Annotated in this window: 55 protein-coding genes, 1 tRNA gene and 1 pseudogene (2 of these 57 cut by a window edge); 39 read left to right on the forward strand and 18 right to left on the reverse strand. The window is 67.0% G+C overall.

Annotated features, from left to right (window positions below; genetic code table 11):
• The 8 genes from ACYVDN_RS16350 to ACYVDN_RS16385 form a co-directional block, all read left to right on the forward strand.
• A protein-coding gene (locus ACYVDN_RS16350; RefSeq protein ID WP_460573285.1) for an ATP-binding protein crosses the window boundary here: on the forward strand, positions 1 to 547 show its final stretch. The gene continues 698 nt to the left of window position 1, outside the view; the window shows 547 of its 1245 coding nt (coding positions 699-1245); its start codon lies beyond the left edge, outside the window; the stop codon is at positions 545 to 547.
• The gene (locus tag ACYVDN_RS16355; protein ID WP_460573287.1) at positions 544 to 1224 is read left to right on the forward strand and encodes a transcriptional regulator; all 681 of its coding nucleotides are present in this window, start codon (positions 544 to 546) and stop codon (positions 1222 to 1224) included. The genes ACYVDN_RS16350 and ACYVDN_RS16355 overlap by 4 nt, the downstream gene beginning before the upstream one ends.
• Before the next feature lie 265 nt (positions 1225 to 1489).
• Positions 1490 to 1562: transfer RNA gene (locus ACYVDN_RS16360), tRNA-Trp, on the forward strand.
• Between the two features lie 39 nt (positions 1563 to 1601).
• Positions 1602 to 1877 carry a preprotein translocase subunit SecE gene (secE, locus tag ACYVDN_RS16365; RefSeq protein WP_460573289.1) on the forward strand — a complete coding sequence of 92 codons (276 nt, stop codon included), beginning with the start codon at positions 1602 to 1604 and terminating at the stop codon, positions 1875 to 1877.
• An 84-nt stretch (positions 1878 to 1961) separates the two neighbouring features.
• Positions 1962 to 2963 carry a transcription termination/antitermination protein NusG gene (gene nusG, locus ACYVDN_RS16370; protein WP_460573291.1) on the forward strand — a complete coding sequence of 334 codons (1002 nt, stop codon included), beginning with the start codon at positions 1962 to 1964 and terminating at the stop codon, positions 2961 to 2963.
• Positions 2964 to 3113: 150 nt separating this feature from the next.
• The gene (gene rplK, locus ACYVDN_RS16375; RefSeq protein ID WP_146322150.1) at positions 3114 to 3542 is read left to right on the forward strand and encodes a 50S ribosomal protein L11; all 429 of its coding nucleotides are present in this window, start codon (positions 3114 to 3116) and stop codon (positions 3540 to 3542) included.
• A 17-nt stretch (positions 3543 to 3559) separates the two neighbouring features.
• Entirely contained in the window at positions 3560 to 4249 is a 690-nt protein-coding gene (rplA, locus tag ACYVDN_RS16380; RefSeq protein WP_460573294.1) for a 50S ribosomal protein L1, read from the forward strand.
• Positions 4250 to 4465: 216 nt separating this feature from the next.
• On the forward strand, positions 4466 to 4810 hold the full coding sequence (locus ACYVDN_RS16385) for an iron chaperone (protein WP_460573296.1): 345 nt from the start codon (positions 4466 to 4468) through the stop codon (positions 4808 to 4810).
• A 123-nt stretch (positions 4811 to 4933) separates the two neighbouring features.
• On the opposite strand, the gene ACYVDN_RS16390 is transcribed toward ACYVDN_RS16385, so the two are convergent.
• Complete coding sequence (locus tag ACYVDN_RS16390; protein ID WP_460573298.1) at positions 4934 to 6301, reverse strand: NAD-dependent succinate-semialdehyde dehydrogenase; 1368 nt, start codon at positions 6299 to 6301, stop codon at positions 4934 to 4936.
• A 177-nt stretch (positions 6302 to 6478) separates the two neighbouring features.
• On the opposite strand from ACYVDN_RS16390, the gene ACYVDN_RS16395 reads away from it, so the two are divergent.
• Entirely contained in the window at positions 6479 to 7201 is a 723-nt protein-coding gene (locus tag ACYVDN_RS16395; RefSeq protein ID WP_460573300.1) for a tyrosine-protein phosphatase, read from the forward strand.
• Here the strand turns inward: ACYVDN_RS16395 and ACYVDN_RS16400 are convergent.
• A pseudogene (locus tag ACYVDN_RS16400) lies at positions 7196 to 7417 on the reverse strand (XRE family transcriptional regulator); the annotation flags it as partial. The gene ACYVDN_RS16395 and the pseudogene ACYVDN_RS16400 overlap by 6 nt on opposite strands.
• Before the next feature lie 164 nt (positions 7418 to 7581).
• Here ACYVDN_RS16400 and ACYVDN_RS16405 point away from each other — a divergent pair.
• The gene (locus ACYVDN_RS16405) at positions 7582 to 8130 is read left to right on the forward strand and encodes a GNAT family N-acetyltransferase (protein WP_460573302.1); all 549 of its coding nucleotides are present in this window, start codon (positions 7582 to 7584) and stop codon (positions 8128 to 8130) included.
• A 25-nt stretch (positions 8131 to 8155) separates the two neighbouring features.
• On the opposite strand, the gene ACYVDN_RS16410 is transcribed toward ACYVDN_RS16405, so the two are convergent.
• Positions 8156 to 8812, reverse strand: coding sequence for a YqaJ viral recombinase family protein (locus ACYVDN_RS16410; RefSeq protein ID WP_460573540.1), 657 nt, complete (start codon positions 8810 to 8812; stop codon positions 8156 to 8158).
• 198 nt (positions 8813 to 9010) lie between these two features.
• Between ACYVDN_RS16410 and ACYVDN_RS16415 the strand changes: the two genes are divergently transcribed.
• Positions 9011 to 9247 carry a hypothetical protein gene (locus tag ACYVDN_RS16415; RefSeq protein ID WP_460573304.1) on the forward strand — a complete coding sequence of 79 codons (237 nt, stop codon included), beginning with the start codon at positions 9011 to 9013 and terminating at the stop codon, positions 9245 to 9247.
• A gap of 39 nt (positions 9248 to 9286) precedes the next feature.
• Here ACYVDN_RS16415 and ACYVDN_RS16420 read toward each other — a convergent pair whose 3' ends face one another.
• Positions 9287 to 10483 (reverse strand): ROK family transcriptional regulator, encoded by a 1197-nt coding sequence (locus ACYVDN_RS16420; RefSeq protein WP_460573306.1) that lies wholly within the window; start codon positions 10481 to 10483, stop codon positions 9287 to 9289.
• 172 nt (positions 10484 to 10655) lie between these two features.
• Here ACYVDN_RS16420 and ACYVDN_RS16425 point away from each other — a divergent pair, with 172 nt between their 5' ends.
• From ACYVDN_RS16425 to ACYVDN_RS16460, 8 genes are all read left to right on the forward strand, one after another.
• Positions 10656 to 11846: a Gfo/Idh/MocA family protein gene (locus tag ACYVDN_RS16425; protein WP_460573309.1), complete on the forward strand. Its 1191-nt coding sequence runs from the start codon at positions 10656 to 10658 to the stop codon at positions 11844 to 11846.
• 56 nt (positions 11847 to 11902) lie between these two features.
• Positions 11903 to 13267: an ABC transporter substrate-binding protein gene (locus ACYVDN_RS16430; protein WP_460573311.1), complete on the forward strand. Its 1365-nt coding sequence runs from the start codon at positions 11903 to 11905 to the stop codon at positions 13265 to 13267.
• A 31-nt stretch (positions 13268 to 13298) separates the two neighbouring features.
• The gene (locus ACYVDN_RS16435) at positions 13299 to 14276 is read left to right on the forward strand and encodes a carbohydrate ABC transporter permease (protein WP_460573313.1); all 978 of its coding nucleotides are present in this window, start codon (positions 13299 to 13301) and stop codon (positions 14274 to 14276) included.
• A gap of 115 nt (positions 14277 to 14391) precedes the next feature.
• Entirely contained in the window at positions 14392 to 15174 is a 783-nt protein-coding gene (locus ACYVDN_RS16440; protein WP_460573315.1) for a carbohydrate ABC transporter permease, read from the forward strand.
• A gap of 82 nt (positions 15175 to 15256) precedes the next feature.
• Positions 15257 to 16243 (forward strand): sugar phosphate isomerase/epimerase family protein, encoded by a 987-nt coding sequence (locus ACYVDN_RS16445; RefSeq protein ID WP_460573317.1) that lies wholly within the window; start codon positions 15257 to 15259, stop codon positions 16241 to 16243.
• Positions 16240 to 17352 carry a sugar phosphate isomerase/epimerase family protein gene (locus tag ACYVDN_RS16450; RefSeq protein WP_460573319.1) on the forward strand — a complete coding sequence of 371 codons (1113 nt, stop codon included), beginning with the start codon at positions 16240 to 16242 and terminating at the stop codon, positions 17350 to 17352. Before ACYVDN_RS16445 ends, ACYVDN_RS16450 begins: the two co-directional genes overlap by 4 nt.
• Positions 17349 to 18098 (forward strand): sugar phosphate isomerase/epimerase family protein, encoded by a 750-nt coding sequence (locus tag ACYVDN_RS16455; protein ID WP_460573322.1) that lies wholly within the window; start codon positions 17349 to 17351, stop codon positions 18096 to 18098. Before ACYVDN_RS16450 ends, ACYVDN_RS16455 begins: the two co-directional genes overlap by 4 nt.
• Positions 18095 to 19237, forward strand: coding sequence for a Gfo/Idh/MocA family protein (locus tag ACYVDN_RS16460; protein WP_460573323.1), 1143 nt, complete (start codon positions 18095 to 18097; stop codon positions 19235 to 19237). Before ACYVDN_RS16455 ends, ACYVDN_RS16460 begins: the two co-directional genes overlap by 4 nt.
• 174 nt (positions 19238 to 19411) lie before the next feature.
• Here the strand turns inward: ACYVDN_RS16460 and ACYVDN_RS16465 are convergent, their stop codons facing one another.
• Together ACYVDN_RS16465 and ACYVDN_RS16470 are read right to left on the reverse strand one after the other, a co-directional pair.
• Positions 19412 to 20083: an ABC transporter ATP-binding protein gene (locus ACYVDN_RS16465; RefSeq protein WP_460573325.1), complete on the reverse strand. Its 672-nt coding sequence runs from the start codon at positions 20081 to 20083 to the stop codon at positions 19412 to 19414.
• A gap of 54 nt (positions 20084 to 20137) precedes the next feature.
• Positions 20138 to 21715: an ABC transporter permease gene (locus ACYVDN_RS16470; RefSeq protein ID WP_460573327.1), complete on the reverse strand. Its 1578-nt coding sequence runs from the start codon at positions 21713 to 21715 to the stop codon at positions 20138 to 20140.
• 193 nt (positions 21716 to 21908) lie between these two features.
• On the opposite strand from ACYVDN_RS16470, the gene ACYVDN_RS16475 reads away from it, so the two are divergent.
• The 3 genes from ACYVDN_RS16475 (at position 21909) to ACYVDN_RS16485 (ending at position 25355) form a co-directional block, all read left to right on the forward strand.
• A complete protein-coding gene (locus ACYVDN_RS16475; RefSeq protein WP_460573329.1) occupies positions 21909 to 22667 on the forward strand; it encodes a response regulator transcription factor in 759 nt (252 codons plus the stop codon).
• Positions 22668 to 22702: 35 nt separating this feature from the next.
• Positions 22703 to 24409 carry a sensor histidine kinase gene (locus ACYVDN_RS16480; protein WP_460573331.1) on the forward strand — a complete coding sequence of 569 codons (1707 nt, stop codon included), beginning with the start codon at positions 22703 to 22705 and terminating at the stop codon, positions 24407 to 24409.
• 94 nt (positions 24410 to 24503) lie between these two features.
• Positions 24504 to 25355, forward strand: coding sequence for an NAD-dependent epimerase/dehydratase family protein (locus ACYVDN_RS16485; protein WP_460573333.1), 852 nt, complete (start codon positions 24504 to 24506; stop codon positions 25353 to 25355).
• A gap of 254 nt (positions 25356 to 25609) precedes the next feature.
• Here ACYVDN_RS16485 and ACYVDN_RS16490 read toward each other — a convergent pair whose 3' ends face one another.
• Together ACYVDN_RS16490 and ACYVDN_RS16495 are read right to left on the reverse strand one after the other, a co-directional pair.
• On the reverse strand, positions 25610 to 26662 hold the full coding sequence (locus tag ACYVDN_RS16490) for a lactonase family protein (RefSeq protein WP_460573335.1): 1053 nt from the start codon (positions 26660 to 26662) through the stop codon (positions 25610 to 25612).
• A 3-nt stretch (positions 26663 to 26665) separates the two neighbouring features.
• Positions 26666 to 27472 carry an IclR family transcriptional regulator gene (locus ACYVDN_RS16495; RefSeq protein WP_460573337.1) on the reverse strand — a complete coding sequence of 269 codons (807 nt, stop codon included), beginning with the start codon at positions 27470 to 27472 and terminating at the stop codon, positions 26666 to 26668.
• A 161-nt stretch (positions 27473 to 27633) separates the two neighbouring features.
• On the opposite strand from ACYVDN_RS16495, the gene ACYVDN_RS16500 reads away from it, so the two are divergent.
• The 8 genes from ACYVDN_RS16500 to ACYVDN_RS16535 all read left to right on the forward strand — a co-directional run bounded on the left by ACYVDN_RS16500 (position 27634) and on the right by ACYVDN_RS16535 (position 36928).
• Complete coding sequence (locus tag ACYVDN_RS16500) at positions 27634 to 28923, forward strand: ABC transporter substrate-binding protein (protein WP_460573339.1); 1290 nt, start codon at positions 27634 to 27636, stop codon at positions 28921 to 28923.
• An 85-nt stretch (positions 28924 to 29008) separates the two neighbouring features.
• Entirely contained in the window at positions 29009 to 29869 is an 861-nt protein-coding gene (locus tag ACYVDN_RS16505; RefSeq protein WP_460573341.1) for a carbohydrate ABC transporter permease, read from the forward strand.
• Positions 29866 to 30702, forward strand: a complete 837-nt coding sequence (locus ACYVDN_RS16510; protein WP_460573343.1) for a carbohydrate ABC transporter permease — start codon at positions 29866 to 29868, stop codon at positions 30700 to 30702. Before ACYVDN_RS16505 ends, ACYVDN_RS16510 begins: the two co-directional genes overlap by 4 nt.
• Positions 30703 to 30768: 66 nt before the next feature.
• Complete coding sequence (locus ACYVDN_RS16515) at positions 30769 to 33291, forward strand: alpha-mannosidase (protein ID WP_460573344.1); 2523 nt, start codon at positions 30769 to 30771, stop codon at positions 33289 to 33291.
• Positions 33288 to 34496 (forward strand): enolase-like domain-containing protein, encoded by a 1209-nt coding sequence (locus ACYVDN_RS16520; RefSeq protein ID WP_460573346.1) that lies wholly within the window; start codon positions 33288 to 33290, stop codon positions 34494 to 34496. Before ACYVDN_RS16515 ends, ACYVDN_RS16520 begins: the two co-directional genes overlap by 4 nt.
• On the forward strand, positions 34490 to 35143 hold the full coding sequence (locus ACYVDN_RS16525; RefSeq protein ID WP_460573348.1) for an RraA family protein: 654 nt from the start codon (positions 34490 to 34492) through the stop codon (positions 35141 to 35143). Before ACYVDN_RS16520 ends, ACYVDN_RS16525 begins: the two co-directional genes overlap by 7 nt.
• A complete protein-coding gene (locus tag ACYVDN_RS16530; RefSeq protein ID WP_460573350.1) occupies positions 35140 to 36138 on the forward strand; it encodes an aldose epimerase family protein in 999 nt (332 codons plus the stop codon). The genes ACYVDN_RS16525 and ACYVDN_RS16530 overlap by 4 nt, the downstream gene beginning before the upstream one ends.
• Before the next feature lie 28 nt (positions 36139 to 36166).
• Positions 36167 to 36928, forward strand: coding sequence for an SDR family NAD(P)-dependent oxidoreductase (locus ACYVDN_RS16535; protein ID WP_460573352.1), 762 nt, complete (start codon positions 36167 to 36169; stop codon positions 36926 to 36928).
• Positions 36929 to 37289: 361 nt separating this feature from the next.
• Here the strand turns inward: ACYVDN_RS16535 and ACYVDN_RS16540 are convergent, their stop codons facing one another.
• Entirely contained in the window at positions 37290 to 37781 is a 492-nt protein-coding gene (locus ACYVDN_RS16540) for a MarR family winged helix-turn-helix transcriptional regulator (protein ID WP_460573354.1), read from the reverse strand.
• A gap of 8 nt (positions 37782 to 37789) precedes the next feature.
• Positions 37790 to 39619 carry an MDR family MFS transporter gene (locus ACYVDN_RS16545; protein ID WP_460573356.1) on the reverse strand — a complete coding sequence of 610 codons (1830 nt, stop codon included), beginning with the start codon at positions 39617 to 39619 and terminating at the stop codon, positions 37790 to 37792.
• A gap of 473 nt (positions 39620 to 40092) precedes the next feature.
• Here ACYVDN_RS16545 and rplJ point away from each other — a divergent pair, with 473 nt between their 5' ends.
• The 4 genes from rplJ to ACYVDN_RS16565 all read left to right on the forward strand — a co-directional run bounded on the left by rplJ (position 40093) and on the right by ACYVDN_RS16565 (position 43264).
• On the forward strand, positions 40093 to 40608 hold the full coding sequence (gene rplJ, locus ACYVDN_RS16550; protein WP_460573358.1) for a 50S ribosomal protein L10: 516 nt from the start codon (positions 40093 to 40095) through the stop codon (positions 40606 to 40608).
• A gap of 96 nt (positions 40609 to 40704) precedes the next feature.
• The gene (rplL, locus tag ACYVDN_RS16555; protein ID WP_460573360.1) at positions 40705 to 41100 is read left to right on the forward strand and encodes a ribosomal protein bL12; all 396 of its coding nucleotides are present in this window, start codon (positions 40705 to 40707) and stop codon (positions 41098 to 41100) included.
• Positions 41101 to 41408: 308 nt separating this feature from the next.
• On the forward strand, positions 41409 to 41918 hold the full coding sequence (locus tag ACYVDN_RS16560) for a MarR family winged helix-turn-helix transcriptional regulator (RefSeq protein WP_460573362.1): 510 nt from the start codon (positions 41409 to 41411) through the stop codon (positions 41916 to 41918).
• A gap of 5 nt (positions 41919 to 41923) precedes the next feature.
• Positions 41924 to 43264 (forward strand): MFS transporter, encoded by a 1341-nt coding sequence (locus ACYVDN_RS16565; protein ID WP_460573364.1) that lies wholly within the window; start codon positions 41924 to 41926, stop codon positions 43262 to 43264.
• A 282-nt stretch (positions 43265 to 43546) separates the two neighbouring features.
• On the opposite strand, the gene ACYVDN_RS16570 is transcribed toward ACYVDN_RS16565, so the two are convergent.
• The 4 genes from ACYVDN_RS16570 to ACYVDN_RS16585 all read right to left on the reverse strand — a co-directional run bounded on the left by ACYVDN_RS16570 (position 43547) and on the right by ACYVDN_RS16585 (position 47859).
• Positions 43547 to 44608, reverse strand: a complete 1062-nt coding sequence (locus ACYVDN_RS16570) for a LacI family DNA-binding transcriptional regulator (protein WP_460573366.1) — start codon at positions 44606 to 44608, stop codon at positions 43547 to 43549.
• A gap of 4 nt (positions 44609 to 44612) precedes the next feature.
• On the reverse strand, positions 44613 to 45449 hold the full coding sequence (locus ACYVDN_RS16575) for a carbohydrate ABC transporter permease (RefSeq protein ID WP_460573368.1): 837 nt from the start codon (positions 45447 to 45449) through the stop codon (positions 44613 to 44615).
• Positions 45450 to 45451: 2 nt separating this feature from the next.
• The gene (locus ACYVDN_RS16580; protein WP_460573370.1) at positions 45452 to 46411 is read right to left on the reverse strand and encodes a carbohydrate ABC transporter permease; all 960 of its coding nucleotides are present in this window, start codon (positions 46409 to 46411) and stop codon (positions 45452 to 45454) included.
• Between the two features lie 80 nt (positions 46412 to 46491).
• Positions 46492 to 47859 carry an ABC transporter substrate-binding protein gene (locus ACYVDN_RS16585; protein ID WP_460573371.1) on the reverse strand — a complete coding sequence of 456 codons (1368 nt, stop codon included), beginning with the start codon at positions 47857 to 47859 and terminating at the stop codon, positions 46492 to 46494.
• Between the two features lie 417 nt (positions 47860 to 48276).
• Between ACYVDN_RS16585 and ACYVDN_RS16590 the strand changes: the two genes are divergently transcribed.
• Entirely contained in the window at positions 48277 to 49251 is a 975-nt protein-coding gene (locus ACYVDN_RS16590; RefSeq protein ID WP_460573373.1) for an aldo/keto reductase, read from the forward strand.
• 44 nt (positions 49252 to 49295) lie between these two features.
• Here the strand turns inward: ACYVDN_RS16590 and ACYVDN_RS16595 are convergent, their stop codons facing one another.
• From ACYVDN_RS16595 to ACYVDN_RS16605, 3 genes are all read right to left on the reverse strand, one after another.
• Complete coding sequence (locus tag ACYVDN_RS16595) at positions 49296 to 50177, reverse strand: LysR family transcriptional regulator (RefSeq protein WP_460573375.1); 882 nt, start codon at positions 50175 to 50177, stop codon at positions 49296 to 49298.
• 134 nt (positions 50178 to 50311) lie between these two features.
• Complete coding sequence (locus tag ACYVDN_RS16600) at positions 50312 to 50992, reverse strand: GntR family transcriptional regulator (RefSeq protein ID WP_460573377.1); 681 nt, start codon at positions 50990 to 50992, stop codon at positions 50312 to 50314.
• 780 nt (positions 50993 to 51772) lie between these two features.
• A complete protein-coding gene (locus tag ACYVDN_RS16605) occupies positions 51773 to 52003 on the reverse strand; it encodes a helix-turn-helix domain-containing protein (protein WP_460573379.1) in 231 nt (76 codons plus the stop codon).
• A 98-nt stretch (positions 52004 to 52101) separates the two neighbouring features.
• Here ACYVDN_RS16605 and ACYVDN_RS16610 point away from each other — a divergent pair, with 98 nt between their 5' ends.
• The 3 genes from ACYVDN_RS16610 (at position 52102) to ACYVDN_RS16620 (ending at position 54382) form a co-directional block, all read left to right on the forward strand.
• On the forward strand, positions 52102 to 52512 hold the full coding sequence (locus ACYVDN_RS16610; RefSeq protein ID WP_460573381.1) for a helix-turn-helix domain-containing protein: 411 nt from the start codon (positions 52102 to 52104) through the stop codon (positions 52510 to 52512).
• The gene (locus ACYVDN_RS16615; protein WP_460573383.1) at positions 52502 to 52912 is read left to right on the forward strand and encodes an ImmA/IrrE family metallo-endopeptidase; all 411 of its coding nucleotides are present in this window, start codon (positions 52502 to 52504) and stop codon (positions 52910 to 52912) included. The genes ACYVDN_RS16610 and ACYVDN_RS16615 overlap by 11 nt, the downstream gene beginning before the upstream one ends.
• A 144-nt stretch (positions 52913 to 53056) precedes the next feature.
• Positions 53057 to 54382: an MFS transporter gene (locus ACYVDN_RS16620; RefSeq protein WP_460573385.1), complete on the forward strand. Its 1326-nt coding sequence runs from the start codon at positions 53057 to 53059 to the stop codon at positions 54380 to 54382.
• Here ACYVDN_RS16620 and ACYVDN_RS16625 read toward each other — a convergent pair.
• Positions 54286 to 54957 carry a metal-dependent transcriptional regulator gene (locus ACYVDN_RS16625; protein ID WP_460573387.1) on the reverse strand — a complete coding sequence of 224 codons (672 nt, stop codon included), beginning with the start codon at positions 54955 to 54957 and terminating at the stop codon, positions 54286 to 54288. The two genes, ACYVDN_RS16620 and ACYVDN_RS16625, sit on opposite strands and share 97 nt — an antisense overlap.
• Before the next feature lie 164 nt (positions 54958 to 55121).
• On the opposite strand from ACYVDN_RS16625, the gene ACYVDN_RS16630 reads away from it, so the two are divergent.
• On the forward strand, positions 55122 to 55600 hold the 5' portion of the coding sequence (locus ACYVDN_RS16630) for a cystathionine beta-synthase (protein ID WP_460573542.1). It continues 886 nt past the right edge of the window; 479 of the gene's 1365 nt are visible here — the first part of the coding sequence; the start codon lies at positions 55122 to 55124; its stop codon lies off the right edge, out of view.

A 55600-nucleotide genomic window follows, 5' to 3' on the forward strand; every position in this document is an offset into this window, starting at 1 on the left:
CGCCGAGCTGGCGGCCCACCTGCACGATTCGGTACTGCAGACGCTGGCGCTCATCCAGACCCGTGCCGGCGCATCCAGCGAGGTCGCGAGGTTGGCTCGGGCTCAGGAACGCGAGCTGCGCGAGTGGCTGTACTCGGGAGAGCAGCGGGTCGACAGCGACCTGGTGAGCGACCTGAAGGAGACGGCCGCGGCGCTCGAGCTGGACTATGCGGTGCGCTTCGACGTGGTCGGAGTCGGCACGACGAGCGAGCGGTCGACGGGCGAGATGGCGGCCGCTGCCCGCGAGGCGATGCTCAATGCTGCGCGGCACGCCGGCGGCGACGTCAGCGTGTACGTCGAGGGTGCGGATGGCTCTGTGGACGTCTTCGTGCGCGACAGGGGTCCCGGATTCGCGTTGGACGAGGTGCCCGGAGACCGCATGGGTGTGCGAGAGTCGATCCTGGGGCGCATGCGCAGGGCAGGAGGCTCAGCCTCCGTCGGGCCGGGCGCCGGTGGTGAGGGCACCGAGGTGCGACTGCATCTCGAGCGAGCAGGGGAGCAAGCGTGACCGCGAGCGAGGGCGGCGCGACCGGGGCGGAGGTGACCGTCGTCATCGTCGACGACCACTCGATCTTCCGCTCGGGGCTGCGGGCAGACCTTGGCGCGGGCATCCGCGTGATCGGTGAAGCGGATGCCGTCGACTCCGCCGTCGAGACCGTCACGTCTCTCGGACCCGACGTGGTGCTTCTCGATGTGCACCTCCCTGGCGGAGCGGGCGGCGGGGGTGCCGAGGTCGTGCGCCGCGCGGCAGCGGCGGTGCCGCACACGAGGTTCCTCGCGCTGAGTGTGTCGGACTCCGCGGAGGACGTTGTTGCGGTCATCCGTGCCGGCGCTCGCGGCTACATCACCAAGGGCAGCTCGGGCGTCGACGTCACCAAGGCGGTGCTCGCCGTCGCAGGCGGGGACGCCGTGTTCTCACCGAGGCTCGCCGGGTTCGTGCTCGATGCGTTCGGAGCGGCATCCGGCGAGCAAGCGGAGAGCGTCGATGAGCTGGACCGCCTCACCGGCAGGGAGCGCGAGGTGATGCGGCTGATCGCCCGCGGATACTCCTACAAGGAGGTCGCGACCGAGCTCTTCATCTCGGTGAAGACCGTGGAGACGCACGTCTCAGCCGTGCTCCGCAAGCTGCAGTTGTCGTCCCGGCACGAGCTGACCGCCTGGGCCCTGGCCCGTCGACTGCTGTGACGTGCCCGCCCGCCCGGCTACTGCGCCATTTGCGCTCTATAGCGCCAGCAGGAGTGGCGCAATAGAGCGCAAATGGCGCGGTAGCGAGCGAGGGGAACGCCGCTTTGCGGAAGATGGGGCGGCTCGCCTACACTTGACCGAGGTTGTTGAAGTCAGCCAAGCTTTTCTGCGCCCATTTTGAATGGTCGGGAGGGTGAGGCATCACGGCGCGAACTCCCGGCGAAAGCGGTACTTGCCAGGGTAGGGTCGTGTGATTTCTTCCCGAAGGGCGGTGGCTCAATTGGTAGAGCAGCGGTCTCCAAAACCGCAGGTTGCAGGTTCGAGTCCTGTCCGCCCTGCAAGTCGGTGCTCTGGCTCCGACCCACGAAAGGTATGAGGTGGCGCGGAAAGTTATCGACGAGCCCAGTGAGGATGTCGTCGCCAACGCCAAGAAGGAGCGGGCAGCCAAGCGCAACCCCTTCTCTCGGATCGCCCTGTTCATCCGACAGGTCTTCGGGGAACTGAGGAAGGTCGTCACCCCCACGCGCAGGGAGCTGTTCAGCTACACCGGCGTGGTGCTGGTCTTCGTGATCATCATGATGGCGCTCGTCTACGGGCTCGATCAGCTGTTCAGCTGGTTGGTCATCCTGGTCTTCGGTACACCGGGGGCCTGACACCGAACGGCTTCGGGCGAGTGGCCCGGATGAGCCGGCGGGCACGCCGTGACGCGTACAACAGGAATGGATTGGTAACAGCAAGTGTCTGAACGAGAGCGCGACGACGTCGATTGGGCGACCGCTGCCGAGCAGGCTGCGGGCGATGACGAGGCACAGGAGGGCAACGAGCTCGCCGCCGAGGAGCGATCGTCGGACGCCGCCGAGCGCGAGGCCCTGCACGTGACCGACGCCGACGGGAACGACATCGATCTGGATGCCGTGCTCGACGCGATCGCCGAGACGGCCGACCCCGAGGCTGACGCCGTCGTTGACGACGCCCTCGAGATCGACGACGCTGACGAGGCCGAAGCGGCCTTCGAGGCGATCGAAGACGAAGAAGAGGTCGACGGCGCAGCTGACGAAGCCGCGGATGACGCATCCGGCGCCGACTCCGATGGCGACGACACCGAAGAAGACGTCGAGGTCGACCCGTACGACGAGTTCAAGCGGGAACTGCGTTACCTGCCGGGCAAGTGGTACGTCATCCACTCCTACGCCGGCTTCGAGCGTCGCGTGAAGCAGAACCTCGCCAACCGCACCAACACCATGGGCATGGAAGATTACATCTACCAGGTCGAGGTGCCGATGGAAGACGTGGTCGAGATCAAGAACGGCCAGCGCAAGATGGTCAACCGCGTGCGCATCCCCGGCTACGTGCTGGTGCGCATGGATCTCAACGAAGACAGCTGGTCGGTCGTGCGCCACACCCCTGGCGTGACCGGGTTCGTCGGCAACGCGCACAACCCGACGCCGCTGCGCTTCGACGAAGCGTTCAACATGCTCAAGTCGCTCGTGCAGGTCGAGCCGGTCGCCACGGGCAAGGCCGCAGCAGGCAAGGGTGCGAAGGCCGCGACGCGTGTCGCGCCCATCGAGGTGGACTTCGAGATCGGCGAGACCATCACGATCAAGGAAGGTTCGTTCGCGGGCCTGCCCGGTTCGATCAGCGAGATCAAGCCGGAGAGCGGCAAGCTCACCGTGCTGGTCTCCCTCTTCGAGCGCGAGACCCCGGTCGAGCTCAGTTTCGACCAGGTCAACAAGCAGTGACGCTGCTGATGAGCACCAGGCAACCGTCAGTGCGCATCAGGTAACATAGAGCGGCCGGTCCGCCTCTGGATCGGACATCCCCACCACTCCCAGGGTTCGCCTGGCTGTGGAAGCGCGCCCCGGATGGGGCGCTCGAACCGAAGGAAACACATGGCACCGAAGAAGAAGGTCACAGGTCTGATCAAGCTTCAGATCAAGGCCGGCGCCGCCAACCCCGCCCCGCCGATCGGCCCGGCGCTGGGTCAGCACGGCGTCAACATCATGGAGTTCTGCAAGGCGTACAACGCGGCGACCGAGTCGCAGCGCGGCAACGTCATCCCGGTGGAGATCACCGTCTACGAGGACCGTTCGTTCACGTTCATCCTCAAGACCCCGCCGGCCGCAGAGCTCATCAAGAAGGCCGCTGGCGTGGCCAAGGGTTCCGGCGTTCCGCACACCACCAAGGTCGGCAAGCTGACCGCTGCGCAGGTGCGTGAGATCGCCGAGGCGAAGATGGTCGACCTCAACGCGAACGACCTCGACGCGGCATCCAAGATCATCGCGGGCACCGCCCGCTCCATGGGCATCACGGTCGAGTAGGAAAGGTAGGACCAGACATGGCACAGAAGTCCAAGGCCTACCGGGCCGCTGTCTCGAAGATCGAGGACGGCAAGTTCTACACCCCCGACGAGGCTGTCGCGCTTGCGCGCGAGACCGGATCGACGAAGTTCAACTCGACCGTCGAGGTTGCGCTCAAGCTGGGCGTCGACCCGCGTAAGGCCGACCAGATGGTGCGTGGCACCGTCATCCTGCCGCACGGCACGGGCAAGACGGCCCGCGTCATCGTGTTCGCGACTGGCCCCGCCGCCGAGGCCGCGATCGCTGCCGGCGCCGACGAGGTCGGTGGCGACGAGCTCATCGAGCGCGTGGCGGGCGGCTGGACCGATTTCGACTCCGCCGTCTCCACCCCGGAACTCATGGGCAAGGTCGGTCGTCTCGGAAAGGTGCTGGGCCCCCGTGGTCTCATGCCCAACCCGAAGACCGGCACCGTGACGCCGGACGTGGCGAAGGCCGTCTCCGACATCAAGGGCGGAAAGATCGAGTTCCGCGTCGACAAGCACGCCAACGTGCACTTCGTCGTCGGCAAGGCCGGCTTCACGCCGGAGCAGCTCTCCGAGAACATCAAGACCGCGCTCGACGAGGTCGTTCGGCTCAAGCCGTCGGCCGCCAAGGGTCGCTACATCCAGAAGGGCGCCGTGTCGACCACGTTCGGCCCCGGCATTCCGCTGGACGTCAACTCCATCTGAGTTGTTCGGTGCGCCGGCCCGCGTCCGGCGCACCGCAGTCGGCAAGGCGCGTGGTTGCGTTCCGGCGGCGATCAAGTCGCCGCCTTGTGGAGCGTGTCGAGTTTTGATGTGTTGCGTTTCGAGGGCCCCGTTCGGTTCATCCGGACGGGGCCTTCGTCATGTCTGTCGCGTGGATACTCTCGCGCTCGATGGCTTGGGGCGTGTAGACACGAGGGCATGGGCGAGGTCACCGAGTACTACGAGACGCTGCCGCCTGATGTGCGGGAGCTGTTCGACGGCATCCGACAACGGGCTCTGGAGCTCGTGCCAGACGCCGTCGAGGGCCGCAGCTACGGGATGCCCGCTCTGCTGCTCAGCGGCAAGGGTCTGATCTCCACGATGCAGACCAAGGCCCATCTCGCGATCTACCCGTTCAGCGGGCGGATCGTCAGTGCCGTCGCAGATCGGCTGGACGGATTCTCGCTCTCCAGCGGCGCCATCCGGTTCAGCACCGAGCGACCCATCCCGGCGGACGTGCTCGACGATGTCATCCTGCTGCGCGCCGCCGAGATCGAGGGATGACCGCGATGAGCGGTGCAGGTAGCACCACTACAGCGCCACTTGCGCGCTATTGCGCCCGTTGAGGTGGCGCAATAAGACGCAAATGGCGCTGTAGCAGTGCGGCCCAGCGGAGTCGCGGCGCGCTCAGGCGACCCGGATCAGCTTCTTGTTGACGAACTCGTCGGCGCCGAGGCGCCCCATCTCGCGACCCGTGCCGGAGCGCTTCACGCCGCCGAACGGCAGTTCGACGCCGTCCGCGAGGGTGAGGTTCACGAACACCATGCCGGCCTCGATCTGGTTGGCGACACGTTCCGCCTGCTCCGGATCCGTCGTGTAGACGTAGGAGCCGAGGCCGAACGGGATGTCGTTGGCCTTGGCAACGGCATCCGCCTCGTCCGCCGCCCGGTATACCGAGGCGACCGGGCCGAAGAACTCCTCGTGGCGCGACGGGTTGTCGGCCGCGATGTCGGTGAGCACGATCGGGGCGAAGAAGTTGCCGCGGCGTTCGCCGGTCGCGTGTGCCGTCGCGCCGTTCGCGACCGCGCGGTCGAGCTGAGCCTGCAGGCGCTCGGCTGCCGCGGTGCTAGAGAGGGGACCGAGCACGCTGTCGCCCGAGGTCGGGTCGCTGGGCTGCGACTCCGCGAGCTTGGCCGTGAGCTTGTCGACGAACGCGTCGTAGAGGTCGTCGACCACGATGAACCGCTTGGCGGCGTTGCACGACTGACCCGAGTTGTCGAGGCGAGCAGCGGCAGCGTCTTCGACGACCTTGTCGAGGTCATCCGTCGACAGCAGGATGAACGGGTCGGAGCCACCCAGCTCCAGCACGACCTTCTTGAGGTTACGGCCGGCGATCTCGGCGACGGCCGCACCTGCACGCTCTGAGCCGGTGAGGGAGACGCCCTGAACGCGCGGGTCGGCGATGACGTCTTCGATCTGCTCGTTCGTGGCGTAGATGTTGACGTAGGCGCCGTCGGGGAATCCAGCGTCGTCGAAGATCTGCTGGATCGCAGCGGCGGACTCAGGGCACTGCGGTGCGTGCTTGAGCAGGATCGCGTTGCCGATGATGAGGTTCGGTCCGGCGAAGCGCGCCACCTGGTAGTAGGGGAAGTTCCACGGCATGATGCCCAGAAGCACGCCGAGCGGGTTGCGGCGGATGATCGCGCTGCCCTCTCCTGCGAGCAGGGTGATCGGCTCGTCCTTGAGCACGTCGGGGGAGGTGTCGGCGTAGTAGCGGTAGATGTCGGCGGCGAAGTCGACCTCGCCGTATGCCTGCTCGAGCGGCTTGCCCATCTCGCGCACGATGATGGCGGCGAGCTCGTCGCGGCGCTCGCTGTGCAGGTCCCCGACCTTGCGGATGAGCTCAGCACGCTCGGCCGGCGTCGTGGTGCGACCCCAGCCGCGATAGGCGGAATCAGCACGTGCGAGTGCGTCGCCGAGTTCGGCATCCGTGATCGTCGGGTATTCCTTGATCGTCTCCCCGGTGGCCGGGTCGACGACTGCGTAGTAGCTCATGTGAGCCCCTTCTTGTCTCGTGGCGGCCGCCGTGGCGTCCGTCGATGCACGCGTGCAGCCAGCCTAGGATGAATCGCCATCACGAGGCCGCCCGCGTGGCACGGTTTGTGCGGCGGTGCACCTACGAGCACGCAATCTGTGGCGGCCCGTGCTCAAAGGGGCCCATAGACTGCGCGGGTGAGAACGCTCGCGTGGGACGGCTACTTCAACGTGCGCGACCTCGGCGGGCTGCCCACCCCGCTGTCGGCGACGGGCGCGACCGCGTACGGCCGCGTCGCCCGAGGTCCGCGACGGGAGTGGATGACCGCGAAGGGCTGGATGGATGCCCGAGCCTGGGGTCTGAAGTCCGTGGTCGACCTGCGCGGCGAGGATGAGGCAGGGCGACGTGAGCACGATCCGGATGTTCCACACGACGCCTTCGGTCGGGTGACGATCACCAATGCGCCCACCGAGGATCAGGACGATCCCGAGTTCCGGCGCTGGTGCTTACCGCTTCTCGACTCACCGGAGTACTGGCAGCACAATTGGCGGATCCAGCCGGAGCTGGTGCGCGGCGCCCTCGAAGCGATCGCGGCATCCGAGCCCGGAGTTCTCGTGCACTGCAGTGCCGGCCGGGACCGCACGGGGATGATCTCGACGATCCTTCTCGGCAACGCGGGGGTCGACCCGCAGGTCGTCGCCGACGATTACGCGGCATCCGTTCGCATCATGGCCGGAGCCGCCCACCACGGGCCGACGGCCGACCGGCAAGCGACGTGGTCGACGGCTCAGGTGGACGAGTGGCTGGCGGCCAAGGTGCCGATCGTGCGGGATGCCGCCGCAGGGGTGCATGCCGTGCTCGACGGGCTCGGGGTCGGCGGGGAGACGCGGGCGATGCTGCGCGAGTTGCTCGTGGTGTAGTCGGCGGGTCCGACCTCTCGCCCCGCAACGCCTCGTCGCGAGGTTGGTGAAGCGATGCGCCGCCGTCTCATATGACACGGCGAAGGCGTCGCGCAGGTCTTCCATCGAGATGCGGCGCATGCTCTTCGTTTCGGTGAGCAACTGCACGGCATCCTTCTCGGGCAGCAGGATGGCGGCGGTCAGGTACTTCGTCTCGACGCGTTGGCGCAGAAAGTCGACCGTCCCACCACCCGCACCCGCCGAACCACCACCTTCGCGCCGAACCACCACCGAAGCCGCGCCGATTTCTGGGTGGCTCGGCGACAAGGTGGTGGCTCGGCGAAGGAGGGGTGGCACGGCGCCGCGGGCGGAGCGGCGCCGGCTCGGGCTACCGTAGACGCATGTCGCTCACCATTCGCGAGGCGACGCCGACGGATGCCGACAGCCTCGCCTTCGTGGCGGCGGTCACCTTTCCGCTCGCGTGCCCTCCGCACACCACACGGGAGGCCGCCGCGGGATTCGTCGTCGAGCACCTCGGCCCCGACTCCTTCGCCGACTACCTCTCCGACCCCGACCGTGCGGTGTTGCTCGCAGAGGACGACGGCACGCCGATCGGCTACACGATGGTGGTGTTCGGTCAGCCATCCGACCCGGATGTGGCCGCGGCGGTCACGATCCAACCGACCAGCGAGCTCAGCAAGTGCTACGTGCTCCCCGGATACCACGGGCAGGGGGTGTCGCTGCGGCTGATGCAGGCGTCCGTCGACCTCGCCCGCGCCAGAGGGGCCGTCGGCATGTGGCTCGGCGTGAACGAGGAGAACGAGCGCGCCCAGCGGTTCTACGCCAAGAGCGGCTTCAGCAAGGTCGGCATGAAGCGCTTCCTCGTGGGGGAGGTCTGGGAAGACGACTACGTGCTCGAGCGTGCGCTCGACGACGCGCCCACGGGATGACCGGGTCGAGGTTCTAACCGGCGGCTCAGACCCGCCCGGTCGCCAGGATCCCGATGAGCTGCGTCGCCAGTGAGAGCAGCGAAGCGATCTCGTTCTCGTCGCGATCGATCCACCGGCACTCCGGGTCGCCGACCGGCACGAAGCCGTCGTGGCGCTCCCAGACGAACAGCGTGCGCTCGGCTCCGAGCACGTACTGCTGCCACCACACCTGCCTGAGGTAGTGCCTCGGGATGCTCCGCCATGGCTTGTTCGTCGTCTTGATCTCCGCGAGCTCGAGCCGCCCGTCCGGTCGGAGGGCCAGGCCGTCCGGCGTCGCGAGATGACGAAGGTCGCGTGCTGCGTGGAAGAGTGCGTCGCTCGGGTCGATGCCGTATTCGCGCGTCATCCAGGCCGCGATCTTCGGCTCTCGAGCCTTGCCGTGCTCCGTGTACACGTTGCCGGTGAAGCCTGTGCCGTGCACCTTCTGTCGTGCCGCGGCCATGATGGATGCCGGAGTCGAGAGCTTCGCCACGTCCGTCGCCGTGATGCCGCGGGATCGAGCACGAAGCCACGCGACCCGATCGGACGAGTGGGCAAGGATGCGCCGCTCGTGCGGAAGCAAAGGTCGCGGCGCCGGCGCGCTCACCGGATTCGACGTGCCTTGGATGCCGGCCGACAGCTCCTCCTCGAACAGAGAAAGCATCGTGTCGGTCATCGTTTCATTCTGCCGCGCTCGGGTCGCAGCGTCCGCCAGGCGTGACTGCGTTTCCGTCGATCTCGCTCGACTTCTCCTCCCCAGCCGCGGCGAATGCCCGCGGCTGCACAGATGCGCCCTGGGGCATCACATCGGCCATCAGCCGGTGACACGGTGTTGGGTATCAGAAAGAATGGAGGAGTGATCGTGACCGAACCCCAGGCCTGGACGCTGATCGGCGTCTTCGCGGCCGCCGCGTTGGGCGGATTCACGTTCGTGGTGGCGCGCCTTTCGCGGGTCATCCGCGCCGAGGTGGGCGGTCTCCGTGCAGAGATGCGCGGAGAGTTCGTCGGGCTGAAGCACGAGCTGGCCGCGGTGAACAAGCGGATCGATCGGCTCGACGGCGCCGTTCAGGCGATCACGAACCGTCTCTTGGGTTCGTAGCCGTACTTCGCACGGCGCGTCGTGGCCGCGACGTGGTGTTCATCCCCGCAGCGCGTCGTCGATGCGCTCAGGCGAGAGCACGTGATCGATGACCAGGTGCGCTGCTCCGATGGCGCCCCCGAGCGCCCCCGCGCGTGACTGCACGATCGTGAGGTGCTGCGTGGCCAGCGGCGTCGACCTGCGATAGACGACCTCGCGGATGCCCGCCAGCAGGTGTTCGCCCGAATTGCCGACGCTTCCCCCGATGACGATGACCGAAGGATTGAGGAGATTGACCGATGTCGCCAAGACCTCACCGACCGCGCGGCCCGCCTGACGCACAGTGCGGATCGCATCCCGATCGCCGTTGTCGAGCAGCCCGACCACGTCGGCACTGGTGACGACGCTGCGCGAGTCCGTGGAGAGCTCGGCGGCCAACGCCATCCCCCCGGCGATTGCCTCGAGATCGCGATCGTCGTCGGCTTGTCGCTCGGGGTCGTCCGAATGAGGCACCTGCACATGACCGATGTCGCCGGCAGTTCCCTGCGCTCCACGCTGGAGGCGGCCGCCGCTGATGATGCCGGCGCCGATGCCGGTAGACACCTTGACGAACAGCAGGTCCTCGACCTCCGGCCACACGGTGACCTGCTCACCGAGCGCCAGGACGTTGACGTCATTGTCCACGAGCACGGGTCCGGCGAAGCGCTCCTCGACGAACCCGGGAATGTCGAAGCCGTCCCAGCCCGGCATGATCGGCGGCTTGTTCGGTCGTCCGGTCGAATGCTCAACGGGGCCGGGAACCCCGATGCCGACGCCCGCGACCTCGGACACTTTGTGGCCGCTCTCGGCCAGCGCACTCTTCGCCGCCGTGATGAGCCAGTCGAGCACCTTCTCCGGTCCGAGGGCGATGGACAGTTCGCGACGCTCGCTCGCGAGCACGGCGCCCGTCAGGTCGCAGACCGTGACCAGTCCGTGTGCGGCACCGAGATCGGCGGCGACGACGACCCTGGCTCCGGGGTTGAAGGCCAGGCGCGCGGGAGGACGGCCGCCGGACGACGCGGCCTCGCCGGCCGGTGAGAGGAGTCCGACAGCGAGAAGCGCGTCAACACGAGACGAAACCGTCGATCGTGCCAGGCCGGTGGTGTGGCTGAGCTCAGCCTTCGTGCGTGCTCGCCCGTCGCGGAAGATCTGGAGCACAGCGCCGATGCCGGGAGCGGAGCCGTTGGCGGACGAAGCCCGCCTCTCCTGATCAGACATCGGTTTCCTCTCCGCGCTCACCATACTGCGCTGGCTGCCGGTCATCTTATCGGCGACATACTCAGAACTTTTGCTTGCCAATCGGCGAAAGCGTCATTAGCATCGAGCAAAACAGGGCACAAATACCCTGGGCAGATACACCGGATTCCTCTCCGAACACATGGAGTGCTCAATGAAGAACGACGATGTGGCCGCCATCAGCGGCCAGGCATTCGATCCCGGTCACCCGGCGGGCGTCGGAATCGTGGGCTGCGGGAACATCTCCCGGCGGTACGTGGAGGGAATGCGGCGGTTCCCGCAGCTGCGGCTGGTGGGCTGCGCCGACCTTGTTCCAGAACTCGCCGCCAGGCTTGCCGAGGAATCCGGCATCACGGCATATCCGACGATCGGGGCGCTGCTGGCCGATCCCGCCATTGACGTCGTCGTGAACATCACGCCACCCGTCGCCCACGCCGCGGTCACGATACAGGCACTGGATGCCGGCAAACACGTCTACGTCGAGAAGCCGATTGCCGCCACCCTGGCGGACAGCGAAGCCATGCTCGGCGCCGCGGAGCGAACCGGACTTCTCCTGGGCGCCGCACCCGACACGTTCCTCGGGAGCGCAGCCCAGACCGCGCGCGCCGCGATCGATGCCGGAGCCATCGGGGCGCCGATCGGCGCAGTCGCCTTCGTGACCCACTCGAAGGCCGAGCAGTGGCACCCGAACCCGACCTTCCTGTTCCAGCCGGGCGGTGGGCCCTCGCTGGACCTCGGCCCGTACTACGTGACTGCCTTGGTCAACATGCTCGGGCCGGTCGCGACAGTCGCCGGCTTCAACCGCATCGGCGCGCCCTTTCGGACCGTCACAGCGCCGAACCGCCACGTCGACACGATCGAGGTCACGACGCCGACCCACGCCGGCGCCATCCTCCGCCTGGAGTCGGGGGTGATCGTCACCATGATGCTCAGCTTCGACGCCTGGGACACCCACCTGCCGTTCATCGAGGTCTACGGCGACAAGGGCACGCTGACCCTGCCTGACCCCAACGGCTTCGACGGCGACGTGACGGTGCGCACGCACGACTCGAGCGATCACGAAGCAGCCGCTGACTGGCTGATCATCCCACCCGTCCTGCCGCCGTCCGGCGCGTCGGACGACCTCGGTGTGCAGCTGCTGCGCGGATTCGGCGTCGCCGATCTCGTCGATGCGATCGGCGGCGAGCCCCACCGTGCGAGCGGCGCGCTGGCCCGACACGTTCTCGAGGTTCTCGAGGCGATCCAGACGTCCACCGCGACAGAGACCGTGGTCCGGATCACGAGCACGGTCGACCGCCCCGAACCCCGAAAAAGCGACTCGCCCGCAGGCACGGGTGAGGCATGACCACGCCGCTAGGCGCGGAACCCCTGCACCACACCCATCGATCGGAGTAGATCACGATGAAAACACACAGCGCGACCCGAACGCGCGCGCGAATCCTCGGTCTGGTGGCGGCCGTGGCCGTCTCCGGCATCGTCCTGAGCGGCTGCGCCTCCGAGGAACAAGCCCAAGGCGGATCGGGCACCACCGGCAAGCAGTCCTACTACAAGGCCGCCGTCGCCGAGGCGAAGAGCCTCGCGAAGGGCCAGAAGCTCGAATCGTCCATCTCGATGCTCGGCGCCAACAGCGGCGCGGAGGGTCAGACCCTGCAGCAGGTCTACAAGGCGTTCACGGAGGGTACGGGAACCGCCGTCAACTACACCGGATCACCCGACGTCAACGACATCGTGCAGTCGCGACTGCAGGCGGGCAACCCGCCAGACATCGCCGACATCGCGATGGGCACCGCGGCCGCCTACGCCGAACAGGGCAAGGTGATGAATCTCAGCAAGGTCATGGGCAGCGAGCTGAAGCAGAACTTCAGCCAGGCGCTGCTCGACGACGCCTCCGTGAACGGCAGCGTCTACGGCGTCTATCAGGGGTTCAGCAACTTCATGCTCTGGTACAACCCGGAGGCATACACCGGACCGAAGAATCCCACGAGCTGGTCCCAGATCACCGACTGGACGGACCAGCAGGCGGCCAAGGGCACGCCCGTGTGGTGCGCTGCGCAGAATGCGGGAGCCTCGAGCGGATTCCCGGGCGGGCAGTACATCGAGAACATCTTCCTCAAGGAGTACGGCCCCGACCTTTATCGCCAGTGGGGTGAGGGAACCCTGGCCTGGACCAGCTCCCAGGTCAAGAACGCGTTCCAGCAGTTCGGCGCCATCATCGGAGACAACAGGAAGGTCTCCGGTGGCGTCGCGGGCATTCTCTCCACGCCCATCGCGACCGGATACAACGGCCTCAGCGCCAGCCCCGCGACCTGCCAAGCCGTGCTGTGGGGCTCGTGGGTTCCCGGCCTGATCGGTTCGACGGCCGTGCCCGGCAAGACGATCGACTTCTACCGCGTTCCGCCGATGGACCAGCAGTACAAGGATGACGAGCTCTTCCAGTCCACGACGAGCATCGCCTTCAACGACAACGCGACGACGCAGGCCTTCCTGAAGTTCATGGCCTCGACGGCGGCCCAGTCGTACCTTGCTTCCCTCAACCGTTGGCCGGTTGCGAACGTCAACGCGCCGGTGAGCGCCTATCCGAGCGCGACGCTGCAGAAGATCGCGAAGACGTACTTCGGGACCAGTTCCACCAAACTGCAGGTTGGGCCCAACTCGCTGATGAACTCGGCCACGTCGAGCGCCTTCTACAAGGGGGTCGTGACCTACCTGCACGATCCATCGACCCTGGACTCGGTGCTGCAGTCCATCCAGACCGCCTCACAGTGAGCCCGACAGAGCCGCACCCGGGGTCGGACAGATGAATCTCATCGACAACGTGCCGGTACTGATCATCATCGGTGCCATCGTCATCCCCATCGTCGTGTACCTGGCGCTGGGACTGGGCGAGCGGATCCTCACCCTGCTGCCCAAGCGCCCGGGACGGAGTCTTCGTCCCTGGGTGTGGCTCTTCGGGCCGCTCGTGCTCGTCATCCTGATCCTGCTCTACCCGCTCATCGCGACGATCATCTACTCGTTCTTCAACGCCAACACCACGGCAGCGGTGGGCTTCCAGAACTTCGTCTGGGCTTTTCAGGGCGAGATGCTCTCGGTGATCGGAAACAACATCGTCTGGCTGATCGTCTTTCCGATCGGCACGCTCGTGCTCGCCCTCGTGGCGGCGGTGCTGTTCGACCGGATCAAGTACGAACGTCTCGCGATGACCCTGATCATCCTTCCCACGGCGATCTCGTTCACCGCGGGCTCGGTGATCTGGACCCAGATGTACTCCTATCAGCCGCCCGGATCGACGCAGATCGGAACGTTCAACGCGCTGATCACCCTGATCCCCGGCGTTCAACCGGTCGCGTGGCTTCAGACACCGGTCATCAACAACCTCGCCCTGATCCTCATTGCGATCTGGCTCTCGGTCGGCGTCGCGACGCTGATCCTCTCCGCGGGAGTGAAGAACGTCGCAGGGGAGCTCATGGAGGCGGCCAGGCTCGACGGGGCCGGCGAGTGGCGCATCTTCCGAGCGATCGTATTGCCGTCCATCCTGCCCGCCGTGCTCGTGGTGGTCACCACCGAGATCATCGCCGCGCTGAAGGTCTTCGACATCGTCTACGTGATGACCAACGGCAACTACGGAACCAACGTGATCGCCAATCAGATGTACACCGAGCTCTTCTCGGCGAACAACCTCGGGCGAGCGAGCGCCATCGCGGTGATCCTGCTGGTCGCCGCGCTCCCCATCGTGTTCATCAACATCCACCAGTTCAGGGCGGAGTCACGATCATGACCACCACCATCAAGAGCAGCATCTCCGCCTCCGCCGACCATCGAGTCGCCACAGCGGCGACGCGACGCGATGGTCGTGGCGATGGCTCGTCCACCTCATCGTCATCGTGTTCATGGTGAGCTGGTTCGTCCCGATCCTCGCTCTCTTCATCACGTCGATCAGGACCCAGAACGACTCCTCGACGTCCGGATGGTGGATGGCGTTCGTCGAACCGCTCTTCACCGGGTACAACTATCAGCTCGCACTTCAGCAGGTGGGTGTGGCCGGCAGCCTCGCGACGTCGTTGGCGATCGCGATCCCCGTGACAGTGATGACGACTGTGCTTTCCGTGATCGGCGCATATGCCCTCACGCGCATGCGATTCGCCGGCCGCACGGTGCTGTCGCTGGTATTGGTCGCGATGCTGGTCACGCCACCGCAGATCACGCTGGTGCCGTTGCTTCGCATCTTCAATGTGTTGGGCCTCTCCGGCACCATTCCGGCGATCTGGATCTACCAGGTCGGCTTCACGATTCCGTTCGGCGTATTCCTGTTGCGCGGGTTCATCGCAGGCATCCCGCAGGAGCTCTTCGAATCCGCCAGCGTCGACGGGGCGTCAGCACTGCGCACGTTCCGATCCGTCGTCATCCCGCTGGCCTTCCCGGCCATGGCGTCACTGGCCATCATGCAGTTCCTCTGGTCGTGGAACGATCTGCTCACGCCGCTGATCTTCCTGGGCGGATCGAGCGTGCCGGAGCCGATCACGGTGCAGGTAGCTGCGCTCGCCCAGCAGACGACGCAGGGGCAGGGGGCGCTCATGGCCGCGACGTTCCTCTCGATCGTCATCCCGCTCATCTTCGTGATCGCTCTGCAGCGCTACTTCGTGCGTGGAGTTCTCGGTGGAGCGGTGAAGGGATGACCCACTCGACGCATCACCCCGCATTCGACCCAGCGGATCCGACCGGCTCCGCGCACCCCAACCACAGAAAGGGAGCACCGTCATGATCACCCGTTCGCAGGTCGCGCTGAACGCGCTGCAGTGGATCAACCTCAAGCAGCCTCCGGGAGGCCCAGCCGACAAGCCGATCTGGCTCTACGACGACCCTGCGTGGCGTTCGGAGCAGCCGGCCGTTCACCGCCAGGTCAAGAAGGCGGGATTCGACAACGTGATGCTCGAGGTTCTGAACACGCAGACGCTTCAGGCCTACCGCCGCATGCTCGATTCGGTCGAGCTCGCGCCCGCACCCGGATACGTCGACATCGGTCTGCCCGAAGACAACGGCATCGGGCTGGTGAAGGGCAGCGCCGAGTGGGTCAGGTGGTTCGATCGTGTGCGGCGCAGGGCCGAGGAGACCAACTTCATGGGACTGAACAGCGTCTTTCTCGCCGGGCAGCTCATCTTCGACGGCAACCCGAGGATCGCCGAGGCGACGGCTGTCGGTGCGGCCTTCCGGCAGGATCGGCTCGATCGCGTCGTCGAGTACATCGGCGAGGCGGCCGCCGTGCTGAAGGCCGAGGGTGTTCGTGCTGGACTGCACAACCACATCGGGTCGTGGATCGAGACCGAGTACGAGATCGACTACGTGCTCGACAACGTCGACCCGGACATCCTCGGCGCGTCGCTCGACATCGGTCACCTCGCGTGGGCGGGCATCGACTACCGAGCCATGCTCCGCAAGCACAAGAGCCGACTCCTCGATCTGCACGTCAAGGACATGGACCTCTCGATCGCCGCAGCGAGCCGTTCGCACCCGACCCCCTATTACGAAGTCGCCGACCAGAGATTCTTCCTCGAGCCTGGTCTGGGCGACATCGATCTCGACGGCGTGCTCGACGATCTCGCTGAGGGGTTCGACGGCTGGCTGATCATCGAGGTCGACCGCGCAAGCATGGAGCCGTTCGAGAGTGCGAAGTTCAGCTGGAACTGGGTCGAGCAGCACATACCCGAACACGTGAGTCCGGGCCGACCGGAGGAGGATGCGCGATGACGCGGCGTTTCGGCTATTGCATCTTCACGTTCGAGGGCGGCGATTGGTCCGTCGACGACTTCGACGGTCTCGAGCGCGGGTTCCGGCTCGCTCGCGAGCTCGGCTACTCCTATGTCGAGGGAACGTCTTACGTCAAGCCAGGACTGCTCAACGACGACCCGCGCACCGATCTGCAGTTCTTGAACAGGATCGGCACGATCTCGGACCTCAGTGCGAAGTACGATCTGCCGTTGTCCTCGATCTTCGCGGCCGCCGATCTTTGGGACGAATCGGAGCGGATCGTCGAGTTCCATCACTTCGAGGTGATGGCACGCATCGTCTCGACGCTCGGCATCACGAGCATTCCGGTGACGGTCGGCATGCATCGCGGGTCGGATGACCAGCGCTGGTCGCGCAAGCTCGGCACGCTTTTCACCGAAGCCGGTCTGCGCACGAGCGCCCTGGGCGTGAAGCTCCTGGTGCATCCGCACATCGAAACTCCGTTGGAGAGCCGTGACGACATCGACGCGTTCTTCGAGACCGCCGACACCTCGGTGATCGGCATGTGCATGGACACCGGGCACATTCTGGCCGGCGGTTCGGATCCGGTGGCGTTCGCGCGTGACACGCATCCGTCATCGAGTACCTGCACGCGAAGGATGTCGACAAGACAGCAGCCGATGCCGCCGTCGCTGCGCACGACAGGCAGGCACGGTATCTCGCGTTCCGAGATGCAGGTGAAGGCGACGTCGATTTCGTCGGGGTCTTCGAGGAGCTGCGCCGCGCCGGGTTCGGCGGCCCCATCCTCGCCGAGAACGACCTGTCGCCCGACCCCGAGGCGGCCATGCGCCGCGCGCACTCCTTTCTCACCGGCGTTCTATAACTGGCATCGTCGGATCGAGGGCTGGCATCGTCGGATCCAGGGACCGGCGGGTGGCACCGCGCCTGGCTGCCGTGCCACCCGCCCGAGCGTGCGAGGGCAGCCTCCGGCGACTTTTGCGCTAGGTGCCGTCAAAAGCCTGCTTAGATGGATCGCAAGGCGTTCTGTGCGCGACGTCGGGATCGAGACCGCACATCGACCGAGCCCGCATCCGAACGGCAACCGCACATCACTCAAAGGAGAATCGTGACCACCTCACCGGTTTCCGTGCAGCTCTACACCGTGCGCGAAGCCCTGCAAGACGATCTGCAGGGCACTCTGAACAAGCTGGCGGAGGTCGGCTTCACGCAGGTCGAGCCGTTCGCGTTCACCAACTTCCCCGGGCTCGGCGACGCGCTCGTCGCCGCCAAGCTCTCGGCCCCGACCGTGCACGTGCACTTCGTCGGAGAGAGTGACGAGGAGATCGCCTCGATCTTCGATGCTGCCCGCGAGCTCGACATCGAGACCGTCATCGATCCGCACGTTGCCGACGAGCGCTGGACCACGGCCGAATCGGTCGACGGGATCGCGGCTCAGCTCAATCACGCGGCGACCATCGCAGCGGAGCACGGTGTACGTGTCGGCTACCACAACCACGCCCACGAGTTCGAGAACAAGATCGACGGACAGAACGCGCTGGAGTACCTCGCCTCCAAGCTCGACCCCGCAGTCGTCATCGAGCTCGACACCTACTGGGTGGCCGTCGGCGGAGAGAACCCCGTCGATGTGCTCGGCCGTCTGGGCGACCGCGTCGTTGCGCTGCACATCAAGGACGGTCCCGCCACGAAGGAGACCAAGGACCAGGTGGCTGTCGGCTCCGGCAGCCTCCCCATCCGTGAGATCATCGAGGCCGCGCCGAACGCGCTGCGCGTGATCGAGCTCGACGACTCCCGCGACAACCGCTTCACAGCTGTTGCCGACAGCTTCTCTTACCTCACGAAGGAGGGTCTCGCATGAGCGAGTCCACGACCGTCTCGGCGAACTTCGCCGAGAACACCAAGACCGGTCCCGTTGGCGTCGGCGTCATCGGCGCAGGCAACATCTCGACGCAGTACCTGACCAACCTCACGTCGTTCCCCGACGTCGAGGTGCGCTTCATCGCCGACATCCTTCCTGAAGCGGCGAAGGCGCAGGCCGAGAAGTTCGGCGTTCCCGCGCACGGCACCGTCGAGGAGCTGCTCGCGGACCCCGAGATCGAGATCGTCGTCAATCTGACCATCCCGAAGGTGCACGCCGAGGTCGCGCTGCAGGCGGTGCGTGCCGGCAAGAACGTCTGGACCGAGAAGCCGATCGCTCTCGACCGTGAGAGCGGCCGCGCGCTGCTGGATGCCGCACACGCCGCAGGCCTCCGTGTCGCGTGCGCCCCGGACACGTTCCTGGGTGGCGGCATCCAGACCGCGCGTCGGCTGCTCGAGGACGGCGCGATCGGCCGCCCGCAGACCGCACTGACGCTCATGCAGCAGCCCGGGCCGGAGTCGTGGCACCCGAACCCCGCGTTCCTCTTCCAGGAGGGCGCCGGCCCGCTGTTCGATGTCGGCCCGTACTACGTGACCGCGCTCATTCAGCTCTTCGGTCCGGTCAAGCGCGTCGCCGCCGTCGCCTCGAAGGCGAAGCCCGTGCGCACCATCGGATCGGGCCCGCTCGCCGGCCAGACCTTCGACGTGACCGTGCCCTCGCACGTCTCCGCCGTTTTCGAGTTCGAGAACGGCCAGACCTCGCAGAGCATCTTCAGTTTCGACTCCAAGCTGCCCCGCACCCTCTTCGAGGTCACCGGTGTCGACGGCGCGCTCGAGGTCAACGACCCGAACATGTTCGTCGGCGAGCTCGTGCTGCACAGCGACGGCGACCCCAAGACCATCGTGGTCGAGGGCGAGCGCGCAGCGCGCGGCACCGGCGTGGTCGAGCTCGCACGGGCCATCCGGGCCGGGGTGCCGGAGCGCGCCAGCGGTGAGCAGGCGTACCACGCTCTCGACATCATGGTCTCCACCATCGAGGCAGCCGACACCGGCGAGTGGGTCGACGTGGTCAGCACGTTCACCCCGACGCCCGTGCTGCCCGAGGGCTGGGACCCGGCCGAGTCGACGCTGACGCGCTGACCCGATGGATGACGCCGCCTGGCGTCATCCATCGCACTGCCGCCATCCCGGCGCCACTGCCGAAATCGGAGTTCTGCCACGACACGCCGTGACCCCTGATGGGATCACGGCGTGTCGTGGCAGAACTCCGATTTTCAGTTGGCCGACGTGAGGCGCCCACGCAGCTAGGAGAGGTCAGGCGACCTCCTTCACCTTTCCCTGCTTGATGTGGAGGCGCCGCTGCGCTCGCCGGGCCACCGCCGAGTCGTGGGTGACGATCACGAGGGTGAGGCCGCGGTCGCGCCAGAGACCCTCGAGCACGTCCATGATCTCGTCGCGGGTCTCCTCGTCGAGGTTTCCGGTCGGCTCGTCGGCCAGCAGCACGTCGGGCTCCTTGACGATGGCCCGGGCGATCGCGACGCGCTGCTGCTGGCCGCCGGACAGCTCGGCGGGCCGGTGATCGCCGCGATCGCCGAGACCGACCGACTCGAGCGCCTTCGTGGCTCGCTCCTTGCGCTCAGCGGCCGGCACTCCGAGCGGCACGAGCGCCGTTTCGACGTTCTCCTGCGCGGTGAGCGTCGGGATGAGGTTGAAGCCCTGGAAGACGAAGCCGATCTCCCTGCCCCGCAGCCCGCCGAGCTTGCGGTCGCCGAGTGTTCCGAGGCTCGACGAGTCGAGCTCGATCGTGCCGGACGTCGGCCTGTCGAGCGCTCCCAGCATCTGCAGCAGGGTCGACTTTCCACCGCCCGTCGGACCTTGAATGGCGACCATCTGGCCGTTCGGGATGTCGAGCGTGACGTCATTGAGCGCAGTCACCTTGCGTCCCTTGCCCGGGTACTGCTTCGTGACGTTCTTGAGGGTGTACATCTGAGGTCCTTGTCGTTGAGCTGACGGATGTCGGTGCGTGGCGCGCCCCGCGTGCTACTGCACCGAGCGGAGTGCTTCGGCCGGCCGCAGACGCGAGGCCCGCCATCCGCCGATCGCGCCGGCCAGCAGACCGCCGAGCACGGCGAGGCCCACAGCCGCGACGATGATCCAGACGGTGATCGGGGCGCTGAGGTCGACCTGCGTGGTTGATGCCCCCGCCGCCGCGCGGGCTGCTCCTCCGAATGCGCCTCCGCCGTTCCCGCCGCCGAAGCCGCCCGCTCCGCCCGTCGTGCCGGTGCCCCCCGTGCCGCCGGTCGCTCCGCCGAATGCTCGTCGTGCGCCATCCGCCAGCGCACCGCCGACCCCACCGCGTGAGACTCCGCCGGTGAGAGTCGGAGAGACGACGTTGACGATGAAGACACCGACCAGGCCGATGACGATGCCCGCGATGCCGCCGATCAGACCCTGAACGACCGACTCGCCGGCGACCTGTCCGACGACGCGGCCGTTCGACCAGCCGATCGCCTTCAGGGTTCCGAACTCCCTGGTGCGACGGGTGACGCCCGAGATGGTGAACAGGATCGCGATGAGGAACGCAGCGGCGAGCACGATCACCGAGAGCCACGTGCCGAGGTTCGACACGAGCTGGCTGGCGCTGCCGAGGGAGCCGGAGACGCTCGATGCCAGGTCGGCCTGCGTCGAGACGGTCGCCTTGGGCAGTGTCTTCTGCAGGGACGCCTTGAGCGAGTCGACATCGCTCGCCGACTTCGCTGAGACGTAGACCGTCGTGACCTTGCCGGTCTCGCTGGAGAGGCTCTGCGCGACATCGAGCGGGATGTAGACGTTCGATGCGGTCGCGGAGTCGGAACCGGTCGGCTTCACGGTGCCGACGATCGTGAAGTCCTTGCCGCCGATGCTGATCGTGTCGCCGACGGAGAGGCTCTTCGACTTCGCGTAGCTGGCGTCGAGCACGGCGACCTTGGCGCCCTTGTCGCTGGCCTTGAGGGTACGGCCCTTGTCGAGCGCGGTGGAGGCGATCGGACCGACCGCCTGGCCGCCGGGCGTGATGCCCATGACGCTGAACGAGTTCACCGAGAAGGAGCTGCCGCCCTTGCCGTCAGAGCCGCCGGTCTGCGACTGCGCCCCTCCGCCGTTCTGAGCGTTCTGTCCGCCTTGGCCGCCCTGCCCGCGGTCGGCGAAGTTCGGGAGGGTGCCGCTGAAGCTGGTGTCGTTGAGCGCCAGCACGGCGGATGCCCCTGCGACGCCATCCGTGGCCTTCACCTTCGTGAGGGTGGAGTCGGCCATCGTGTTCGTTCCGAAGCCGACCGCGAGACGCGACGAGTCGATCTTGCGGCTGCCACCGGACTGCGTTCCCGCGCCGGAGCCGAAGTCGAAACGCGGGCCCTGCTGCCCGTTCGCTCCGGCGGTCGGCGCGCTCACCGGCTGGGTGATCGTGATGTCCGTTCCGACTCCGTACACGGATTGCAGCACCTGGGCCTGCGCGTTCTTGACCCCGGCTGCGACGGAGTTGACGATGATGACGAGTGCGATCGCCAGCGCCATACCGATGGCGATGATGATGGTCTGTCTGCGGCGGCCGAGCAGCTCGCGGCGCAGGTACGTTCCGAACATGAGCCTCCTTGAGTGGGTTCGCTCGAAACGTAGGCATTCGTGTTGTGGCGTCCCTATGGCGAGGTTGTGATTCGACCATGGGGTTTTGCGGGGCCGCACGCTCGCGGAATCCTGAACGCTTCGATGGGTTTCTCTCAGAATTCGCATAAGTTCCGCACAGTGGCTTCGGACTCGATTTTCGATAATGGGAAACATGTCCTCTACCTCGACCGAGCGAACCCAGAGCCGTCCCCTGGCGACGCCGTTGCATCACGCAGACGGCTCACCGATCCGCATCCTCGTCGTCGACGATGAGCACACCCTCACCGACCTTCTCCAGATGGCTCTGCGGTACGAGGGCTGGGAGGTGAAGACCGCCGCGACGGGCCACCAGGCGCTGACGGCGGCTCGCGAGTTCAACCCCGACGCGGTCGTGCTCGACATCATGCTTCCCGACATCGACGGGCTGCAGGTGATGGGCAGGATGCGCGAGAACGGCGGCGAGACCCCCGTGCTGTTCCTCACGGCGAAGGACTCGCTCGACGACCGCATCGCCGGCCTCACCGCGGGAGGCGACGACTACGTCACCAAGCCGTTCAGCCTGGAGGAGCTGGTCGCCCGGCTTCGTTCGCTGCTGCGCCGGTCGCGTGCGCTGATCGCCGACACCCAGGACCCGCGCATCGTCGTCGGTGACCTCGTGCTCGACGAGGACTCCTATGAGGTGACCCGTGCCGGCGAGCCGATCTCGCTCACCGCAACCGAGTTCGAGCTGTTGCGCTACCTGATGCGCAACCCGCGTCGCGTGCTTTCAAAGGCGCAGATCCTCGACCGCGTGTGGAGCTACGACTTCGGCGGAACCTCCAGCGTCGTCGAGCTCTACATCTCGTACCTGCGCAAGAAGATCGACGCCGGTCGTCCGCCGATGATCCACACCGTGCGCGGCGCCGGGTACATGGTCAAAGCTGCGGAGTGATCACACCGATCAACTCCCGCGAAAGGAATCAGAACGTGAGCACGGCAGGCGCCGCGCCCGACGCCGTTGTGCCGGATGCCGGTGCCGGCACGGCCACGCCGCGCTCGGGCACGCCCGCATCGGGCTCTGCGCCGGGTGCATCGGGCTCGGGTACGCCGCGACCGGGCAAGGCGGCGCGCCCCGGCAAGCCGCGGTCGCGTCGGCGCTTGCGTCGGATGACGCTGCGCACGCGTCTGGTGCTCGCAGTCGTCTCCCTCGTCGCCGTGCTGGGCGTCGTGATCAGCTTGCTCAGCGCTCTGCTTCTGCAGGGCTACCTCGTGCAGCGGCTCGACGAGCAGCTCAACTACGCCGTGAACCGCGGCGAGGTGGTGGCACTGCACGTGGCCACTGCACCGGGCGGCGCGACCGCGCAGGCCATCGTCAGCGAGGTCGTCAGGGCGTCTGGCCTCTCGCCGGGGACGGTCGCGGCGTTCGTGACGGCTGATGGACAGGCATCCATCGCCTATCTCGGACGGGACCAGGCCGCCACCGCGCAGACCTTCGCACCCGACGTGAGCTCGAAGCTCGCCGCCGTGCCGCAGGACGGCACACCGTTCACTGTCGACCTGGGCGGCACGCTCGGCCAGTACCGCATGGCCGCGCTGCAGTTGCCCGACTCCAACGAGCTCGTGATCGGTCTTCCCCTAGCCGACGTGCAGGCGACGACGGCGCGACTGCTCACCATCATCCTCGCGGTCACAGCGGTTGGCATAGTCGCGGCGGGGGCCATCGGCACTCTCATCGTCGTGTTGTCGCTGCGACCGCTGGAGCGTATGGCGGCGACCGCCACCGAGGTGTCGCGGCTGCCGCTGGACCGTGGTGAGGTCGCGCTCGCCGTGCGCGTTCCCGAGAAGGACGCCGACCCGCACACCGAGGTGGGCAGGCTGGGCGCCGCGTTCAACCACATGCTCGGCCACGTGTCATCCGCGCTGTCTGCCAGGCAGGCGAGCGAGAACAAGGTGCGGCAGTTCGTGGCGGATGCCTCGCACGAGTTGCGCACGCCTCTCGCGTCGATCCGCGGTTACGCCGAACTCACCCGCCGTGCCCCTGAGCCGTTGCCCGACATCGCGGTGCGCTCCCTCGGCCGCATCGAGTCCGAAGCCGATCGGATGACCGATCTGGTCGAAGACCTCCTGCTGCTTGCGCGTCTCGACGAGGGCCGCGAGCTCGATCGCGATCCCGTCGACCTTTCGCGGCTGGTGATCGACGTGGTGTCGGACGCCCACGCCGCCGGAACGGATCACACCTGGAACGTCGACCTGCCGTCCGAACCCGTCACCGTGATCGGCGACGAGAAGCGGCTGCACCAGGTGCTGGCGAACCTGCTGACGAACGCGCGCGTGCACACGCCGGAGGGCACGGTGGTCGACACCGCCCTGCGGGTGGAAGGGGAGAAGGCCGTCGTCACGGTGACGGACAACGGCCCGGGCATCCCTGACGACCTCCAGCCGGTGCTGTTCGAGCGATTCGCGCGTGGCGACCCCTCGCGTGCGCGGCACACCGGATCGACGGGCCTCGGGCTCGCGATCGTGCGCGCGGTGGTGCGCGCCCAGGACGGGGACGTCGCCGTGGACAGCGAGCCGGGCAGCACGACGTTCATCCTGACCCTTCCGCTCGGGCACGGCGTCGTCGCCCACGATGAGGAGTCGGTCATCGACCTGACGCCCGAGGAGATCGCGGCGCTGGAGTCCGACGGGGCGTAGGCTCTGCGTCCCCAGGTACGGTGCCGCGGGCATCGTTCCCCGGGGATGAGGGACCGGCCCTCGCGCGTCGGGCGTCCATGCCAGACTGACACCCATGCGCATCGCTCTCACCGGTGGATCAGGAAAGCTCGGACGCACTGCGGTGCGAGTGTTGCGAGAGGCAGGGCACGACGTCACGTCATTCGACGTGGCGGGCATCCGTGGTCCTGGCTTCTTGCAGGTCGACCTCACGGATTACGGACAGGTCGTCGATGCCCTCTCCGGCGTCCACGAGGGCAACCGCCAGGTCGGGTACGACGCGATCGTGCACCTGGGCGCCATCCCTGCGCCGGGCATTCGCAGCGACGTCGCGACCTTCGAGAACAACATCCTCAGCACGTACCACGTGTTCCAGGCTGCGCGCACGGTGGGCATCCGCAACATCGTCTACGCATCGAGCGAGACCGTGCTCGGGCTTCCGTTCGACCAGGACCCGCCTTACCTGCCGATCGACGAGGAGTACGCGGCTCGCCCGGAGTCGACCTACTCGCTCGTCAAGCACCTCGAAGAGCAGATGGCGACGCAGTTCACCAGGTGGGACCCGACGCTGAAGATCGTCGGCTTCCGGTTCTCGAACGTGATGGACCCGGAGGACTACGCAGCCTTCCCCGGCTACGACGACGACCCGAAGAAGCGCCGCTGGAACGCGTGGGGATACATCGACGCACGCGACGGCGCGCAGGCGATCCAGAAGGCCCTGGAGTGGGACGGCACCGGGTTCGAGGTGTTCATCATCGCCGCCGCAGACACCGTGTCGAACCGGCCGAACGGTGACCTCGCTGCCGTGGAGTTCCCGAACGTGTCGCACAACCGAGAGCTCGGCGAGCACGAGACGCTGCTGTCGATCGACAAGGCGCGTCGCGTGCTGGGCTACGACCCGCAGCATTCGTGGCGCAACCACGTCTGAGGCTCGGCGCGTCCGTCCCGCTGGTTGAGGCCTCCGCAGGTTGAGGCCTCCGCTGGTTGAGGCCTCCGCAGGTTGAGGCCTCCGGTGGTTGAGGAGCACCCGCGAAGCCGGGCGCGTCTCGAAACCGCTGCCCCCGCGAAGTAGCGGTTTCGAGACGCCCGCGGCTGCGCCGTGTGCTCCTCAACCAGCGGCAGGGCGCGCCTTTCGGCGTGCTCCTCAACCACCGGGACGGGCGGGCCGGTGCGGGCGGAGGGCTACAGAGCCAGCACCGCAGTGGGCGACGGACAGTCCCGGGAGGAGTGGCGCTTGAGCGTGTGCACCTCCGGTTCGAACGCGTACGCGACGATCTCGTGAGAGTCCTGGCCCGCAACGAGAAGGAAGCGGTCGTCTTCCACCAGCGTCATCGCACGAGGAGTGCGCGGGGCTGAGACGCGCGACGAGAGTGTGAGGCGTGACCGCTCGGAGTCGAAGCGCAGCACCGCGATCGCAGGGTCGTCGCTTCGGTTGCCGGCGAAGACCGTGGTGCCGTCCGCCGACAGCAGGATCTCCGCGCCTGCGGGCACGTCATGCTCGTCGTGCAAGATCGAGATGCGCTGCGCGTGCCGGAAACGGCCGACCGGGCCATCCCGAACGAACACGTCGACGGCCCCGCTGAGCTCTCCGATCACGAAGAGGTGTCGCCCTCCCGGATGGAAGACGATGTGCCTCGGACCGGTTCCGGGAAGCAGCGCCAGGGAATCGCGTTCCACCGCCCTCCCCGCCTCGAGCCGGTAGAAAATCACAGAGTCGATGCCCAGGTCGGGAACCGCAAGCACGCCGCCGACCGAGTCGAAGACGACCTGATGCGGATGCGGCGCTTCCTGTCTTTCCGCATCCTGTCCGCTGCCCTCGTGCAGGACGACCTCGATCGGTTCTCCGATGCTGTGGTCGGAAAGCAGCTCGTGCACGGCGACGGTGCCCGAGCCGTAATTGGCGACAGCGAGCAGCCGCTCAGAGGGGTCGATCGCCAGGTGCGCCGGAGCGGTGCCGCCAGACGGAACACGTTGCAGGATGTCGAGCCTTCCTGTCTGGCGGTCCCGATGCATCGCAACGATGCCGCCCTCCTCGCCGCCGTCGTTCTCCTCGACGGCGTAGACCGCATCACCGGCAGCCGTCGCCGCGAGCCAGGACGGATTCCGGATCTGCGCGGCGAGCATCGGGGGTGAGATCTCGCCGTCGTCGAAGCGGCTCGCCATGACACCGGGCGCGCGCCCCTCCGCATGCGGGAGACTCTCGGTGTACCCGCCGATCAGCAGCTCAGTCGGCATAGGTCATCCCTTTGTAACGGGGAGCGCATCACCGAGGGTGTGCAGCAGCCTGGCTACATCGGGAACGCGCTCGGTCGGCAGCCGCAGGGTCGGCGCAGAGACCGAAATGGCGTTGCCCGCGATGGGGAGCGCGATGGCGACGGCCCGCATAAGTTCGGCGCTTTCCTCGTCATCCGTCGCGTAGCCACGACTTCGTACGAGGTCGAGTTCCTTGCGCAGGCGGGGCCGGTCGGTGATGGTCGCATCGGTGAGGGGCCGCAGCTGCCGGGGGAGCAGCTCGTCGACGACCTCCCAGTCGAGCTGCGCGAGCAGCGCCTTGCCCATCGCACTGGCGTGGGCCGGGATGCGCCGGCCGACCGCGCTGTACATGCGCAACGGCTGCGGCGACTCGCGCTTCGCCAGGTAGACGACGTCGGCTCCGTCCAGCCTTCCGAGGTGTGATGCCTCCTGCAGCTCATCCGTGAGCGTCGTGAGTATCGGGTTCACGAAGCGCACCACCTGGTCGACATCGACGTATCGAGTTCCGGCGAGCAGAGCCCGAAGCCCGATCCGGTAGAGCGGATGACCGGAATCCTGGACTTCGACCCATCCGCGCCTCGTCATGGTGGCGAGCAGCTTGTGCAGGCTGCTCTTCGGCGCGTTCAAGCGCCGGGACATGTCCGAGAGCGTGAGCAGAGTGTCGGTGGAGGAGAGCAGCTCCAGCACGTCGAGCGTGCGGTCGGCGGACTTCACACCTTGCGCTCGTCCATCGGCTGGGGCATCCCGTGGTCGCTCGTCGGCGTCGCTCGCCGTATCCGCATCCGTAGCCATGCGTCTATCTTACGCTCCGTTCACATAGGGGAACATGTTTCCAGGGTATGAACATTGACAATCCTCATCAACCCTGCCAGCGTATACGGATAGGAACATCGTTTCTATATGTGAACGTCTGCATCACACTTTCCCAGTACCACCAAAGCAAAGGAGCTTCCATGCGTCTCATGGGTCGCGCCGCGGTAGGGGCGGCGATCATCGCCCTTGCCGGCACCGCGCTCGCCGGCTGCAGCAGCAGTTCGGCAGACAGTGGACCGGTCACGATCACCTACGTGACCGGCAACACCGGGGTCACGTTGAAGAAGGGCGAGCAAGCCCTCATCGACTCGTTCCAGAAACAGAACCCGGACATCAAGGTCAAGGTCGAGTCGATCCCGTTCGCGGACTACGACACGAAACTGACCACCGAATTGCGAAGCGGTGCAGGACCAGATGTCGGTCGCGTCAACCACACCGATGTGCGCACCTGGGCCGCAGCCGGCTTCCTGTCGCCCCTCGACGATGCGATTCGCAGCAACAAGATCAAGATGTCGAACTACATCCCCGGCCTCGTCGACATCGGCAAAGTCAAGGGACAGCAGCTCACGCTGCCGCTCACGACAGATGCCCGCGCATTCTGGTACAACCCGACGCTCCTCAAGAAGGCCGGCATCTCCTCTCCGCCCAAGACCTGGGACGACCTGGTGACCGATGCCAAGAAGTTCAACGGAACCGGCGTCTACGGGTTCGCGTTCGCCAGCGACAACGACTACTCGCTGACCTACGAGTCGCTGGGGCCATGGATGAAGGTCGCCGAGGGCAAGATCCTGAACAAGGATGGGACGAAGGCCGTCTCCGCGTCGTCGAATGGCACCGTCGCGGCCGCCGAACTACTGCAGTCGCTCGTCAAGGCCGGAGTGACGCCTCCTGGCGAGAACAAGATGACCGGAGACACGCTGGCTCAACTGTTCTCGCAGAACAAGCTCGCGTTCATGCTCGGCGGACCATGGCAGCAGACCGCATTGCTGACGGACAACCCGAAGGCCCAGTACGGCGTCGACTATGCGACGACCGCGCTGCCGGTGCAGCACGCGGGCCAGTCGACGGCCAGTGTCGCGGGTGGGTGGCAGATGGGCATCTTCAAGAACTCCAAGAACAAGGAGGCGGCCGGCAAGCTCGTCGCGTTCCTCGCCGAGCCGTCGAACCTCAAGAAGCTGAACGCGCTCGAGGCGTTCCCGCCGATCAAAAACGGCCTGACCGGGGCCCCGTGGAACTCCCCGTTCTTCGACGCGTTCAACGAGGTCTTGCCGCACTCCGGCCTGCCGATGACGCCCGTCGCACAGATCGCTCAGGTGTCGGCGACGTTCGAGTCGACCGTGCTGCCGTCCATCACCGACCCGAGTCAGTCGGCGAAGTCGGCGCTGAAGTCATTCGACGACCAGGTCAACTCGCAGATCCTGGGCGAATGACGCGACGATGACAGAACTCACGGCGTCTGAGGAGACGCGCTCCGGGAGGGGTACATCGAGCGACCCCTCCCGGGAGAGTCGGGGAATGCGTCGGCCCAGGGCCTGGCCGTTCGCGGTTCCCGCATTCATCGCCCTGGCCCTCGTGCTGATCTATCCGCTCGGGTACAACCTGTGGATCAGCTTGCACGTCGACCGCCTCAGCGAGAACGACGGCGCCTGGGTCGGCTTCAAGAACTACATGACCGTGTTCGAGAACGGCGAACTGGCTGGGACGCTCGCGCGCACGTTCTACTTCACGTTCGGGTCGCTGATCCTGCAGTTCGTGATCGGGTTCGCGGCGGCGCTCGCTCTCGAGTTCTTTCCGCGCGGATCTCGGATCATGCGACCGCTACTGCTCACCCCGTGGGTCATGCCTGGGGTCGCGGTCGCCGCGGTATGGCTCTCGATCCTGAACCCGATCTCCGGACTCGCCAACAGCGGTCTCGCCGTCTTCGGCGTCCCGCCGGTGTCGTGGCTCGCGTCTCCCGGCCTGGCCATGCTCTGCCTCATCCTTGTCAACACGTGGAAGTCGGCCCCGTACTGGATGCTCATGCTCTCGGCCGGCCTGAAGTCCATTCCGAGTGAGTTGGTCGAGGCGGCCAAGGTGGACGGTGCCTCCTATCCGCGCATCGTCTGGAGTGTGCTGCTTCCTGGGCTGAGGCCGATCCTCGCGACGACGACTCTGCTCGCCTTCATCTGGACCTTCAACTACTTCGACCTGGCCTACCTGCTCACCAACGGTGGGCCGGGCAACGCGACAACGACGCTGCCGTTCGCGATCTGGGAAACCGCTCTCAAGTTCAACCGGTTCGACCTCGGTGCCGCGTACTCGCTGTTGTCGATTCTCGTGACGGGAATCGCCATCGTCATCTATCTGCGCGTCACCAGGAAGGAGACGGAGTCATGAGCATCGCCTCGACGCGTCTGCGTCGCTTTCCATGGGTTGCTGCGATCGTGCTGGCGGTCATCTTGGTGGGCTCCCTGCTTCCGATCTATTGGATGATCACCTCGTCGATCAAGGCGCCTGAAGAGCTGAGCGCGATTCCGGCAACCCTGTGGCCGCACTCTTTCACCCTGCAGAACTACGCGGACGCACTGCAGCAGGCGCCACTGGTGTCCGCGAGCATCCAGTCCGCGCTCATCGCGGCAGTGACGACCGTGGTCGTGATCGTGATGGGCTCGGCCGCCGCGTATGCCGTCGTCCAGCTCAGGTTCAGGGCGGGTCGCTCGTTGCTCTCCTTGAGTCTCGTCACCCAGTTGCTGCCCCAGGCGGCCGTGCTCGTCCCGATCTTCATTCTGTGGACTCAGCTCGGGCTGGTGAATCAGCTTCCCGGCGTGATGCTCGTCTACGTGGCGTTCCAACTGCCGGTGGCGGTCTGGATCATCACGGGGCACTTCCGGTCCATTCCGCGCGAGATCCTCGAAGCCGCGGTGGTGGACGGATCGGGCTCGATCCGCACCCTGATCCGAGTGGTCATGCCGATCGCTGCTCCGGGCATCGCCGCCGTCGCGATCTGGTGCGTGATCGGATGCTGGAGCGAACTGCTGTTCGCCCTCGTGCTGCTCAACGGCACCACCACCACGGTGCCGGTCGCGCTCTCCGGCCTCATCGGGGAGCACACCACCAACCAGGGCGTGCTGGTTGCTGCCGCCACGCTCGCAGCGCTGCCACCGCTCATCCTGTTCTTCTTCCTGCAGAAGTACTTCCAGAACGGCCTCGTCGGCGCAGTCAAGGGCTGAGACCCGCACGCCGCACGATCCGTCGACCCACCGAGCCATCGCGCCGAACCACGAAAGGAACAACTCGTGCCGGAGTCCCGCCGAGTCGCCATCATGCCGTCATCCCATCTCGACCTGTTCTGGTTGGGTGACTATCGAAACTGCCTGCGCAGGGGCGAAGAGATCATGCGGTCGTACCTCGATCGCGCCGTCGAGTCGGGCGATGAGACGTTCGTCATCGACACGGCGATCTTCGCCGAACACTTCATGCGCGAGAACCCCGAGTACGTCGAGGTTGCCCGCACGCTCGTGCGAGAGGGCCGCCTCGAGGTTGGATCCGCCTACATCGACAGGTGGGAGAACCTCGTGCTCGGCGAATCTCTCATCAGGAACATCCAGATCGGACGCGCCGTGGTGCGCGAGTGGTTCGGCAACGAGCCGCACCTTGCTGCGCATCCAGACCTGCCCGGGCTGAACGCGCAGACCTCGCAGATCTACTCGCAGGCGGGTATCCGTTACTACGCCACGAGCCGCAAGATCTTCCAGGAGGGCAGAATCTGGCGACACCGCTCGCCGGAGGGCACCGCGCTGACGATGATCACGTGGCCCGTGCACTACGTGTTCGTGCCGCTGGATGAACAGGGAGTCGACGCCGGCGGCAACGGCAACTTCGTCGGTCCGCGCACCTTGTCGTACGACGACTTGGAGGGCCGGTACCCGCACGGGACCATCGCGATGTCCGGTTCGGCGGGGGATCTCACCACTGCGGCGGACTTCACCACGCGATACGGCCGCGACCTGCGCGAATACGTCGGTAGATACCGCGAGCGATATCCGGAACTCGAGATCGCCTTCTCGATCCCCGCGCGGGAACTGGTGCCGTACCTCTCTGACGAGTCGACGCCGCTGGCCGAGGTGACCGGGTCCATCCCTAGCGTCTGGGGCGTCGCCCCCGACGAGGAGATGCGCTTCTTCCACCGGGTGCGAGCGCTCGAGGCGCTGCTGCTCGACGGCGAGACGGCCAGCGTGGTCGGTGTCTTTGCTGGGCGCCCGCCGCTACCGCAGTCTGCGCTCAGCTGGCGCGGTCTGTACGGAGAGGATGCCTTCTTCGCGGATGACGACCTTGCACCGGCCGGGCGCGAGTGGGAGTGGCTCTGGCGCATGCAGGTGTTCACCCAGGACCACAACGGAGGTGGGCAGGATGGCGTGCTCTCCGTCTTCCAGAAGAAGGTGCGCCACGATCGGACGAAGGGGTACGTGCTGGACGTGCTCGATCACTCGCTCGGGCGGAACGAGGCTGCGGCGCCCGCGCTCCTGCGCACCCGCCTTGGGGCTGCAGACGATCGGCTCGTACTCGAGGCAGAGCTCGTTGACGAGTTGTCCGATTGGCTTCGGACGCAGCCCGAGCAGGCCGTTCAGGCGTTCACGGGAACGGATGGCGTGCGCAGAGTGGCGATCAGCCTCGTTCCCGATGAGGGCGTCGGCAGCGGGCCGGTCGAGCTGGGCACCAACGGTGACGAGCTCACGGCGTCGCAGTCCGACGAGGGCATCCGCATTACGACCGGTGCGGTCGACGCGACCATCGATCGCGCGACAGGAACCCTCACCGTTGAGGACCGTTTGCGGTCGACGAACTGGCGCATTCCGCTCGGCTCGGCCTACGCCGTGCGGGAGCTCGGCAATGACGTGACGCTCGCCACGGACGAGGCACAGCGCGCTGACGCGAGGCTGCTCTCTGTCGAGCTCGTTGACGATGGGCCTCTCGTCGCCCGGGTCGCGCTCACCTGGGAACTGCTCGACGTCGTCTTCACGACCACCGTGCAGGTGTGGGTACGTGACGCCAGGATCGACCTCGCCACCGAGGTCGACTGGCCGGGCTTCGAACGGTGGCAGGTGCGTATGCCGCTCACGGCATGCGACCGCTCAGGTGTCTCCTTCGGTACGCCCTTCCACTTCTCGACCTGGGAGGACTTCGACTCGCGCGTCACGACGCTGATGCCCGATGAGATCGCCATGGACGACCTGCGCAATTACCGCGAGGTGCAGCACTGGGTGCATGTCGCCAGCGAGGATTCTGGGCTCGCCGTACTGACCTCGCACCCCGCGTTCCGGCACGCGGGTGAAGATCTGGAAGCCGTTCTGCTGCGCACTGCGCCGTCGTGCGGTGACCCTCGCATGATGTGGGAGAACGCCGGGCGCACCACGTGGTCGTTCCGTCTGGAACCGACGGCGGCCGAAAACCCCGCGTCGGGGGCGATCGCCGAGCTGGCCGATCGTGCGTGGCGTGCCCCGCGCATCATCCCGGCCGCCGGCGCGAGCGCCGAGCGCATCGACGCCCTCACGAACGAGGGCGATCCGGTGCGGCTCTCCGCTATGTACCTCGACGGCGACCAGGTGGTCGTACGGCTGGTCAACCAGTCGGCGACCACCGCGAACGTGCGCCTCTCCGGTGTCGTCGTCGCCGGCCCGGCAGTGCTCGCCGATCTCTCGGGAGAGGCGCGAGGAACGGTCGAGCCGCAGGATGGCGCGCTTGTCGTCACCCTCGCGCCATGGCGCATCCAGGACCTCCGATTCGACGCGGACCCCCTCGTCACGAAAGGACTGCAGTGAAATCCCTCATCATCGCCTCGATCGAGGCCTTCGAGGTCACCGTGCCGATCGAGGCGCCCATCAGGCACTCCTACGGCGTGCACGAGGCCTTCACCCGCACGATCGTGCTGGTGCGCACGGCGGACGGTCTGACCGGTCTCGCCGAGACGGCGGCCGGGGCCCAGGAAGTGGAGCGCATGGCAGCCGTCGCTGTCGGGCTGAGCGCGCTCGAGACCGGCGCGATCCGCATGCGGATCACCGAGCGCTTCTACTGGAGCAAGAACCCGCTGGTCGCGGCCGCGATCGAGATGGCCTGCATCGACATCGTGGGTAAGGCGCTCGGCGTGCCCGCCCATGAGGTGCTCGGCGGACGGCTTCGCGACCACATCGACCTCGCCGCCTATTGCTTCTTCCGCTACGCCTCAGACACCCATCCGGCCGTGACGACACCCGACGAGATGGCGGTGCACGCCAAGGACCTGGTCGACCGCTACGGGTTCGGAACGGTCAAGCTGAAGGCCGGCGTGCTGGAGCCCTCTGCAGAGGTCGCTGCACTGCGCGCCATCCGTGAAGCACTCCCCGAGGTGCGGCTGCGCATCGACCCGAACGCGGCGTGGACGCCAGCGACGGCAGTTGCTCTTCTGCCCGCACTGGAGGAGATCGGGTTGGAGTACTTCGAGGACCCCGTCGCGGGCCAGCCCGGCATGGCCGCGGTACGCTCCAAGACGGCCATCCCCCTCTCCACCAACATGTGCGTCGTCGACTTCGAGGACCTGCCAGGCGCTCTCGCGCAGGGCAGCGTCGACATCGTTCTCTCCGACCCCTGGTACTGGGGAGGCCCGCTCGAGACCAAGTCGCTGGGCGCGATGTGCCAGATGCACGGACTCGGGTTGGGCATGCACTCCGGCATCGAACTGGGTATCGGCATGGCGGTGATGGCGCACACCGGAGTGACGATTCCGCAGCTGACGCTCGCGGTAGATGCCCACCATCATCACCTCGTCGACGACGTCATCGCCGGCCCGCGGCTGCTGCCAGCAGGAGACGGCCGACTCGCGCCGCCGGCCGGTCCAGGGTGGGGCGTCGAATTGGATGACGAGAAGGTGGCCCTCTACCGCGAACTGCACGGCAGCGGGCGCTACGCGAACCTCTACGTTGACGGCGACTCGGGCTTCGGAGCCGACCGGTTCCGCCCCGATTGGGTTCCGGTGATGCCGGCATGGTGACCATCGATCTCGACCTGGTTCGCGGGGAGCTCGGCTCGGCTGTGCTCTCCGACACGCTCGACTCGCGCGGCCTGCGTCACCAGTGCCTTGCCTCGGGCATCGCGCCGCTGGAGACCGACACCGTGCTGGCCGGCTACGCCTTCCCCGTGACACTGCGCCGCGTCTATGACGTGCCGGAGACACCCTTCGAGGGTCTCGTCGAGGCGCTCGACGCCATCGGTCGCGACGAGATCTTCGTGACGCCCACCCAGCGGGCTCGAGACATCGCCGTCTGGGGCGAGCTGTTGTCTACCGCCTGCCAGGCTCGCGGCGCGGCCGGTGCGATCACCGACGGGCTGGTGAGAGACACCCGCCAGGTGCGTCGCCTCGGGTTCCCGGTGTTCTCGGCGGGGACGATCCCCTATGACAGCATGGGGCGCCACGAGGTCGACCGGCACGGAGTGCCCTGTGTCATCGACGGTGTCCGCATCGAGCCAGGCGACCTGATGGTCGGGGACTCCGATGGTGTTGTCGTCGTGCCGTCCGGCATCGCGGGCGAGGTCGTCGAGGCCGCTCTGGCGAAGCGTGCTAGTGAGCTCGAGTTCCGGCAGGCCGTCGCCGATGGGATGCCCGCGACGTTGGCGTTCCGCACGTTCGGGGTGCTGTGAGCGTTCCACTCGACATGCGCAACCTCGACGTGAGGGCGGAGTGCGCGAGCGACGCACAGCTGGCGCAGTTTTCGATGCAGTCTGTCGAGGATGGACCGGCGCGTGGCACCCGTGTGCTGACGGTCGCTCCGGCAGGCGGACTGCACACCCGAGTTCTCGTCGACCGCGGACTCGACCTTGGGGCAGCGTGGTTCGCGGGGCTTCCGGTCGCCTGGGCATCCGGTGTGGGCGAACGCCGGGCGGGGCACGGCGATGCGGGGGAGGGCTGGCACGACGGCTGGGCGGGCGGCCTGGTCACCACCTGTGGGCTGCGCAACGTGGGTGTTCCGAGCGAGGGGCACGGACGGCACGGCAGGTACTCCGACCAGCCGGCTGACGAGGTCGTCGTACGACGCGAGCTCGATGACGACGGCGGCGGGCGCGTCGTCGTCGAGGGGGCCATCCGCGAGCCGGTCGAGCTTGGGCGTGGTCTCGTGCTGCGCAGACGGGTAATCTTTCCGCTCTGGTCCGGCACTGTCGAGATCGACGACACGACCGTCAACGAGACGGGTGCGCGGGTTCAGGCGCCACTGCTTTATCACGTGAACATCGGGGCGCCGTACCTCGACGAGCGCTCGGTACCCATGACGAGGGCGCGGTCATCCGATCAGTTCGGTCCTGCTCCTGGTGTCTGGCCGATGGGGCGGCCGCTAGATGCGCCAGACGAAGTTCACGCGCTCGCCGTCGAGCCGGACGAGACCGGGTGGGCGGTGTGCGCCATCGAGTCATCACGGCTGGGCATGCGCATGAACGTGTCCTGGGACGCGATCGCGCAACCGAACCTGTTCGCCTGGCAGCGTCGCACACCGGGCACATACGTGACCGCCGTCGAGCCCGCGAACTGTACTGTGAACGGCAGCGCGGCCGATCGCGACGCAGGAGTCGCACCGTGGCTGGAGCCGGGCGAGACGCGACGCACGCGGATACGGATCAGCGTCGAGCCGCTGACGAGGTGAGCCGGAACAGTGAGTGATGGGGATGCACGTGTCGGATGACTTCTCGCTGGTAGGCATGCGGGCGTTGGTCACCGGGGCTACCGGCGGCATCGGCGAGGCGATCGCGAGGGCGTTCTCCGCGGCAGGCGCCTCCTGTGTCGTGCACGGGAGGAACGCAGAGCGTGCACGGCGGATAGCCGAGGAGATCGAGGGCATCCCCGTCGTCGGGGACCTCGCCGAAGCCGGCGCGTGCGAGGCGGTGATCGGCGCCGCGACGGCGACTGGCGGGCTTGACGTGCTCGTCAACAACGCGGGCTACGAGGTGCACGCGCGGCTCGAGGAGCTTGATTCGGATGAGCTGACGCGGCTCATAACGGTGAACTTCACAGCGCCGGCCGCGCTCATGCGGCTGTCGCTGCCGTGGCTGCGGGAGAGCTCCAACCCGTCCATCCTCAACGTCACGTCGATCCACGAGTCGGTGCCTGTCGCGGGCAACGGTGGTTACGCGGCAGCGAAGGCGGCGCTCGCCTCACTCACCCGCACCGCGTCGGTGGAGCTGGGGCCGGAGGGGATCAGGGTGAACACCCTGGCGCCGGGCGCGGTGCTCACGGACATGAACCGCGACCTGATCGCCGAGGTCGGCGAGCAGTCGTTCCGCGAGTGGATCCCGCTCGGCAGGGTCGGTCAGGTCGACGAGATCGCGTCCGTCGCCGTGTTCCTCGCGAGCAGGGCCGCGCGGTACGTGACCGGCGCGTCCATCGTCGCCGATGGCGGCTACAGCAACCACCTCGTGCGCTACCCGCACGGCTGATCTCTGCCGCTGGTTGAGGAGCGTGCGGGGCGTGCAGTGAGCGTTCCTCCCGTTGGTTGAGGAGCACGCGACGTAGCCGTGAGCGTTCCCCTCCGCTGGTTGAGGAGCACCCGCGAAACGGGCGCGTCTCGAAACCCGCGTCACGGCGTCCGCGCGCGGGCGGGTTTCTAGACGCGCGCGGCTGCGCCGCGTGCTCCTCAACCAACGGTAGCGCGCCTTTCGGCGTGCTCCTCAACCAGCGGTAGGGCGCGCCTTTCGGTGTGCTCCTCAACCAGCGGTAAGGCCCGCTTTCGGCGTGCTCCTCGACCAGCGGTAGGGGCGCCATCCGCGTGCTCCTCAACCAGCGGGAGGGGAGGACGACCTAGAACTCGTTGAGGCGGTGCAGCAGGCGGGCGAAGAGGCGCAGGTCGTCGACGCTCCAGTCGGCGAGGCCGTCGCGCAGCTCTTTGCGGGTGAGTGCGTTGAGGTCATCCCACCGGCGACGAGCTTCGTCCGTGATCGCGAAGTAGGTCGCGCGGCGGTCGGCCGGGTCCTGCTCGCGTCGCAGCATTCCGAGCTGCTCGAGGGCTGACGCCTGACGGCTCACCAGGCTCTTGTCCGCGTAGAGCTCCTCGGCGAGTGCCCCGGCGTGAAGCGGCCCCTTGCGGGCGAGCACCCCGAGCATGAGGTAGCCGAACGGCTGCATCTGAGGGTGCAGCTCGAGCGCCTGCGACCGCATGCGTGTGCGGAGCTTGACGAACATCGCCCCGAACTCTTCCTCGACCGAGGCGATCGCGCTGTCGAGGGCCGTGCGAGCCGCGCCCGACGGGGCCGGTTCGTCGCGGGAGCCCGTGGTGCGATCGCTCTCGGTCATGGTGCGCATCATAGCGAGGCGGGATCGTCGGTCTCTGTGGTGCCTGCGTCCTTGGCCGCGTCGTCGTGGCCCGTCGTGCGTCCGGTCCGCGGTGCGCCGACGGTGGTCATCCTGTCCGAGTCTGATTCGGCGAGTGCGGTCTCGACGGGTTCTGCGGCGATCATCGCGTCCGCGTTGTCCATGAGCTCTGCGGCCACGGATGCCAGCACGCCGGTGGATGCGGCGGCAGCGGCATCCTCATCGTGCTGACGCTCGATCGTCGTCTTGTCGCCGAGCCGCTTGTTGGGCAGCAGGCAGACCGCGACGATGGTGAGGATGGCCAAGGGCGCGGCGACCAGGAAGATGTGCGCAACCGACTGGCCGTACGCCGACTCGACGATGACCCGCACGATGGGCGGAAGCGTCGCGACGTCGGGAATGGTGCCGGACTTCAGCTCCTTGGCGATCGGAATGCCCGCAGGGCCGAGCTTCACGAGTGCCGCGGTGAGAGCGCCGGCGCTGTTCGCCAGGTGGGTCGCCACCTGAGTGCCGAGGATGGAGCCGAGCACCGAGACGCCGGCGGTGCCACCGAGGCTGCGGAAGAACGTGACCGAAGCGCTCGCGGCACCCATCTCGGCGGGTGCAACGACGTTCTGCACCACGAGCACGAGGTTCTGCATGACCATGCCGACGCCGGCGCCGAGCACGAGCATGTAGATCGACAGCACGACGTAGTTCGTGTCGTAGTCGATGGTGCCCATGAGCAGCAGGCCGATCAGCAGCAGCACGCTGCCGACCACCATGAATGCCTTCCACTTGCCCGTACGGCTGATGATCTGGCCGACCACGACCGACGAGATGAGCAGGCCGGCGATCATCGGCAGGGTCAGCAGGCCGGACTGCGTCGGGGTGGCGCCGCGCGCCAGCTGCATGTACTGGCCGAGGAAGACCGACGTGCCGAACATGGCGACGCCGACCGCGAGGCTGGCGATGACCGAGAACGTGAAGGTGCGGTTCTTGAACAGGCGCAGCGGGATGATCGGCTCTTTGACCTTGAGCTCGACCAGCACAGCAGCGATGAGTGCGGCGGCCGAGGCTGCGACCATCCAGAAGCTCGTTGCGGAGTTCCACGCGAACTCGCCCGGCTGGCCGGCGAGCGACACCCAGATCAGCAGGATCGAGATGCCGGCGGCGATGAGCACCGCTCCGAGGTAGTCGATGGAGACCTTGGTCTTCGCACGCGTGGGCAGGTGCAGCGTCAGCTGCAGCAGGATGATGGCCAGGATGGCGAACGGAATGCCGATGTAGAAGTTCCAGCGCCATCCGACAGAGTCGGTGAGCACGCCGCCGAGCAGAGGGCCGCCAACCGTGCCGAGGGCCATGATGCCGCCGAAGATGCCCATGTACTTGCCGCGTTCACGCGGGCTGATGATGTCGGCCATGATGACCTGGCTCAGCGCCGTGAGGCCGCCGGCGCCGAGGCCCTGCACGACGCGGAAGCCGATCAGCATGCCGGGCGTGGTCGAGAGCCCCGCGAGAGCCGAGCCGATCACGAAGATCGCGAGCGAGAGCTGGATGAGCAGCTTTCGGTTGAACAGGTCCGCGAACTTGCCCCAGATGGGCGTAGTCACCGTGGTGGCGAGCAGCGTCGCGACGACCACCCAGGTGTAGTCGGTCTCGTCGCCCTTGAGGTCGGAGACGATCCTCGGCAGCGACGTGGAGACGACCGTGCCGGCCAGGATGGCCACGAACATGCCGAGCAGCAGTCCGGAGAGCGCCTCGAGCACCTCGCGGTGGGACATCTTGGGGGCGCCGGGTGAGAAGGCCTCCGGCGTGGCCGTCGTTGCTGCTTGCGTCATAGCTGAGCTCCAGTCGGGTGAGAAGGGGCGGCGAGCGGATGCGCGGTGCAGAGTTTCCCGCGGCTCGACGTCACGCCCCCAATTCGTTGACGAAGATCAACTATAGGATCAATGTTTCACATAAGTCAACTAATGCGTTTGGTCAACTATCTTCGAAAACCCCTGCGGCGCGGGCGTCACGGGTGTCGTCGATTTGGGCATCCGGGGACCTTCGCGTACCCTTGTTGAAGCCAAAGACCGCCGGTCATCGGTGTGTTCGCGAAAGCAGAGCATCCGATCGAAGGTTCTTGCAAGGGGTGAAAGCCCCGAACGAGACGGCCCGCGCAGGTGAAGAGATCTTTTCCGTTCGCATCGTCGAGCGGAATCCCGAGCTCCGAGCCCTGTGCGCCGGAGCTTTTTTCTTTGCTCCGGTTGCGGTGGTCGATGGCGACGCGAGGCATCCGCCACGCGTCTCATACGTAAGAGGAGTGGCCATGGCGAACAAGGAAGCCACGGTTGCCGAGCTCGAGGAGAAGTTCCAGAGCTCGACCGCCGTTCTGCTGACCGAGTACCGCGGTCTGTCTGTTGCGAAGCTCAAGGAGCTCCGCAGGTCTATCAGTGCAGACGCGACCTACGCCGTGGTGAAGAACACGCTGACCAAGATCGCGGCGAACAACGCCGGCATCACGGCGTTCGACGACGAGCTCGCCGGACCGTCCGCGATCGCCTTCGTGCACGGTGACCCCGTGAACGTCGCCAAGGGTCTTCGTGACTTCGCCAAGGCGAACCCTCTTCTCGTGGTCAAGGGTGGGTACTTCGACGGTGCCGCCCTTTCCGCCGAAGAGGTAGGCAAGCTCGCCGACCTCGAGTCCCGTGAGGTGCTGCTGGCCAAGCTGGCCGGTGCCTTCAAGGCCTCGCTGTTCGGAGCCGCATATCTGTTCAACGCACCGCTGTCGCAGGCCGTTCGCACGGTCGACGCGCTGCGCCAGAAGCAGGAGTCCGCAGCGTAGGCATCTGCTCCCGCGCACGAAGGGGTTTCCCCGGAAGGCACAGGGTCGGATGCTCGCCGCGGTGAGTTACTACAGAGAAACCAAGGAGAAGGAAACATGGCTGCAAAGCTGTCCACCGAGGAGCTGCTCGAGCAGTTCAAGGGTCTGACGCTCATCGAGCTGTCGGAGTTCGTCAAGGCGTTCGAGGAGACCTTCGAGGTCACCGCTGCCGCCCCCGTCGCCGTTGCCGCAGCTCCGGCTGCCGGTGGTGCCGGTGCCGGCGCTGCTGAGGTTGAGGAGAAGGACTCCTTCGACGTCATCCTCGAGGCCGCTGGTGAGAAGAAGATCCAGGTCATCAAGGTCGTGCGCGAGCTGACCTCGCTCGGCCTCGGCGAGGCGAAGGCCGTCGTCGACGGTGCTCCGAAGGCCGTGCTCGAGGGCGCGAACAAGGAAGCCGCTGACAAGGCGAAGGCTGCTCTCGAAGAGGCCGGCGCGACCGTCACGCTCAAGTAGTCCCCGCCCCGGTAGGGGCACCTTCCACACGCTCGCGCACGCGGGCGCCGGAAGCCGGAGGGCGTCATCCCGTCAGGGGTGGCGCCCTTCGTCGTCCCTGTGGGTCACCCCGGCCCGACCCTCCGCCGGCTGCTGAATCTCGGAGATTCGCCCTCCGTGTCGGCGCGTCGCTGGTGGATGCCGGCGCGTGGGTGCGGATCTCCGAAATCCGGCAGCGGGGAAGCGGGACCCGAGTTGGCGATCCTGGTGGGGTGGATGGCTGGGAGAGGTGGGTAGAAATATATAGCCAGGCTATATATACTGGAGGCATGCTTACCGAACCGATCTCCCTCCCGCTCCGGGACGACACGGGGTCTGCGGCTGAGTTGCGATTCCTGCTCAGCGACCTCGTGCAGCTCTCGGGGCAGATGACCCGTCTCGCTCACCGTCTCTCCGGCGGCCCCGAAGGACCCGCCACCTGGCGCACCCTCGCCGTGCTGCAGCAGTCCGGGCCGATGCGCCTCGGCGAGCTCGCCGCGATGAGCCAGGTCGCCCAGCCCACGATGACGAAGATCGTGGCCGGGCTCGTCGAGCGCGAGTGGGTCAAGCGCATCGCCGATGCGGATGACGCCAGAGCGTGGCAGATCGGCATCTCGGCCAAGGGGATCCTCCAGCTCGCCGAATGGCGCAGCGTGTTGGCCGACGCCCTGCTCCCGTACTTCGAAGACCTCGGCGATGACGACGTGCGCACGGTGCAGCGGGCGCTCGAGCTCGTGCAGCCCCGCATCGCCCAGGTCTCCTCCTCGACGGAATCCCTCACACGAAAGACGAACGACTGATCTCGATGACCCGCACCGACTCCTCTTCTGACACCCAATCCGCTCCGGTCATCGATACCAACGCCCGACCACAGACCACCCCGGTCGCCGCTTCCGGACACTCCGGCCACGGACACGGCGGCGGCTCGATCCTCAAGCAGCCGCTGGCCGTGTGGGCCGTCGCGTTCGCCTGTGTCGTCTCATTCATGGGCATCGGGCTCGTCGACCCGATCCTGCCCGCCATCGCGAACAGCCTGCACGCCACCAGCGCCCAGACCGAGCTGCTCTTCACCACCTACCTCTTGATCACCGGCTGCGCCATGTTCTTCACGAGCTGGCTCTCGACCAGGATCGGCACGAAGAACACGCTGCTGATCGGTCTCGCGGTGATCGTCGTGTTCGCTGCACTCGCGGGTGCAAGCGGATCGGTGTGGGAGATCATCGGGTTCCGCGCCGGCTGGGGTCTCGGCAACGCGCTGTTCATCTCGACGGCGCTCGCCGCCATCGTGGGTGCTGCGTCCGGTGGTGCTGCCCAGGCGATCATCCTGTACGAAGCGGCGCTCGGCCTCGGTATGGCGCTCGGCCCGCTCGTCGGCGGACTGCTCGGCAACATCTCATGGCGCGGCCCGTTCTTCGGTACGGCGACCCTGATGGCCATCGGGTTCATCGCCATCATGACCATGCTTCGGAAGCGCGACGAAGCAAAGCCGGTGCCGACGAGGCTCACCGCACCGTTCCGCGCACTCGCCAAGCCCGGGCTGGGCGTAATGGCCTCGGCCGCCCTGTTCTACAACATGGGCTTCTTCGTGCTGCTCGCGTACACCCCGTTCGCTCTCGCCGACCTCGGACTCAGCGCGGCCATCCCGCTCGGACTGATCTTCACCTGCTGGGGTATCGCGCTTGCCATCTCATCGGTGTGGTTCGCTCCCCTTCTCACGAGCAGGATGCGCCGCACGACGGTTCTGATCTGCGTGATCCCGCTGCTCGCCGTCGACCTTCTGCTGGTCGCTCTGCTGGTGAAGTACATCGTCGCCATCATCGTGCTCGTGATCGTCGGAGGCTTCTTCCTTGGCATCCTGAACACGGTGCTCACCGAGTGCTCGATGGAGGCGACCGATCTACCTCGACCCGTTGCGTCGTCCGCGTACTCCGGCGTGCGTTTCATCGGTGGTGCGATCGCCCCGCCTGTCGCCGCAGCCCTCGGAGCCGCGTTCGGCGCGGCAGTTCCGTTCTTCTTCGGTGCGATCGTGCTGGTGATCTCGACGCTCATCATCGTGTTCGGCCGCCGCGCCCTCGGCCGCGCCGACGGAGCGATCGAAGACGCAGAGCAGCAGGCAGAGGCGATCGCCATCGGCGACGCGGACTGAGGTAGCACGCCGCCGCTGGGTGATCCCGCTGTTGAGGAGCTCGCCGTAGGCGCGCGTCCCCCCTTGGTTGAGGGCTCGCCGTAGGCGCGCGTTCCCCGTTGGTTGAGGAGCACGCCGTAGGCGCGCGTCCTCCGTTGGTTGAGGAGCTCGCCGTAGGCGGGCGTCTCGAAACCCGCTCGGGCCGGGGGTTTCGAGACGCGCCGCTGCGCGGTGCTCCTCAACCTGCGGTGTGGGGGAGACGCGCCGCTGCGCGGTGCTCCTCAACCTGCGGTGTGCGCGGCATCAGCCAGCGGGGGCGGGCGCCGTGCTTCCCCTCTCGATGAGCCGCACGGGATGCCGCGCCGAGCGCAGCCGGGTGCGACGTCCGGCAAGCTGGTCGAGCAGCATCCTGGCCGCCGTCGCGCCTTGATCGAACGGATCCTGTGCCACGGCGGTGAGGCCGAACACCTCCGCAAGGCCGTGGTCGTCGATGCCCGCTACCGAGAGCTCGGACGGCACGCGCAGGCCGACACCCTCCGCGACGAGGATGGCCATGACTCCGAGTGAGTCCGAGTCGGCGAAGAACGCGGTCGGCCTCGGCTCTCGCGCGGTGAGCAGCGCCGCGAGCCTCCTTCGCGTCATGGCCGGATCGGGGTCGGCTCGGATCGCCAACTCCGGCCGCACCGGAATCCCGGCATCGCGCAACGCGCTCTCGTACCCCTCGCGGCGCTGCGACGCCGTCGCCTTGGTGCGCCCCGGCAAGCCTGCGCCGCCGAGGTGCGCGATGCACGTGTGGCCCGACTCGATGAGGTGACGTGTCGCCATGCGGGCCGCGTCCGCCTGATCGATGGCGACATGGGGCAGCCCCCGCACCGAGCCGCCGACGAGCATCACCGGGTTGCCGGTCGCGACGAGCTGGCGTCGCTCCTCCGCGTCGAAGTCGATGCACAGCGCGATCAGCGCGTCGGTTCGCCGACGCAGGATCGTGCGACGGAACACCCGCTCCCGCTCGCCGCCGTGCTGTCCGAGGCTGAAGAGGATGAGGTCGTAGCTCTCCGATCGCAGAACGGCGTCCACGCCCTCGATCACCTCGGCGCAGAACGGCAGGGCGAGGCCCGGCACGATGGCCCCCATCGCCATCGTGCGGCCGGATGCCAGTCCTGACGCACTCGACGATGGGACGTATCCCAGGTCATCCGCCGCCCTTCGCACCCGGTCGCGGGTGGTCTCCGACACGTTCGGCAGGCCTCTGAGGGCACGCGAGACCGTCGCGGTCGACACGCCTGCGGCGCCCGCGATGTCGGTGATGCTGCTCGTTCGACCGCTCTCGCGAGCTCCGGTCAGCGTGCGGCCGGTGGAAGCCACGGACCTAGCCCTTGACGGCTCCAGAGGTCAGCCCGGACACGACCGACCTTCGGAAGATGAGCACGAGTATGGCGATGGGAACGACGGCGACCGCGCTCGCCGCGAAGATCGTGCCGTACGGCGTGATGTGCGCGTTGCCGAAGAGCGCGATGCCGACCGGGATGGTGCGGAACGCGTCGGCGCTGTTGAACGAGAGCGCCATCAGGAACTCGGTCCAGCAGGCGGTGAACGCGAAGATCCCCGCGGTGAACAGCCCAGGAAGCGTCATCGGCAGCACGACCTGCCAGACCGTGCGGAACGGGCCGGCCCCGTCGATGCGCGCCGTCTCCTCCATCTCCTTCGGAACCCCGATGAAGTAGTTGCGGAGGATCCAGATCGCGAAGGGCAGGTTCAGTGCCGTGTACGGCACGATCAGCGCCTGGTAGCTGTTCAGCCAGCCGAGGTTGCGCATCAGCAGGTAGAGCGGCGCGATGAGCGCGATCGCCGGGAACACCGAGATGATCAGGAGCAGCACCATGATCGTGAAGCGCCCCCGCATCGGCAGACGTCCCAGCGCGTAGCCCGCGAACGTTCCGAACGCCAGCACCAGCACGGTGGAGGCGATCGCGACGATCAGCGAGTTCAGGATGTACTGGCCGAAGTTGTACTGCGTGAACGCCGTGACGTAGTTCTCGACCGAGATCGGGTTCGGGAACCACTGCGGTGGCGCCGCCGCGACGCCCGCCGTGGTCTTGAGGCTCGTGGCGAGCATCCAGTAGATCGGTGCCATCACGAAGATCACGACGAGGATCGACGAGATGATCAGGCCGATGCGGCCGCCTGTTGTGCGTCTGCTGCTCATGATCAGATCTCCGTCTCAGACACCTGCGAACGGAACACCCGCAGGAACAACAGACAACCGAGCACCACCAGTAACGCGGTCGTCGTCGCCACCGCGGCTCCTGGACCGAATTTCAAGTCGGTGAACATGGCTCTATACCCGAGGATGGCGAGCGAGGTCGTCGCATTCTGTGGACCGCCCTGGGTCAGCACGAACGGCAGGTCGAACACTCCGAACGCCTGCAGCACCCGGAACAGCACGGCGAGGGCGATGGTCGGCCTGAGCAGGGGCACGGTGACCCGCCAGAACGTCTTCCACCCGTTCGCGCCGTCGATCTCCGCGGCTTCGTACACATCCCGAGGCAGCATGACGAGACCGGCGAGCACGATGATCGCCACGAACGGCGTCGTCTTCCAGATGTCGGCGATCATCATCGCGATGATGGCCGAGGCTGGCGATCCGAGGATCACAGGATGCCCGAACCCGAGCACCGACAGGATCTGGGTCGCGACTCCGGCGATGGGGTCGTAGATGTAATCCCACAGGGTGGCCGAGATCACGGTGATCAGAGACCAGGGGATGAGCAGCATCGCCATCATCCAGCCGCGCGCGCCGACCAGCCGTTCGAGTACGAGCGCGATGAGCGTGCCGAGGATGATCTCGACGATCACGGTGATCACCGTGTATCCGATGGTGAAGACGAGCGCGTACTGCCAGGTGGAGTTGGTCAGCACGACGTTGTAGTTGTCGAGCGTGAACCCGTCGATCTGAAAGCCGGAGCCCAGCACGTTGACGTTGCTGAAGCTCATCACGACGGAGAACATGATGGGGAAGATCGTCACGGCGGCGATGACGAGAAGCGCGGGGGCGGAGAAGCCCCAACCCAGCCTCGCCATGGTGCGGCGGTAGACGTCTTTCTTGCGGCGTTCGCCCAGGTGTGGTCCTCCGCTGCGCGCTGGTGCCGCGACGTGTGTGCTTGTCATTGCGCTCTCCTCGGCCGAGAACGGTCACCGCGGCCGGGCCGAGGTCGGTCATCCCGCCTCGGCCCGACCACGTGCCGGTCTTACAGGCCGCCGTTCTTGACGGCGGTGTTGATCTGGCTGTTCGCCTTCTGGATGGCCTCCTGCGGACTCAACGAGCCTGCGAGCACGCCGTTGACGTTGGAGTAGATCGCCTGGCTGACCTCCGGGTAGTTGGGGGTCTGTGCCGGACGGGCGATCAGCTTCGTCTGCGAGACGATGGCCAGCACCGGGTTGGCGTTCTTCACGGCCGACGACGAGCGCACGGCCGCGTTCGTCGGGATCTCGCTGAACTTCGTAGCCAGCGTCGTCTGCGCGTCATTGCCGGTCATCCACTTGATGAAGGTCAGGTCTGCCGCGACGTTCTTGCTGTGCGGGTTGACGTAGAGGTTCCAACCACCGATGTTCGAGTAGCCGGGGGTCGGCTGACCCTGGAAGTTCGGCATCGGGGAGACGCCGACCTTGCCGACGACGGCCGATCCGGATGCCTGCGACGTGGAGTACGCGTAGTCCCAGTTGCGCAGGAACAGCGCGTCGCCCGCGGAGAACGCGTTCATCGATTGCGTCTCCTGGAACGTCGACGAAGCCTGCGGGCTCACACCGCTCTTGACGAGCGACTGCTCGAAGGTGAGCGCCTTCGTCGCTGCCGCGCTGTTCAACGTCGAGGCGTCCGCCTTGCTGTTGAGCACCGTGCCGCCCGCGTCACCGAGGAACTCCATGAAGTTGCACGTCGCGCCCTCGTAGTTCGCACCCTGGAACACGTAGCCGTACTTCACTTGGCCCTTGGCCTGGATGGTCTTCGCGTCTGAGACGAGCTCCTCCCACGTCGTCGGAACCTTCATGTTGTTCGCGGCGAGCAGGTCCTTGCGGTAGTAGAGGAAGCCCTGGTCCTCGAAGAACGGGGCACCGTAGACCTCACCGTTGTAGGTCGCGCCGGCCACCAGGCCGTTCGCGAAGGTGTCCCAGTAGCTCTTCGGCAGGTACTTCGACAGAGGCACGGCGAGCTGGTGTGCACCGAACTGTGCAGGCCAGATGACATCGCCCATGAACACGTCGGGGCCGCCACCGCCTGAGATCTGCGTCGTCAGGGTCGCGCGGTTCGTGTCGGTGTCGTTCGGCGCGCTGATGAGCTTGACGTGGATGTTCGGGTATTTCTTCTCGAAGTCGCTGATCAGAACCGTGCGCGGGTCGGCGCCGCTCGTCGTGATGGGGCTCGCCCACCAGGTGATGGATCCCTTGGTCGCGTTGCCCGCGGCGGCGCTGGTCGATCCCGATCCGCTGCTGCCCGAGCTGCACGCGCTGAGCACGGCGACCGTTGCGACCGCCGTGGCGATGGCCGCCACTTTCATGACGGAGCGCCTACGCCTCAGCGCTCCCCTGATGTTCAGTGCCTGTGTGATGTTCTTCGACATGTTGTCCTCGTATTCGCTGTTCGTCCGAGGCGCCACGAATGACGGCGGCAGCGGCATCGCTGAGGTGTCGGAGCTCACCGAACACATGGCTCAGTTCCGCACCGGACTGCGGGGATCGACGGATGAAAGGTCGCGCGCGACACGTCGAAAAGTGCTGGCGCAGCAGCGTGAGAGGTTCATCGGGCCCGCCCCGTTGAACGGTGCGCACCAGGATCTGGCTCCCGGCGCATTTGCGAAATTAGGCCGTGCACGCTCACTCTGCAAGCGTTTGCGGTACACGCTTGCTAACGAATGTCTGAGAGCTTTCTCAGATTCGCACAACCCCCATTAAAGGGGACGAATTCAGAAGATCGGGCGCACGAACCGATCGAATCTTCCCGTTGGACCGATGAAGCGATCGGGCGGCAGTCTTGAAGCATGGACTACACACACCTTGGTCGGACCGGCCTCGTCGTCTCCCGAATCGTTCTCGGAACGATGAACTTCGGCCCCCGCACTTCCGAGCCCGACGCGCACGCCATCATGGACGCCGCGCAGGCCAACGGCATCAACTTCTTCGACACGGCCAACGGATACGGCGGCCCCGACCATCACGGCCACACCGAGGAGATCATCGGCAACTGGTTCGCGAAGGGCGGCGCTCGCCGCGACAAGACCGTGCTCGCCACCAAGCTCTACGGCGACATGGGCGAGACGTGGCCGAACAGCGGCAAGCTCTCCGCGTTCAACATCCGCAAGTCGATCGACGCCAGCCTGCGTCGTCTGCAGACAGACCACGTCGAGCTCATCCAGTTCCACCATGTCGACAGGGACACGCCGTGGGACGAGATCTGGCAGGCCATCGAGGTCGCCGTTCAGCAGGGCAAGGTCATCTACGCCGGAAGCAGCAACTTCGCCGGCTGGCACATCGCCCAGGCTCAGGAGGCGGCGAAGTCGCGTCATTTCGTCGGCCTGGTGAGCGAGCAGTCGCTCTACAACCTGATCGTGCGAGATATCGAGCGTGAGGTCATCCCCGCCGCTCAGCACTACGGTCTCGGCATCATCCCGTGGTCGCCCTTGCAGGGCGGTCTGCTCGGCGGCGTGATCAAGGCGCAGTCCGACACCGCGCGACGCAACGAGGGACGCTCGGCCGAGTCGATCGAGTCGCACCGTTCGCAGCTCGAGGCGTACGAGGCGCTTGCGGATGAGCTCGGCGCGACCCCTGCTCAGCTCGCCCTCGCGTGGCTGCTGCACCAGCCGGCCGTGACCGGACCGATCACGGGACCGCGCACTGCGGACCAGCTCGACGGCATCCTCGGCTCGCTCGACGTGAAGCTCGACGCTCAGGTTCTCGCCCGCCTCGACGAGCTGTTCCCCGGCTACAAGACCGCTCCGGAGGACTACGCCTGGTAGGCGATCGTTCGGATGCTTCCGCCCTGGTCGCCGGCCCGAGTGGCTCAGGCGGCCAGGGCGGAGGCGTTTAGTTGACCGAGGAACGACCTCGCCGCTGGGCTCACGACGCCCGCCGTCGCGAGGCCGACCGACCACTCAAGACCCGGCGCGTTGAGCGGCACGGAGACGAGCGCCTTCGGCCGCTTGGCGGAGAAGTGCTCGGGCACAACGGCGATGCCGAGGCCGTGCTGCACCAGGTCGAGCAGGGATGACACGTCGTTGGTCTCCAGCTCCACCCGTTGCGGCACCCCGATGGCCGCCAGCGCTCTGGCGACGAGAACTTGGGCTCCCCACTCGCCCTGAAATCCGATCAGGGTTTCATCCGCTACATCCCCGAGGGTCAGTGACCTGGCGGTCGCGAACGGATGCGACGGGCTGCAGAGCACGGTGAACGGCTCGCTCGAGACGCGGCGCACGGCGACGCCGAGCGGGGTCAGACCGCACTCGGCGATCAACGCGATGTCGATGCGTCCGGCGGCGACCTCGTCGAGGAGTCGCGTCGAGCCGGCGAAACTGAGCCGCACCCCGACGCCGGGGTGTCGAGTGCGGAACGTCGCGAGCTCGGCAGGCAGGTCGCACACGCCAAGGCACTGCTCAGAGCCGACGCTGAGCGTGCCGGACAGCACGCCCTTGACCGCTGTCACGGCATCCCGTGCGGCTGCCGCGCTGGCGACGGTGCGCACCGACTCGGTGAACAGGGCGTGCCCGGCCTGGGTCAGCTCGACACGGCGGGTGCTGCGCAGGAACAGCTCGGTGCCGAGCTCGCTCTCCAACGCCCGGATGGATGCCGACAGTCCGGACTGCGAGATGTTCAGCGCGCTCGCGGCCTTGGTGAAGTGCCGCGCCTCGGCGACGGCGATGAAGTGTTCGAGTTGGCGCAGTTCCACGTGTCGACGCTACCGTCGGATCCCCGGAGGGGTTTGGCCGCGCCGGGATTCACTGCGCCGGTTATCTGGTCGCGCCGGTCATCCTGCGGCCGTTGCCGTTGCCGTTGCCGTTGCCGTTGCCGTTGGTCGGCAGGTCACTCCCCGACGATGCGGAGGCCGCGGGCGCCGAACGCCCTGCGGTCCGAACGGATCGACGCGAGCAGACGCTCGAGGTTGGCCTGCGAGTGGTGCGCGATGGCCTTCGACGCGGCATCCTGATCGCGGCGCACGATCGCGTCGACGATCGCGGTGTGCTCGCGCCACGCCTCCATGCGACCCTCTTCCGTGCGCATCTCGAGCCAGCGTGCGCGGGCCATCCTGGTCATGGCGTCGTGCACGGCCTGCTCGACGAACCGGTTGCCGCTGAGCGCCGCAAGTCCGCTGTGGAAGTCCGACCCACGGCGCATCCCCTCGGTCTCGTCGCCGGGGGAGTCATCCGGATGCCGTGCCGTCGCCTCTGCGAACGCGGCGATGTCGTCGTCGGATGCCCGCGCGCACGCCAGGCGCGCAGCCGCGGCCTCCACGGCCTCGCGGTACTCGGCGAGGGCGGCGACGTCGTCGAGGTCGATCGGCGTCGCGTGCCAGTTGCGCCCGTCGCGGTCGACGAGGCCCTCGGATTGCAGCCGCATCAGGGCGGCGCGCACCGGAGTCCGTGACGCCCCGAAGTCGCCCTCGAGTCCGCGTTCACTGAGCCGTGCCCCTGGAACGATGTCGAGCGACAGGATCGCCTGGCGCACCTGCTCGTACACCAGTTCGGTCTGTGATCGCTCCGCCATGGATGCCCGTTCCCCCGCTAACTCCGTTCGGTCCAGTATGCCGGTGCGGCGTCGCGGCGCCCACCCCGGATGCGGCTGCGCCGCCCACACGCAGCTGCGCTGCGCCGCTACCCGCAGCGGCTGCGCCGCCCACCCAAGGCGGCGACTGCGCCCCACCCCAGGCGGCGGCGCCGCCCAATCACCCCACTCGCGAGACTGCACGCCGACGCCGAGACTGCGGGTAACACCCGAGCAAGTGGCGTGGGGATGCAGCCTCGCGTGAGTGCGTGCGGGCACTCGAGAGGGCGGCCCCGAGCGGGCGGCCCCGAGAGGGCGGCCCTAGGGCGAGCCCATGCGGCGCCAATCTCGGATGTCCCAGCTCGAATACGCCCACGCCCAAGTCGTCGCCACTTGTTGTGGCACGGCGCGCGGTGTATCCGCAGAAAGTGGCGACGACTTGGTCCGGGAGGATACGGCCACACACCTGAGGCGGGGTCGAGCGTGGCGGCGGGGCAGGTTGAGCGCGGCGGAGGCGGCTCGCGTGCCGCAGTGGGGTGGGTCGGGTGGGTTGGGCGCCGCGATGGGCGCGCCGAGTGCAGCGCCGCGGAACGGGTGGATGCCTCTCGGCGCCCACCTCAAGTCGTCGCCAGTTGATGTCGCATCCGGGTCGGTGAACCCGCTGAATGTGGCGACGACTTGAGGGGGAGGGGGGAAGAGGGGAGGAGCAGAGGTGGGGGACGGGGTGCGGATGGAGCGAGGGCTGGGAGGCGCGGGGCCCAGGGGAACGGGGCGCGCCACCGATCAGGGCAGGGCGGGGGATGCGCAGGGCACGAAGCGCGAGGGGGTCACGCCGGTCGCCTCCGCGATGAGGAACAGCTCGCTGAAGTTGAATGCGGTCTTGCCTGCCAGCTTGCGCGTCAGCGTGGGGTAGGGGATGCCTGTTTGCTGTGCGATGGTTCGTCGCGCGTGTCCCGAGGCGTCGATTGCGTTGTTCACCGCCTCGGCCGTGCGCCTCGTCTCCGAAGTGCTCACATAGACAATTCTGGTGTCAGAACGGACAATAGTCAAGAGTGAGCGGATATCACAACAGATATTGCAGATGCTCAAAATGACCTCTAGAGTGTCGTTTCATGGATAAGCGCCAAAGGGCGATGCTCTTCTCCCGTTACGTGGGCCTCGAACTGAAGGGCAAGATCACCGCCCGCGGGTACACAGCGAAGGCGGTCGCCCTGGAGGCGCAACGTTCCCCCGCCGCGTTCAATCGCTGGCTCAACGGACGCGTCGAGCTGCCCCTCGCCGTGCTCTGCGAGGCGTGCGAGGTGATCGGCGTGGAGCCGCAGGTCATCGTCGACCTCGCCTACTCCCGTGTCGTCGTCGAGTACGGCCCAGCGGACAACGCGGGCGGCCGGGTGGTCGACGGGGGTGCCGCGGGCAGGGGTGCGGGGAGCAGGCCGGATGTCGGTGCCTTCCCCGATGATGTGGATATTCCTCGGGCGGCGAAGAAGGGAGGTCGCAAGACGGATGTCGGCCATGCGGAATAGCGCGTCACTGGAGACGCTGCAGGCGCTGGCTCGGAACTACGGTGTCGCGATCATCTCGACTTCGATGCCCGCCGGCCTTCTGGGCTGCTATCTGCCGGACCGCGCCTGCGTCTATCTCGACCGGAAGCTCACGCCGATGGAGGTTCGGTCGGTACTCGCCCACGAACTCGGTCATGTCCACTACGGACATGCTGAGGCAGCGGGAGGCGACCCTGAGGTGTGGGAGCGTCAGGCCGATGCCTTCGCGGCGCGACTTCTCATCGATTGCGACGAGTACGCATCCCTGGAGCGCATCAGCGACGACGCATCCTTCCTCGCCGACTCTCTGGATGTCACGGTCTCCGTGATCGACGCCTTCCGCACGCTGTGCCTGCCGCGGATGGGGATCGTCGCGCGCTAGCCGGCCGGTGGAACGGTTGGCCGAGGTCCGCCGGCTCCTTGTGGGTTGAGATCTGACGGCTCTGGTACTCGACCTCGATCGGTCGTCGCGCGAGGGTCAGGGCTGGTTTGCATCGACGATTGGTATACCACTACGGTATCCCGTATGGAACGCACATCACGCCCCTCCGCCGAGCCCCGCGTCGGATCGATACGGCCCTGGCTCATGCTCGCGACCGCGGTGCTCGCACAGGCGGCGGGGACGGTGTTCCAGTCGGCACCGGCGTTCCTCATCCCCCTGCTGCACACACAGCAGGGCATCCCGTTGGCCCAGGCGGGATTGCTGGCATCGGCCCCGACCCTCGGGCTGGTGCTGACGCTCGTGGCATGGGGAGCGCTGACCGATCGGGTCGGCGAGCGATGGGTCATCGCGGCGGGCATGGCGCTGACCGCCCTGGCCGCGGCGGGCGCAATCGCCGTGGTGAGCGCGGGATCGGGATACGTCGGCCTCGGTGCCTTCCTGCTGCTGGGCGGCGCGGCATCCGCGAGCACCAACGTCGCCAGCGGTCGCGTGGTCGTCGGGTGGTTCCGCAAGGAGCGCCGCGGACTCGCCATGGGCATCCGTCAGATGTGCCAGCCGCTAGGCGTTGCGGTCGCGGCGATCGCTATCCCGCCACTCGCACGATACGGGGGCATCCCGGCTGCGATGGCGCTGCCCATGGTGCTGACCGGAGTGCTGGCCGTGGTGAGCGCGATCGTGATCGTCGACCCGCCACGACCGAAGCGATCGGATGACAGCGCCGGGGCATCCCGTCCCGCGAACCCGTACCGGGGCAGCGCCACCCTGGTGCGCATCCACGCCGCGTCCGCCTTGCTGGTGGTTCCGCAGTTCACCGTGTCGATCTTCGGCTTGGTGTGGCTGACAGCGGATCGGGGGATGAACGAGACGGCTGCCGGCATCGTGATCGGCGTCTCGCAGTTCGTCGGCGCTCTCGGGCGGGTCGCGGTCGGTGTGCTCTCCGACCGCGTGGGCAGCAGGCTGCGGCCGCTGCGCTGGGTTGCGTGGCTGGCGGCCGCAGTGATGCTCGCGCTCGCCTTCGGCGACCTGGTCCCCGCATGGACGGCCGCAGCCCTGCTGATCGTGGCCGCAACAGTGACCGTCGCGGACAACGGGCTCGCCTACACAGCAGTGGCCGAGCTGGCCGGGCCGTTCTGGTCGGGCAGGGCGCTCGGTGCGCAGAACACCGGTCAATTCTTGGCTGCGTCGATCGTCGGACCGGCCGTCGGCGGGCTGATCACCGTTGTCGGGTTCCCGTTCGCCTTCGCGCTCGTTGCCCTCGCGCCGGTCGCAGCGGTGCCGCTGGTGCCGCGCGATCCCCGGGACGCCGGCGAGGATCAGACGGCGTCCACCCAGATCGCAGAGGCAGCGACGGTGCCCAGTGTTACCGGTGGAGCGCCGTCGATCGAGACCACGACGTCCCCGGCGAACTGACGCGCCTCGATCACTGTGACTCCGACATCCAATCGCACGCCCCGCTCGGCGAGATAGCGCAGCACGGCGGGGTCGGCATCCGAGATGCGAACGACGTTGCTGGTCGTGCCTTCCTCCGCGGTGGTGAGCTGCTCGGCCTTCGGGGTTCGCGGGTCGCCGTCGGCAGTCGGGATGGGATCGCCGTGGGGGTCGCGAACAGGATGCCCGAGCGTGGCGTCGATGCGGTCGACGAGTGTGTCCGACACGGCGTGCTCGAGCACCTCCGCCTCGTCATGAACCTCGTCCCACGGGTAGCCGAGCGTCTCGACGAGGAAGGTCTCGATCAGCCGGTGCCTTCGCACCATCGCGAGGGCGTGGGCGCGTCCGGCCGGCGTGAGCTCGACGGCTCCGTAGGGTTCGTGCACGACGAGTCCCTGCTCGGTGAGGCGGCGGATCCCGTCGGACACCGTGGCCGCCCGCACACCGATTCGCGCTGCGAGCGCCGTCACCGTTGCGGCGCCCTCGCCCCATTCGGTCGCGGCCCAGATCACCTTGAGGTAGTCCTGGGCCGCGTTCGTGAGCGACGAGACGGACATGCGGCAAGTCTAGGGTCGGGCCGGTGCGCGCGAGCAGGCGAGGATGACATAGGGTTGTGCCGTGTTCCTGAGCTGTTGTCGCTACTGCCGCTGAGCCTCGTCGCCCGTGTGGGCACGTTGGCAGCACCTCGTCGACCAGCCCAAACACACACGTCAGGATGACCATGAAGTTCGCCGCCTCCATCACCGACCTCATCGGCAACACTCCGCTCGTCAGGTTGAACCACGTGACTGACGGCATCGCCGCGACGGTCTTCGTGAAGGTCGAGTACCTGAACCCCGGCGGCTCGAGCAAGGACCGCATCGCCGAGCGGATCATCGACGCCGCCGAGCGCGACGGCCTGCTCAAGCCGGGCGGCACGATCGTGGAGCCCACGAGCGGCAACACCGGCGTGGGGCTCGCGCTCGTCGCGCAGCAGCGGGGGTATCGCTGCGTCTTCGTTCTGCCGGACAAGGTCGGTGAGGACAAGCGCAACGTGCTCACCGCGTATGGCGCCGAGATCCACGTGACGCCGACATCCGTCGCGCCCGACGACCCCGACTCGTACTACAGCGTCTCCGACCGACTCGCGCGCGAGATCCCCGGAGCCTTCAAGCCGAACCAGTACGCCAACCCGAACGGCCCGCTCAGCCACTACGAGAC

Source organism: Humibacter soli (assembly GCF_054779035.1).

Excerpts from the sequence above, each read along its gene's own strand:
- ACYVDN_RS16590 (WP_460573373.1), top strand. The coding sequence starts at position 48,277 with ATGGACTACACACACCTTGGTCGGACCGGCCTCGTCGTCTCCCGAATC.
- ACYVDN_RS16495 (WP_460573337.1), bottom strand. The coding sequence starts at position 27,472 with ATGGCTACGGATGCGGATACGGCGAGCGACGCCGACGAGCGACCACGG.
- ACYVDN_RS16465 (WP_460573325.1), bottom strand. The coding sequence starts at position 20,083 with ATGTACACCCTCAAGAACGTCACGAAGCAGTACCCGGGCAAGGGACGC.
- ACYVDN_RS16430 (WP_460573311.1), top strand. The coding sequence starts at position 11,903 with ATGAAAACACACAGCGCGACCCGAACGCGCGCGCGAATCCTCGGTCTG.
- ACYVDN_RS16600 (WP_460573377.1), bottom strand. The coding sequence starts at position 50,992 with ATGGCGGAGCGATCACAGACCGAACTGGTGTACGAGCAGGTGCGCCAG.
- ACYVDN_RS16475 (WP_460573329.1), top strand. The coding sequence starts at position 21,909 with ATGTCCTCTACCTCGACCGAGCGAACCCAGAGCCGTCCCCTGGCGACG.
- ACYVDN_RS16525 (WP_460573348.1), top strand. The coding sequence starts at position 34,490 with ATGGTGACCATCGATCTCGACCTGGTTCGCGGGGAGCTCGGCTCGGCT.
- ACYVDN_RS16545 (WP_460573356.1), bottom strand. The coding sequence starts at position 39,619 with ATGACGCAAGCAGCAACGACGGCCACGCCGGAGGCCTTCTCACCCGGC.
- ACYVDN_RS16505 (WP_460573341.1), top strand. The coding sequence starts at position 29,009 with ATGCGTCGGCCCAGGGCCTGGCCGTTCGCGGTTCCCGCATTCATCGCC.
- ACYVDN_RS16460 (WP_460573323.1), top strand. The coding sequence starts at position 18,095 with ATGAGCGAGTCCACGACCGTCTCGGCGAACTTCGCCGAGAACACCAAG.
- ACYVDN_RS16425 (WP_460573309.1), top strand. The coding sequence starts at position 10,656 with ATGAAGAACGACGATGTGGCCGCCATCAGCGGCCAGGCATTCGATCCC.
- rplA (WP_460573294.1), top strand. The coding sequence starts at position 3,560 with ATGGCACAGAAGTCCAAGGCCTACCGGGCCGCTGTCTCGAAGATCGAG.
- ACYVDN_RS16585 (WP_460573371.1), bottom strand. The coding sequence starts at position 47,859 with ATGTCGAAGAACATCACACAGGCACTGAACATCAGGGGAGCGCTGAGG.
- ACYVDN_RS16435 (WP_460573313.1), top strand. The coding sequence starts at position 13,299 with ATGAATCTCATCGACAACGTGCCGGTACTGATCATCATCGGTGCCATC.
- ACYVDN_RS16575 (WP_460573368.1), bottom strand. The coding sequence starts at position 45,449 with ATGAGCAGCAGACGCACAACAGGCGGCCGCATCGGCCTGATCATCTCG.
- ACYVDN_RS16450 (WP_460573319.1), top strand. The coding sequence starts at position 16,240 with ATGACGCGGCGTTTCGGCTATTGCATCTTCACGTTCGAGGGCGGCGAT.
- ACYVDN_RS16540 (WP_460573354.1), bottom strand. The coding sequence starts at position 37,781 with ATGACCGAGAGCGATCGCACCACGGGCTCCCGCGACGAACCGGCCCCG.
- ACYVDN_RS16385 (WP_460573296.1), top strand. The coding sequence starts at position 4,466 with ATGGGCGAGGTCACCGAGTACTACGAGACGCTGCCGCCTGATGTGCGG.
- ACYVDN_RS16445 (WP_460573317.1), top strand. The coding sequence starts at position 15,257 with ATGATCACCCGTTCGCAGGTCGCGCTGAACGCGCTGCAGTGGATCAAC.
- ACYVDN_RS16485 (WP_460573333.1), top strand. The coding sequence starts at position 24,504 with ATGCGCATCGCTCTCACCGGTGGATCAGGAAAGCTCGGACGCACTGCG.
- ACYVDN_RS16410 (WP_460573540.1), bottom strand. The coding sequence starts at position 8,812 with ATGCTTTCTCTGTTCGAGGAGGAGCTGTCGGCCGGCATCCAAGGCACG.
- ACYVDN_RS16510 (WP_460573343.1), top strand. The coding sequence starts at position 29,866 with ATGAGCATCGCCTCGACGCGTCTGCGTCGCTTTCCATGGGTTGCTGCG.
- ACYVDN_RS16490 (WP_460573335.1), bottom strand. The coding sequence starts at position 26,662 with ATGCCGACTGAGCTGCTGATCGGCGGGTACACCGAGAGTCTCCCGCAT.
- ACYVDN_RS16390 (WP_460573298.1), bottom strand. The coding sequence starts at position 6,301 with ATGAGCTACTACGCAGTCGTCGACCCGGCCACCGGGGAGACGATCAAG.
- rplL (WP_460573360.1), top strand. The coding sequence starts at position 40,705 with ATGGCTGCAAAGCTGTCCACCGAGGAGCTGCTCGAGCAGTTCAAGGGT.
- rplK (WP_146322150.1), top strand. The coding sequence starts at position 3,114 with ATGGCACCGAAGAAGAAGGTCACAGGTCTGATCAAGCTTCAGATCAAG.
- ACYVDN_RS16560 (WP_460573362.1), top strand. The coding sequence starts at position 41,409 with ATGCTTACCGAACCGATCTCCCTCCCGCTCCGGGACGACACGGGGTCT.
- ACYVDN_RS16470 (WP_460573327.1), bottom strand. The coding sequence starts at position 21,715 with ATGTTCGGAACGTACCTGCGCCGCGAGCTGCTCGGCCGCCGCAGACAG.
- ACYVDN_RS16625 (WP_460573387.1), bottom strand. The coding sequence starts at position 54,957 with ATGTCCGTCTCGTCGCTCACGAACGCGGCCCAGGACTACCTCAAGGTG.
- ACYVDN_RS16610 (WP_460573381.1), top strand. The coding sequence starts at position 52,102 with ATGGATAAGCGCCAAAGGGCGATGCTCTTCTCCCGTTACGTGGGCCTC.
- ACYVDN_RS16420 (WP_460573306.1), bottom strand. The coding sequence starts at position 10,483 with ATGTCTGATCAGGAGAGGCGGGCTTCGTCCGCCAACGGCTCCGCTCCC.
- ACYVDN_RS16500 (WP_460573339.1), top strand. The coding sequence starts at position 27,634 with ATGCGTCTCATGGGTCGCGCCGCGGTAGGGGCGGCGATCATCGCCCTT.
- ACYVDN_RS16615 (WP_460573383.1), top strand. The coding sequence starts at position 52,502 with ATGCGGAATAGCGCGTCACTGGAGACGCTGCAGGCGCTGGCTCGGAAC.
- ACYVDN_RS16620 (WP_460573385.1), top strand. The coding sequence starts at position 53,057 with ATGGAACGCACATCACGCCCCTCCGCCGAGCCCCGCGTCGGATCGATA.
- ACYVDN_RS16405 (WP_460573302.1), top strand. The coding sequence starts at position 7,582 with ATGTCGCTCACCATTCGCGAGGCGACGCCGACGGATGCCGACAGCCTC.
- rplJ (WP_460573358.1), top strand. The coding sequence starts at position 40,093 with ATGGCGAACAAGGAAGCCACGGTTGCCGAGCTCGAGGAGAAGTTCCAG.
- ACYVDN_RS16565 (WP_460573364.1), top strand. The coding sequence starts at position 41,924 with ATGACCCGCACCGACTCCTCTTCTGACACCCAATCCGCTCCGGTCATC.
- ACYVDN_RS16580 (WP_460573370.1), bottom strand. The coding sequence starts at position 46,411 with ATGACAAGCACACACGTCGCGGCACCAGCGCGCAGCGGAGGACCACAC.